At 65.9% G+C, this 57,018-nt stretch carries 54 protein-coding genes (2 of these 54 running past the window's edge); 35 read left to right on the top strand and 19 right to left on the bottom strand.

The window, feature by feature from the left end; all coding sequences use genetic code 11:
* A protein-coding gene (locus DFS13_RS09265; RefSeq protein ID WP_034201743.1) for a Spy/CpxP family protein refolding chaperone crosses the window boundary here: on the bottom strand, positions 1-504 show its 5' portion. It extends 60 nt beyond the left edge of the window; only the first 504 of its 564 coding nucleotides appear in the window; its start codon is at positions 502-504; its stop codon lies beyond the left edge, outside the window.
* Between the two features lie 250 nt (positions 505-754).
* On the opposite strand from DFS13_RS09265, the gene DFS13_RS09260 reads away from it, so the two are divergent.
* Positions 755-1,219, top strand: a complete 465-nt coding sequence (locus DFS13_RS09260; protein ID WP_006481526.1) for an Lrp/AsnC family transcriptional regulator — start codon at positions 755-757, stop codon at positions 1,217-1,219.
* 497 nt (positions 1,220-1,716) lie between these two features.
* Positions 1,717-2,817 (top strand): saccharopine dehydrogenase family protein, encoded by a 1,101-nt coding sequence (locus DFS13_RS09255; RefSeq protein WP_006481527.1) that lies wholly within the window; start codon positions 1,717-1,719, stop codon positions 2,815-2,817.
* Positions 2,818-2,934: 117 nt separating this feature from the next.
* On the opposite strand, the gene DFS13_RS09250 is transcribed toward DFS13_RS09255, so the two are convergent.
* Both DFS13_RS09250 and cydX read right to left on the bottom strand, forming a co-directional pair.
* Positions 2,935-3,552: an ATP-binding protein gene (locus DFS13_RS09250; protein ID WP_006497221.1), complete on the bottom strand. Its 618-nt coding sequence runs from the start codon at positions 3,550-3,552 to the stop codon at positions 2,935-2,937.
* Positions 3,549-3,695: a cytochrome bd-I oxidase subunit CydX gene (gene cydX / locus DFS13_RS09245; RefSeq protein ID WP_006481521.1), complete on the bottom strand. Its 147-nt coding sequence runs from the start codon at positions 3,693-3,695 to the stop codon at positions 3,549-3,551. Before cydX ends, DFS13_RS09250 begins: the two co-directional genes overlap by 4 nt.
* A 200-nt stretch (positions 3,696-3,895) precedes the next feature.
* Between cydX and corA the strand changes: the two genes are divergently transcribed.
* On the top strand, positions 3,896-4,873 hold the full coding sequence (gene corA / locus DFS13_RS09240; RefSeq protein WP_006475972.1) for a magnesium/cobalt transporter CorA: 978 nt from the start codon (positions 3,896-3,898) through the stop codon (positions 4,871-4,873).
* 7 nt (positions 4,874-4,880) lie between these two features.
* Here the strand turns inward: corA and DFS13_RS09235 are convergent, their stop codons facing one another.
* Positions 4,881-5,174, bottom strand: coding sequence for a YciI-like protein (locus DFS13_RS09235; RefSeq protein WP_006481522.1), 294 nt, complete (start codon positions 5,172-5,174; stop codon positions 4,881-4,883).
* 457 nt (positions 5,175-5,631) lie between these two features.
* Here DFS13_RS09235 and DFS13_RS09230 point away from each other — a divergent pair, with 457 nt between their 5' ends.
* The 22 genes from DFS13_RS09230 to DFS13_RS09115 all read left to right on the top strand — a co-directional run bounded on the left by DFS13_RS09230 (position 5,632) and on the right by DFS13_RS09115 (position 34,978).
* Entirely contained in the window at positions 5,632-6,120 is a 489-nt protein-coding gene (locus DFS13_RS09230; RefSeq protein WP_059723782.1) for an aminoacyl-tRNA deacylase, read from the top strand.
* Positions 6,121-6,971: 851 nt separating this feature from the next.
* Positions 6,972-7,673: an energy transducer TonB gene (locus tag DFS13_RS09225; RefSeq protein ID WP_006481523.1), complete on the top strand. Its 702-nt coding sequence runs from the start codon at positions 6,972-6,974 to the stop codon at positions 7,671-7,673.
* An 86-nt stretch (positions 7,674-7,759) separates the two neighbouring features.
* The gene (locus DFS13_RS09220) at positions 7,760-8,665 is read left to right on the top strand and encodes a MotA/TolQ/ExbB proton channel family protein (protein ID WP_006497223.1); all 906 of its coding nucleotides are present in this window, start codon (positions 7,760-7,762) and stop codon (positions 8,663-8,665) included.
* Positions 8,666-8,685: 20 nt separating this feature from the next.
* Complete coding sequence (locus tag DFS13_RS09215) at positions 8,686-9,108, top strand: biopolymer transporter ExbD (RefSeq protein WP_011549764.1); 423 nt, start codon at positions 8,686-8,688, stop codon at positions 9,106-9,108.
* Positions 9,109-9,206: 98 nt separating this feature from the next.
* A complete protein-coding gene (locus DFS13_RS09210; protein WP_034201745.1) occupies positions 9,207-9,638 on the top strand; it encodes a biopolymer transporter ExbD in 432 nt (143 codons plus the stop codon).
* A gap of 16 nt (positions 9,639-9,654) precedes the next feature.
* A complete protein-coding gene (locus DFS13_RS09205) occupies positions 9,655-10,845 on the top strand; it encodes a tetratricopeptide repeat protein (protein WP_034201746.1) in 1,191 nt (396 codons plus the stop codon).
* Positions 10,846-11,147: 302 nt separating this feature from the next.
* A complete protein-coding gene (locus DFS13_RS09200; protein WP_006491080.1) occupies positions 11,148-11,723 on the top strand; it encodes a helix-turn-helix domain-containing protein in 576 nt (191 codons plus the stop codon).
* A 351-nt stretch (positions 11,724-12,074) separates the two neighbouring features.
* Complete coding sequence (locus DFS13_RS09195; RefSeq protein WP_034178613.1) at positions 12,075-14,900, top strand: TonB-dependent receptor; 2,826 nt, start codon at positions 12,075-12,077, stop codon at positions 14,898-14,900.
* Between the two features lie 240 nt (positions 14,901-15,140).
* Positions 15,141-17,015, top strand: coding sequence for an extracellular solute-binding protein (locus tag DFS13_RS09190; protein ID WP_060264970.1), 1,875 nt, complete (start codon positions 15,141-15,143; stop codon positions 17,013-17,015).
* A 12-nt stretch (positions 17,016-17,027) separates the two neighbouring features.
* On the top strand, positions 17,028-18,080 hold the full coding sequence (locus tag DFS13_RS09185; protein WP_034201748.1) for a microcin C ABC transporter permease YejB: 1,053 nt from the start codon (positions 17,028-17,030) through the stop codon (positions 18,078-18,080).
* A complete protein-coding gene (locus tag DFS13_RS09180; protein WP_006491079.1) occupies positions 18,034-19,137 on the top strand; it encodes an ABC transporter permease in 1,104 nt (367 codons plus the stop codon). Before DFS13_RS09185 ends, DFS13_RS09180 begins: the two co-directional genes overlap by 47 nt.
* Positions 19,137-20,771 carry an ABC transporter ATP-binding protein gene (locus tag DFS13_RS09175; protein WP_111441664.1) on the top strand — a complete coding sequence of 545 codons (1,635 nt, stop codon included), beginning with the start codon at positions 19,137-19,139 and terminating at the stop codon, positions 20,769-20,771. Before DFS13_RS09180 ends, DFS13_RS09175 begins: the two co-directional genes overlap by 1 nt.
* Positions 20,772-20,883: 112 nt before the next feature.
* Positions 20,884-24,057: a multidrug efflux RND transporter permease subunit gene (locus DFS13_RS09170; RefSeq protein ID WP_034201939.1), complete on the top strand. Its 3,174-nt coding sequence runs from the start codon at positions 20,884-20,886 to the stop codon at positions 24,055-24,057.
* Positions 24,058-24,099: 42 nt separating this feature from the next.
* Complete coding sequence (locus DFS13_RS09165; protein ID WP_256870190.1) at positions 24,100-24,246, top strand: Tn3 family transposase; 147 nt, start codon at positions 24,100-24,102, stop codon at positions 24,244-24,246.
* Positions 24,247-24,884: 638 nt separating this feature from the next.
* The gene (locus DFS13_RS09160; protein WP_109341341.1) at positions 24,885-27,605 is read left to right on the top strand and encodes a TonB-dependent siderophore receptor; all 2,721 of its coding nucleotides are present in this window, start codon (positions 24,885-24,887) and stop codon (positions 27,603-27,605) included.
* Between the two features lie 674 nt (positions 27,606-28,279).
* Positions 28,280-29,263, top strand: coding sequence for an anthranilate 1,2-dioxygenase regulatory protein AndR (gene andR / locus DFS13_RS09145; protein WP_058901483.1), 984 nt, complete (start codon positions 28,280-28,282; stop codon positions 29,261-29,263).
* Between the two features lie 102 nt (positions 29,264-29,365).
* Positions 29,366-30,325 carry a PDR/VanB family oxidoreductase gene (locus DFS13_RS09140; protein WP_034201751.1) on the top strand — a complete coding sequence of 320 codons (960 nt, stop codon included), beginning with the start codon at positions 29,366-29,368 and terminating at the stop codon, positions 30,323-30,325.
* A 22-nt stretch (positions 30,326-30,347) separates the two neighbouring features.
* The gene (locus tag DFS13_RS09135; RefSeq protein WP_048986521.1) at positions 30,348-31,685 is read left to right on the top strand and encodes an aromatic ring-hydroxylating dioxygenase subunit alpha; all 1,338 of its coding nucleotides are present in this window, start codon (positions 30,348-30,350) and stop codon (positions 31,683-31,685) included.
* Positions 31,685-32,221, top strand: coding sequence for an aromatic-ring-hydroxylating dioxygenase subunit beta (locus tag DFS13_RS09130; protein WP_006497237.1), 537 nt, complete (start codon positions 31,685-31,687; stop codon positions 32,219-32,221). The genes DFS13_RS09135 and DFS13_RS09130 overlap by 1 nt, the downstream gene beginning before the upstream one ends.
* Positions 32,218-32,856, top strand: coding sequence for a cysteine hydrolase family protein (locus DFS13_RS09125; protein WP_111441661.1), 639 nt, complete (start codon positions 32,218-32,220; stop codon positions 32,854-32,856). Before DFS13_RS09130 ends, DFS13_RS09125 begins: the two co-directional genes overlap by 4 nt.
* Positions 32,853-33,701 (top strand): SDR family oxidoreductase, encoded by an 849-nt coding sequence (locus DFS13_RS09120; RefSeq protein WP_006497239.1) that lies wholly within the window; start codon positions 32,853-32,855, stop codon positions 33,699-33,701. Before DFS13_RS09125 ends, DFS13_RS09120 begins: the two co-directional genes overlap by 4 nt.
* Positions 33,702-33,751: 50 nt before the next feature.
* A complete protein-coding gene (locus tag DFS13_RS09115) occupies positions 33,752-34,978 on the top strand; it encodes a dienelactone hydrolase family protein (RefSeq protein WP_111441660.1) in 1,227 nt (408 codons plus the stop codon).
* A gap of 454 nt (positions 34,979-35,432) precedes the next feature.
* On the opposite strand, the gene DFS13_RS09110 is transcribed toward DFS13_RS09115, so the two are convergent.
* Positions 35,433-36,770 carry an alpha-hydroxy acid oxidase gene (locus DFS13_RS09110; protein WP_006497242.1) on the bottom strand — a complete coding sequence of 446 codons (1,338 nt, stop codon included), beginning with the start codon at positions 36,768-36,770 and terminating at the stop codon, positions 35,433-35,435.
* Here DFS13_RS09110 and DFS13_RS09105 point away from each other — a divergent pair.
* Complete coding sequence (locus DFS13_RS09105; RefSeq protein ID WP_006482261.1) at positions 36,769-37,656, top strand: LysR family transcriptional regulator; 888 nt, start codon at positions 36,769-36,771, stop codon at positions 37,654-37,656. The genes DFS13_RS09110 and DFS13_RS09105 overlap by 2 nt on opposite strands.
* Before the next feature lie 56 nt (positions 37,657-37,712).
* Here the strand turns inward: DFS13_RS09105 and DFS13_RS09100 are convergent, their stop codons facing one another.
* On the bottom strand, positions 37,713-39,032 hold the full coding sequence (locus DFS13_RS09100) for an MFS transporter (RefSeq protein ID WP_006482260.1): 1,320 nt from the start codon (positions 39,030-39,032) through the stop codon (positions 37,713-37,715).
* Positions 39,033-39,429: 397 nt separating this feature from the next.
* Here DFS13_RS09100 and DFS13_RS09090 point away from each other — a divergent pair, with 397 nt between their 5' ends.
* The 5 genes from DFS13_RS09090 to DFS13_RS09070 all read left to right on the top strand — a co-directional run bounded on the left by DFS13_RS09090 (position 39,430) and on the right by DFS13_RS09070 (position 41,922).
* Entirely contained in the window at positions 39,430-39,849 is a 420-nt protein-coding gene (locus tag DFS13_RS09090; RefSeq protein ID WP_034201940.1) for an organic hydroperoxide resistance protein, read from the top strand.
* A 68-nt stretch (positions 39,850-39,917) separates the two neighbouring features.
* On the top strand, positions 39,918-40,244 hold the full coding sequence (locus tag DFS13_RS09085; protein WP_034201757.1) for a DUF4148 domain-containing protein: 327 nt from the start codon (positions 39,918-39,920) through the stop codon (positions 40,242-40,244).
* A 63-nt stretch (positions 40,245-40,307) separates the two neighbouring features.
* Positions 40,308-40,634, top strand: a complete 327-nt coding sequence (locus tag DFS13_RS09080) for a DUF4148 domain-containing protein (RefSeq protein ID WP_034178614.1) — start codon at positions 40,308-40,310, stop codon at positions 40,632-40,634.
* A gap of 73 nt (positions 40,635-40,707) precedes the next feature.
* Entirely contained in the window at positions 40,708-41,037 is a 330-nt protein-coding gene (locus tag DFS13_RS09075) for a DUF4148 domain-containing protein (protein WP_006493913.1), read from the top strand.
* A gap of 168 nt (positions 41,038-41,205) precedes the next feature.
* Positions 41,206-41,922, top strand: a complete 717-nt coding sequence (locus DFS13_RS09070) for a GNAT family N-acetyltransferase (protein WP_111441658.1) — start codon at positions 41,206-41,208, stop codon at positions 41,920-41,922.
* A gap of 52 nt (positions 41,923-41,974) precedes the next feature.
* Here the strand turns inward: DFS13_RS09070 and DFS13_RS09065 are convergent, their stop codons facing one another.
* The 4 genes from DFS13_RS09065 to DFS13_RS09055 form a co-directional block, all read right to left on the bottom strand.
* Complete coding sequence (locus DFS13_RS09065; RefSeq protein ID WP_006482257.1) at positions 41,975-42,430, bottom strand: MarR family winged helix-turn-helix transcriptional regulator; 456 nt, start codon at positions 42,428-42,430, stop codon at positions 41,975-41,977.
* 111 nt (positions 42,431-42,541) lie between these two features.
* Complete coding sequence (locus DFS13_RS40795; RefSeq protein WP_006497248.1) at positions 42,542-42,670, bottom strand: hypothetical protein; 129 nt, start codon at positions 42,668-42,670, stop codon at positions 42,542-42,544.
* On the bottom strand, positions 42,667-43,038 hold the full coding sequence (locus DFS13_RS09060; protein ID WP_006482256.1) for a GFA family protein: 372 nt from the start codon (positions 43,036-43,038) through the stop codon (positions 42,667-42,669). Before DFS13_RS09060 ends, DFS13_RS40795 begins: the two co-directional genes overlap by 4 nt.
* A 115-nt stretch (positions 43,039-43,153) precedes the next feature.
* Entirely contained in the window at positions 43,154-44,257 is a 1,104-nt protein-coding gene (locus DFS13_RS09055; protein WP_111441657.1) for a nitronate monooxygenase family protein, read from the bottom strand.
* A 156-nt stretch (positions 44,258-44,413) separates the two neighbouring features.
* On the opposite strand from DFS13_RS09055, the gene DFS13_RS09050 reads away from it, so the two are divergent.
* Both DFS13_RS09050 and DFS13_RS09045 read left to right on the top strand, forming a co-directional pair.
* Entirely contained in the window at positions 44,414-45,076 is a 663-nt protein-coding gene (locus tag DFS13_RS09050) for a 5-formyltetrahydrofolate cyclo-ligase (RefSeq protein WP_230204645.1), read from the top strand.
* 12 nt (positions 45,077-45,088) lie between these two features.
* Positions 45,089-45,772 carry a hypothetical protein gene (locus DFS13_RS09045; protein ID WP_062910628.1) on the top strand — a complete coding sequence of 228 codons (684 nt, stop codon included), beginning with the start codon at positions 45,089-45,091 and terminating at the stop codon, positions 45,770-45,772.
* 62 nt (positions 45,773-45,834) lie between these two features.
* On the opposite strand, the gene DFS13_RS09040 is transcribed toward DFS13_RS09045, so the two are convergent.
* Both DFS13_RS09040 and DFS13_RS09035 read right to left on the bottom strand, forming a co-directional pair.
* The gene (locus DFS13_RS09040; RefSeq protein WP_111441656.1) at positions 45,835-46,968 is read right to left on the bottom strand and encodes an AAA family ATPase; all 1,134 of its coding nucleotides are present in this window, start codon (positions 46,966-46,968) and stop codon (positions 45,835-45,837) included.
* Between the two features lie 41 nt (positions 46,969-47,009).
* A complete protein-coding gene (locus DFS13_RS09035; protein ID WP_048986528.1) occupies positions 47,010-47,879 on the bottom strand; it encodes an RNA ligase family protein in 870 nt (289 codons plus the stop codon).
* A 780-nt stretch (positions 47,880-48,659) separates the two neighbouring features.
* Between DFS13_RS09035 and DFS13_RS09020 the strand changes: the two genes are divergently transcribed.
* Entirely contained in the window at positions 48,660-50,123 is a 1,464-nt protein-coding gene (locus DFS13_RS09020) for an MFS transporter (RefSeq protein WP_048986529.1), read from the top strand.
* 60 nt (positions 50,124-50,183) lie between these two features.
* Here the strand turns inward: DFS13_RS09020 and DFS13_RS09015 are convergent, their stop codons facing one another.
* The 5 genes from DFS13_RS09015 to DFS13_RS08995 form a co-directional block, all read right to left on the bottom strand.
* On the bottom strand, positions 50,184-51,077 hold the full coding sequence (locus DFS13_RS09015) for a LysR family transcriptional regulator (RefSeq protein WP_006483569.1): 894 nt from the start codon (positions 51,075-51,077) through the stop codon (positions 50,184-50,186).
* Between the two features lie 95 nt (positions 51,078-51,172).
* Positions 51,173-52,000, bottom strand: a complete 828-nt coding sequence (locus tag DFS13_RS09010; protein WP_069352072.1) for an alpha/beta hydrolase — start codon at positions 51,998-52,000, stop codon at positions 51,173-51,175.
* 203 nt (positions 52,001-52,203) lie between these two features.
* Positions 52,204-52,587, bottom strand: a complete 384-nt coding sequence (locus tag DFS13_RS09005; protein WP_006497257.1) for a VOC family protein — start codon at positions 52,585-52,587, stop codon at positions 52,204-52,206.
* 34 nt (positions 52,588-52,621) lie between these two features.
* Positions 52,622-53,590 (bottom strand): hydroxymethylglutaryl-CoA lyase, encoded by a 969-nt coding sequence (locus DFS13_RS09000; protein ID WP_111441655.1) that lies wholly within the window; start codon positions 53,588-53,590, stop codon positions 52,622-52,624.
* Positions 53,591-53,611: 21 nt separating this feature from the next.
* Positions 53,612-54,802 (bottom strand): CaiB/BaiF CoA-transferase family protein, encoded by a 1,191-nt coding sequence (locus tag DFS13_RS08995; protein ID WP_059723760.1) that lies wholly within the window; start codon positions 54,800-54,802, stop codon positions 53,612-53,614.
* Positions 54,803-55,060: 258 nt separating this feature from the next.
* Here DFS13_RS08995 and DFS13_RS08990 point away from each other — a divergent pair, with 258 nt between their 5' ends.
* The gene (locus DFS13_RS08990; protein WP_058901472.1) at positions 55,061-56,026 is read left to right on the top strand and encodes a D-2-hydroxyacid dehydrogenase; all 966 of its coding nucleotides are present in this window, start codon (positions 55,061-55,063) and stop codon (positions 56,024-56,026) included.
* 201 nt (positions 56,027-56,227) lie between these two features.
* Here the strand turns inward: DFS13_RS08990 and DFS13_RS08985 are convergent, their stop codons facing one another.
* A complete protein-coding gene (locus tag DFS13_RS08985) occupies positions 56,228-56,440 on the bottom strand; it encodes a hypothetical protein (RefSeq protein ID WP_006497261.1) in 213 nt (70 codons plus the stop codon).
* 217 nt (positions 56,441-56,657) lie between these two features.
* Positions 56,658-57,018 carry the 3' portion of a hypothetical protein gene (locus tag DFS13_RS08980; protein WP_006497262.1) on the bottom strand. 77 nt of this gene lie beyond the right edge of the window, so 361 of the gene's 438 nt are visible here — the last part of the coding sequence; the start codon falls outside the window, past its right edge; the stop codon is at positions 56,658-56,660.

Genomic DNA, 57,018 nt, shown 5'->3' with positions numbered 1-57,018 from the left:
CGTCTTGCCCTTGCCGCGGTGCTCGCCGCCGTGGTGCAGCCAGCTGCGGAACGTCGTGTCGGCCAGCGCCTTCTGCTCGGCAGGGAAGCTCTCGTAGAGCGGCGCGAACGCGTCGGCGAGCTTCTTCGCGCCGTCGGCGTTCGCCTGCGACAGTTCCGCGTACTGTTTCATGTCGTCGAGCGCGGACACGTCGTGCTTGGCCATCCGTTCGCTGTAGAGGCGGCCCATCGTTGCGCCGTTGTCGCGCATCGTGTCGGCGAACGTCTTCCATTGCGGCTCCTGCGCCGACGTGATCTTCAATTGATCGTGCAGGTACTTGATGCGCTGCTCGATGCGCGCTTCGTGGCGTGCCGCGCGCTGCTCGGCACTCGGGGCCGACGCCGCGGCGGGCGTGGCGGCCGTCGTGGCCGTCGTCTGGGCGCTCGCTTGCGGCTGCGCCGGGGTTTGCGCGAATGCGCTGGCTGCAACGACGAGCGTAGCGAGGGTGAGCGAGATTTTCTTCATGGTGGGCTCTCCGGGGTGGTGTCTGGCGAGCGGGCGCGGCGGCCATTGCCGCCAGCGCGCCGCTCGCGTCGCCCGCTATTAGTAGCACGTTGCATGCGGCGCGGCAGGGAATGCGACACTTGCTTACATCCGATACGAATCGAAATTGAAAGGTTCGCCGCCGGGCGATGCCGGTTGGGTGCGCCGGCGTTCGGCGCTATCATCGCGTCACTTTCCACTCCGCCGGCGCATCGCGTGCCGGCCCAGCGTCATGCGTCCACCCCGCCTCGACCAACTCGACGATCTCGACCGGCAACTCGTCGCGCTGCTGCAAGCCGATGCGCGCGCCAGCGTCGCCGATCTCGCACGCCAGCTCGACGTGGCGCGCACGACGGTCGTCGCACGCATCGCGCGGCTCGAACGCACCAACGTGATCGCCGGATACAGCGTGCGACTCGGGCAGGACGTGCTCGACGCGAGCATCTATGCGTACGTCGGCATCATCCTCACGCCGAAGTTCGGCAAGGACGTCTTGCGCAAGCTCGACCGGATGCCGGAAGTCCAGTTGCTGTGCGCGGTGAGCGGCGAGTACGACTACGTTGCGTGGCTGCGCGCCGACTCGCCGGAGCGGCTCAACGACCTGCTTGACCAGATCGGCACGCTCGAAGGCGTCGAGCGCACGACGACGTCGATCATCCTGTCGCGCAAGATCGATCGCGGGACGATCGGCGGCTGACCTGTTGCGCGCGTCGCCGCGCATGACGGTGCAAGTCCCTGCATCGCGCGGGGCGCGTTGCGTCACGGATGCGCGGCTTGACGTCGGGTACCTGTCCGCTCGCATGCGTATTGGCCTTTGCTGTACTTCATGATCGGCACGGGCGACCGTGGTCGACCCTTCGCGCATCGCGCGCGTCTCTCCCGAATCTCCGTTCGTATTCCGCTTCGACCGACGTGCCGCATCGGACGCACGGGCCGTTCGTGCGCCCGATGTCACGCGGTGTGTCCGCGTCTTCGTCCTTGCAATATGCAACCGCCAACGGCCGGTTTGCGATCGCGTCGCTACACGATTTTTAGATGATTTGGTCGTTTCGACCAGATATGTCGTCATAACGTCGAAACTATCGGTCGTTTCGCATCATTCTTCGTCTTGGAACTGATTTTGAGCGTCCCTAAACTGTGTTCATGGCTCGACGCCGTACACCAACATCAAACCCATCATCAGGAGATAAGCGCATGAAAATCGCCATCGTCGGCGCAGGTCTGATCGGCCACACCATTGCTCACATGCTGCGCGAAACGGGCGACTACGAAGTCGTCGCGTTCGACCGCGATGCGGATGCGCTCGCGAAGCTGTCGCGCGAAGGCATTGCGACGCAACGGGTCGATTCGGCCGACGCGAATGCGATTCGCGAAGCAGTGAAGGGCTTCGATGCGCTCGTCAACGCGCTGCCTTACTACCTCGCGGTCAACGTGGCCGCCGCCGCGAAGGCTGCCGGCGTTCACTACTTCGACCTGACCGAAGACGTGCGTGCGACCCACGCGATCCGCGAACTGGCCGACGGCTCCGACCGCGCGTTCATGCCGCAGTGCGGCCTCGCGCCGGGCTTCATCGGCATCGCCGCGCACGAGCTCGTGAACGGCTTCAGCGAAGTGCGCGACGTGAAGATGCGCGTCGGCGCGCTGCCCGAGTATCCGACCAATGCGCTCAAGTACAACCTGACGTGGAGCGTCGACGGCCTGATCAACGAGTACTGCCAGCCGTGCGAAGCGATCCGCGACGGCCGCAAGCAGTGGGTGCAGCCGCTCGAAGGCCTCGAGCACTTCTCGCTCGACGGCACCGAATACGAAGCGTTCAACACGTCGGGCGGCCTCGGCACGCTGTGCGAAACGCTGTCGGGCAAGGTCGAGACGCTCGACTACAAGTCGGTGCGCTACCCGGGTCACCGCGAGCTCGTTCAGTTCCTGCTGGAAGACCTGCGCCTGTCGACCGATCGCGACACGCTGAAGTCGATCATGCGCCGCGCGGTGCCGTCGACCAAGCAGGACGTCGTGCTCGTGTTCGTCACGGTGACGGGCGTGAAGGACGGCCAGCTGGTGCAGGACGTGTTCACCCGCAAGATCTTCGCGAAGGACGTGTGCGGGATGCACATGAGCGCGATCCAGATCACGACGGCCGGCGCGATGTGCGCGGTGCTGGATCTGTTCCGCGAAAAGAAGCTGCCGCAGAGCGGTTTCATCCCGCAAGAGAAGGTGTCGCTGAAGGCGTTCCTGTCGAACCGCTTCGGCAAGCTGTACGACGGCGGCACGATGGAGCGCGTGCACGCGGTTGCCTGACCGCGGTTGCCAGACCATTCCGCCAGCCTCTGGCACGAGGGCCGTACGACGCCGGGAGCGCAGCAGCGCTTCCGGCGTTGTTTTTTGCGGGAAGGGAAAGGGTGCCGGGCGGCGCGATCAGGCCGGCAGCGGCGGGACGATCGTCGCCGGTTGCGGCGGCGGCACGATGCGGTACAGCAGTGCGTCGACGTCCGCGTCCGACGGCGCGGTGTTGTCGAACATCACGATGCCGTCGCATTCGTGGCCGGTCGGCACGAAGCGGCGCTGCCGGTATTCGTCCCAGTGCGCGAGCTTGTACGCATCGTTCGGATTGGCGCGCGCGACGATCCGCTGGTGCGCGACGTCTTCCGACGTGTGGACCCACACGACCGTCAGCGTGACGTCCGGCGCGATGCCGAGCCACGCGCGATCGAGGATGCGCCGGTCGCGCACTTCACGCGACAGCGGGCCGACGACGAGCGCGCCGATGCCCAGCGAGAGATTTTCGCGCGCCGTGTCGAGCAGCCCCTGGTATTCGGGATCGCGAAGATGTTTCAGATAGAGCGGGCTGTCGCGATCGTTCGGATCGTCCGTGAGCGCGCCCATCGCGGCCGCGCTGTAGCGGCCGTACAGCGTGTCCTTGTCGAGCAGGCAGAACGCCTCGCCGGTCGCGCGCATCAGCGGCCCGATGAGCCGCTTCGCGAGCGTGGTCTTGCCGGTGCCGGCGTGACCGCAGAAGAACACCAGATGCGTCACGAATACCGGCTCCCCGACCGCTGGCCCGACGTATCGCTGCGCTTGTCGCCGCGCGAGAATACTTCCGCTTCCAGCCACATCGCGTTGATGATGCCGAAGCCGAGCGCCACGCCGATGCCGAGTATCCACGAGAAATACCACATAGGTCTGTCTCCTTGACGATTGGGCCGCACGGCCGTTGTGCATCGCGCAACGCAGGCCCGGCGGGCCTGTGGAAGCGCGTCGACGCGCATGCTGCGGCGCACGCAGCCCGATCATGACCAATATCGGCGTGCCGCGCAAGCCGGGCCGTTCGTGCAGCAAACCGGTAAACTGATGCGCAAACCGCAACGTCACGAATACCATGCTGATCAACTGTGCTGCTTACCAGGACGGCCGCAAGCTGGCCGATATCGACATCGACGCCATCAGCGATTACGTGTCGAAGCCCGAATGCTTCGTGTGGGTCGCGCTGAAGGACCCGACGCCCGAGGAAATCGACCTGATGGGCGAGGAGTTCGGCTTGCACGAGCTGGCGCTCGAGGATGCCCGCAAGGGCCATCAGCGGCCGAAGATCGAGGAATACGGCGATTCGCTGTTCGCGGTGCTTCACACGGTCGAACTCGACGAGGACGACGAATTCAAGGTCGGTGAATTGAATGTGTTCGTCGGCCCGAATTACGTGCTGTCGATCCGCAACCATACCGAGCACGATTTCCGCGACGTGCGCAAGCGTTGCGAGCGCGAGCCGCACTTGTTGCGGGAGGGTTCGGCGTTCGTGTTCTACGCGTTGATGGACCAGGTCGTCGACCGGTATTTCCCGATCCTCGAAACGCTCGGAGCGGAACTCGAGGAACTCGAGGACCGCATCTTCGCGAAGGCGACGCCGGCGTCGTCGCGCGCGATCATCGAGGATCTCTATTCGCTGAAGCGCCGGCTCGTGCTGCTGTACCAGCACACGGCGCCGCTGATGGAGCCGCTCGCGAAGCTCACCGGCGGGCGCGTGCCGCAGGTCTGCAGCGGGATGGCGGCTTACTTCCGCGACGTGTACGACCATCTGCAGCGGATCGTGAAGACGATCGAAGGGCGTCGCGAGATGGTCGTCACGGCGATCCAGGTCAACCTCGGGATGATTTCGCTCGCGGAGAACGAGGTGACCAAGCGGCTTGGCTCGTTCGCCGCGCTGTTCGCGATACCGACGATGATCGCCGGCATCTACGGGATGAACTTCGCGAACATGCCCGAGCTGCACCTGAAATACGGGTTCTACGGCTGCATCGCGGTGATGGCCATCGCCGACCTCGCGCTGTGGTGGCGTTTCAAGCGGGCGGGGTGGCTGTAGTCCGGCTTCAGGCCGGACGCGGCGCGTGCTTGCCGATCACGACGCGCCACGGCCGCACGCGCCACGATTTCACGAGGCCGTTCTGCACGTACGGATCGGCGCGCGCGAACGATTCGGCCGCTTCCGGCGAATCGCCTTCGAACACGAGCACGGCCTGGTCGGCCGGGTCCGCCAGCGCACCGGCGAGCACCAGTTCGCCGCGCTCGGTCGCCGCTTGCGCGAGCGCGAGATGCTGGGCGCGGAACGGTTCGCGCCGCGACAGGTAATCGTCGACGAGTTCGTAGATCAACTGGTAATGCATGATCGCTCCAGGAGTCGGTTTCTGCCGCGGGAGGGTGAGCGGCGGGATCAGTATAGGGCAGCGGGAAAGCCGTGGGCGGCGTGGGTTTGCCGGTTGTGACGACGGGCATTCGCGGGTTCGTTTTTTGAACGACGCATCCCGGGCGGTATCCCGATGTCCTTCTTAAAACGCAACTAACGGTCAAGTTTCTCAACCTGGGCAAATTGGCGGGCACGACCGCATTTTTCCTTCGCACTGCCTGAAATCTGCCTGCAGAAATGAGGGTCGGCCAAGCGTATTCCGGGGCCGGATTCCGCATGCCGGCGAGGGCGGACGAAGGCCTTGAAAGCGAGCCGGGCCATGTGGGCGGGCGCTGCACGAGGGCATTTCCATTGGCCCGGAATGCGACCTATGCTGAACGAACCGGGAGCGAACGCCGTTCGCCCTTTTCGTCCGATTCGCCCAGACGAGGTGCGCCATGCCGGTCTCAGCCACCCTGCAGGATTGCCTGCGCCAGAAGTCATCGCGGTACGAAGTCGTGTACCACCCCTATAGTCATACGAGCATGGAGACGGCCGCCGCCGCGCATATTCCCGGCGATCGCCTCGCGAAAACCGTGCTTCTCGAGGACGCCGAAGGCTACGTCGCGGCTGTATTGCCGACGACGCACGCCGTGCGCCTGTCGGATCTCTGGGTGAAGACGGGGCGCCATCTCGTGCTCGCCCGGGAGGTCGAGTTGCGCGAATTGTTCAAGGATTGCGACATGGGCGCGCTGCCGCCGGTCTGTATGGCGTACGGGATGAAGACGTTTCTCGAGGAGCGCCTCGCGCAGCAGCCGGAAGTCTATTTCGAGGCCGGCGATCATGAAGCGCTGATTCACATGATGCAGGACGAATTCCTGATGCTGATGGAGACGGCCGAGCGCGCGCATTTTTCGCACCGGATGCAGGGAATGATGTTGTCCTGAGCGATGCGGGTCGTGTGTCGATGAAGCATGCGCGGGCATTTTCCCACCGGGCTCGGTGAGGCGGCGATGCCCGTGCGTGAAGAGAGGCGGGCTCCCGTGCCCCCAGCTTTATCCGTCGCCGGAAGATACGTTCGTTATGCAGATCATCGTGAGGATTGAGTGGTTGGCGAATGTTTCCATATATTGATTTGCAATCCTATTAAAAGTAACGAAGATCGACCGTACGGATATCTCCTGAACAGGACCCGCCTGCATGAAAACGGTCAATCGGCTTCAATTCATGCATCGGACAATGAAGCGCATCCGGCGTTGCTCATTCCGGAGTGCACCGATTCGGTGTGCTGGCACTAAATTGGTGATTATTTTGGATAGGCACTGAATTAGTGCGATAACCATACAAAAAAATTACTAAATTAATGGGAAATGATTGGCGAAGTTTACTAACTCGTTATTCGAGTGAGGCCTCCAAACTTTGTATTCAAGTATCAAATAAAGTTTGACGCCCGGATTTTTTCCTTGCTATCTTCTGCACCCAAGACGAACGGCCTGGCTGACATCAGCGTGTAACGAAGATCCAATCGTCATACGAGAAATGTGCCTGTGTCGACGCGACTGGCAATTGCCTGACCACGCTGGTGCGGATGGACGCCGGATAGGGCGGCTATCCCGTTGCGGTTGAAACGATTCCTTGAAATTGAATAAATCGGTATCCGAAGTCGATGTTTTCAATTCGGATTGCCAATTGAATTAAAAATGAAATTTCGGGGTGAGACGGAGACGGAACCGACCCGGTTCCGGAGCCGGCCATCATCGCGAAACTGGGCGATTCGCTTGGGGGAAGGATAGTGGGCATGAAAGTCGAAGAGCATCTGGTTGCTTCGAACAGCGGACTGGCCACGCTGGGCCGTCCGCGGGAATTCGGCAAGAAGCAGCAGAATCCGGTGCGCCGTTTCGGCGGCATCGCAGTCGTCCTCCTGTTGCATGCAGTGCTGATCTACGCATTGCTCAATGGCCTCGCGACCAAAGTCGTGCAGGTGATCCAGCATCCGATCGAAACCCGCATCATCGAGCCGGTGAAGCCGCCGCCGCCCCCGCCGATGCCGGTCGTCAAGCTTCCGCCGCCGAAGTTCGCGCCGCCGCCGCCGCCGTTCGTGCCGCCGCCCGAAGTGCCGGTGCAGGCACCGCCGCAGCAGGCGACCATCACGCACCAGTCGGCACCGGTGCCGTCCGCGCCGGCCGTACAGGCGCCGGTCGTCGCCCCGCCCGCGCCGGCCAAGCCGGTCAGTCACGAAGTGGGTGTCGTCTGCCCGAATTCGGACTCGATGCGCGCGTCGATGCAGTACCCGAAGGAAGCGCAGGAAAACAACATCACGGGTGACGTGACGATCGAGTTCGTCGTGGATGCGGAAGGAAACATCACGAACGAACGCGTGGCCCAGTCGGCCGACCCCGTGCTCGATCGTGCGGCCTACAACACCGTGAAGCGGTTCAAATGCGTGGCGCAAGGCCAGGCGGTACGGGTGCAGGTGCCGTTCTCGTTCAACCTGAATTGATGCAGTGGGCGGTCCGGCGGGAGCCGGACCGGTGAAAACCGGCTTGAACCTAAATCGTAAGTTCAACGAAAGAATTGGAGTGGGGTATGACGAAGCGTTCTCTGGCCGCGCTGGCGGCAAGCCTGTTGATGTCCGTCGCCGCAATCGACGGGCTCGTTGCACCGCAACTCACTTACGCGCAAGCAAGCGGAACCGCGGCGACATCCGACGCGTCGACGCCGGCCGCGGCGCCGACGCAGGCGCCCGCTGCCGCCGAGCCGGCCCCACCGCCGGCGCCGGCCACGACCGAAGCGGTCGAGAATCCGTATGGGCTCGGCGCGCTCTGGAAGAACGGCGACTTCGTCGCGCGCTTCGTGCTGATCCTGCTCGTGATCATGTCGATGGGCAGCTGGTACATCATGATCACGAAGTTCGTCGAACAGTTGCGCGCGAACCGCCGTGCGAAACTCGCCGACGCGCAGCTCTGGAGCGCGCCGTCGCTGGCCGAGGGCGCGAAGCTGCTCGACGAGGCGTCGCCGTTCCGCTTCATCGCAGAAACGGCGATCGAGGCGGGCGAGCATCACGACGAGGCGCTGCTCGAAGCCGTGGACCGCAACACGTGGATCGACGTGTCCGTCGAGCGCTCGATCACGAACGTGTCGAACCGCATGCAGGACGGGCTCGCGTTCCTCGCGACGGTCGGCTCGACCGCGCCGTTCGTCGGGCTGTTCGGCACGGTCTGGGGGATCTATCACGCGCTGACGGCGATCGGGATCGCGGGCCAGGCGTCGATCGACAAGGTCGCGGGCCCGGTGGGCGAGGCGCTCATCATGACGGCGATCGGCCTGGCGGTCGCGGTGCCGGCCGTACTCGGCTACAACTTCCTGGTCCGGCGCAACAAGTCGGTGATGGAGCGGGTCCGCAACTTCGGCGCCCAGCTGCATACCGTGCTGCTGGCTGGCAGCAAGCGTCCCGCTCGCGTGCCGTCGCCCGCCGCGTCGCTCGTGAACTGACCGGCTGACGGAGGCGCGCGATGGGCATGAACGTCGGACAGGACGAAAGCGACGAGGTGATCGCGAACATCAACACGACGCCGCTCGTCGACGTGATGCTGGTGTTGCTGATCATCTTCCTGATCACGATTCCGGTCGTCACGCACACGATCCAGCTGCAGTTGCCGAAGGAGGTCGTGCAGCCGCTGCAGACCACGCCAAAGAGCGTCGAGATCGCGGTGAACCGCGACGGCGATTTCTTCTGGGGTGAGCAATTGGTGGACGCATCGACGTTGCTCGCGAAGCTGAAAGGTGTGTCGCAGCAGCAGCCACAGCCGAGCGTGCACGTGCGGGGCGACCAGAACACGCGCTACGAGTTCATCGGCCGGGTCATCACGATGTGCGAGCGGGCGGGTATCGCGAAGGTGTCGTTCATCACGGAACCGCCGGCGCGTGGTGGTTAGCGGCGCATGGGGGCGGCACACGCGCCGGTTCTGATTGATGGTGGAGCAGGGATCTGAGTAAGCGCTAAAGCGCTAACTCAGATCGACAGGAGCAGATGATGGGAATGAACGTGCCTTCGGGCGGGAGCAGCAGCGAGCCGGACGTGATGGTCGACATCAACACCACGCCGCTGATCGACGTGATGCTGGTGCTGCTGATCATGCTGATCATCACGATCCCGATCCAGATGCATTCGGTGAAGATGGACCTGCCGGTGGGGAACCCGCCGCCACCCGCCGCACCGCCGGAAGTCGTGCAGATCGACATCGACTTCGACGGCACGACGACGTGGGACGGCGCTCCGGTGCCGGATCGCGCGGCACTCGAGGCGAAGCTGACGGAAGTCGCGCACGAGCCCGTGCAGGCGGAGATCCATCTGCGGCCGAACAAGCTGGCGCCGTACAAGGACGTGGCCGCCGTCCTGGCGTCCGCGCAGCGCGTGGGCGCGACGAAGATCGGCCTGGTCGGCAACGAGCAGTTCATGCAATGACGAGGCAGGCCAACCGATGAACCAGCGACGATGGAAACGGATGGTGGCGCTGACGGCGCTCGGTGCGGCCTGCGCGCTCGGCCGACCGGCGTGGGCGGCCGACGCGTTGCGGCCCGATGTGGCGAAGCCGCTGGCGGCGGCGCAGGACCTGTATCGCGCCCACAAGTATCGCGACGCGCTCGGCAAGATCGCGCAGGCGGCCGCCGTGCCCAATCGCACGCCGTATGAAACCTACATGGTGGAGGCGACGCGCGGCGCGGCGGCGATGGCGGCCGGCGATACCGGCGTGGCCGCGCAGGCCTACGAAACCGTCCTGAACTCGGGGCGCCTGTCGGGCGAGGACGAGCAGCGGACGACGGCGGCGCTCGCGGGAATCTACTTCCAGCAGAAGAACTATCCGCAGGCGATCCGCATCGCGCAGCGCTACCTGAAGGCGGGCGGCACGGACCCGGAAATGCGCACGCTGCTTACGCAGTCGTATTACCTGTCGAACGATTGCGGCCAGGTCGTGAGCCAGTTGAAGGCAAGCGCGGACGCACAGGTGAAGGCCGGCCACGCACCGGACGAAGGGCAGTTGCAGATGCTGGCGACCTGCGCGCAAAAGAGCAAGGATGCCCGCGCCTATCGCAGCGCGCTCGCCATGCTGGTGGCTTATCACCCGAGCCCCGCGTACTGGGAGGAAATGGTCTCGGCGATTCGCGGCAGCCCCGGTTACCTGTCGTCGCTCGACCTCGACATCTACCGGTTGCGCAGGGCGACGGGCGCGCTGACGACGGCCGACGCCTTTATGGAGATGACGCAGCTCGCGCTGGTGGCGGGCACGCCGGCCGAAGGCAGGCAGGTAATCGACCAGGGGTTCGCGTCCGGCGTGCTGGGCAAGGATGCGCAGGCGGACCGAGAGAAACGACTGCGGGCGCTGGCCGACAAGCGCGCGCAGTCGGGCGCGGACGCTGCCGATCCGGTGGCGCCGATCGACGCCGGCATGAATCTGGTGTTCGCGGGCCACGCGGCGCAGGGACTGTCGATGATGGAGCAGGTGATCGCGAAGGGCGGGCTCGAGCATCCCGATGTGGCGCGGCTGCGGCTCGGCGAGGCGTACTACGTGGCGGGCCAGAAGGCGCATGCGGTCCAGGTGCTGCGGACGGTGAAAGGCGCCGACGGATCGGGGGATCTGGCGAAGCTCTGGATGGTCGTCGCGTCGCGGTAGCGCAACGCAAGAGCGCGACGGCGTGTGACGCGCACGCGATCGACAAGCAGCGTGACGCGGCGGAAATACAAGTGCTTGACGGTCAGGCATGAAGAGAAAGAGGGGCAATTTTGTTAATTAGTAAACCGAATGAAATATGCAAAGGTCGTCCGGCCATGGGGCGGCGGCACCGAGCCGCACCGCGCGCCGGCTGCACGCAGCGGCAGTGCGCGGCCGGGTATCACGTCGTGCCGGTCGCGTCATCGCATCGGCCAAGGATCGCCGACATCAAACCGGTTTCGACTGCGAGGCTCCGCACTTCCATGACTGTGCCCCCTGATGAGTCGGTTCTGGTCGCGGTATCGCTAGGCAACAAGATCCGGGCGCTGCGCCAGCGCCTGAAGCTCACGCTTGACGAGACGGCCGGGATCGCGGGCATTTCGAAGCCGTTCCTGTCTCAGGTAGAGCGTGGGCGCGCGACGCCGTCGATCACGTCACTGGTCCGGATCGCGCAAGCGCTGGGCGTGACGATGCAGTACTTCATCGACACGCCGACGGAAGCGCGTTCGGTGTGCCGCAGGAACGCGATGCAGTATTTCCAGTTCGCGAACTCGGCCAGCCTGTTCGCCAGGCTGACGAACCTGGTGGATGGTCGCAAGCTCGACGCGATTCTCGTCAGGATGCCGACGGGGCAGTCGCCGTCCGAGATAACGACACACGCGGGCGAGGAGTTCGTCTATGTGATGCGCGGGCAGGTCGCACTGACGCTCGAGGATTGCACGTTCACGCTGAACGAGGGCGATACCGCGCACTACGAATCGACGACGCCGCATGCATGGCACAACACGGCCGATGAAGAGGCGGTGATCGTCTGGGTCGGCACGCCGAGGCTGTTCTAGCGGAGGCGGCAGATGCCGCACGCCGCGATGCCAGAGAATTACCCGGCCGATGGACGGCAGCACGTAGTACGTCGCGCGAACAGTTTCGTTGCCGCAGGGCTGGACTCGTCATCCATCGAATCGGAAGCAGCAGAAAGTGCGTTCATTACATGTAGTAAGTATGACGAATTAAATATGGAAAGACGGTGATGCCGAGTGGCACGGGTGACCCGAGGCCGATCCGTTCGAGTCATGGCAGTCGGAAGAGTGGCTATCGCGGGTTCCGTTACACGGGAACCCAGGACACGCAAGGAATTCACAAGGTACCGGCGCGCAGCAGACGGGGTCTTACTACGAGCGAGAGGGAAGAAGATGAAGCAGAGAGTTTTGGCGTTGGCCATCAAGAGGATGGTCTGGGCGGAACTGGCGCTGACGGCCGCGCTGGTGCCGCCGGCGTTCGCCCAGAGCCAGCCGGCGCCGGGCGCCACATCGATTGCGGATGCGGTCGCGAACGGCGCCCCCATGACCGTTGCACAGGCGGACGGTGCGGCGCGCGCTGTCGCTGCCACGGGTGCCTCGGCATCCGGTGCGGCAGCCGAGGCGACGCCTGCCGCGCCCGGCGCCAACGGACAGGGCAAGGTCACGCAGATCAAGCGGTTCGAAGTGACGGGTTCGCTGATCCGGCAGGCCGACAAGGTGGGCTTCAACCAGGTTCAGACCGTCACGAGCAAGGACATCGAGAACAGCGGTCAGACCAGCGTCGCTGACTACCTGCGCAGCACCTCGGCGAACTCGGCAAGTAGCTGGAGCGAAGGTTCGACGAACAGCTTCGCACCGGGCGGCGCAGGTATCGCGCTGCGCGGTCTTAGCGAGAAATACACGCTGGTGCTGATCGACGGCATGCGGGTGTCGCCGTATGCGTTCGCAGTGAATGGCAGCGATCAGTTCTTCGACCTGAACACGCTGCCGCTCAACATCATCGACCGTATCGAAATTGTCAAGACAGGCGCGGTGTCTCAGTATGGTTCCGACGCAATCGCGGGCGTGGTGAACATCATCACGAAGAAAAATTTTCAGGGTCTCGAATTGGGGGGCAGCTACGGTGGTGCGACGAACGGCGAAGGCGGCCAGGGCACGACGAAGTTCAGCATCCTGGGCGGCTTCGGCGACCTGAACGCCGACCGTTTCAACGTGACCGCCGCGCTTAGCTACTACAAGTCGAACGGCATCTCGATCGCCGATCGCGACACGACGCAGAACCAGAACTTCTCCAATTTCCCGGGCGGCCTGTCGAACCAGAGCGTATCGTACTGGCGCAATCCGGCCACCGGCGCGAAGGTGCCGCTGAGCCCGTGTCCGAACGGAGGCCAGGCCGTGCCGGGCACCTCGGTTGCGCAGGTCAACGGTCCCGGCACGGTCTGCGCAAACAACACCGCGTACGCATCGTCGCTGTCGCCGTGGACTGAACGCCTGAGCGCGAAGGTGCATGCCGACTTCAAGATCACCGACGCGATGCAGGCGTTCGCCGATCTCTGGGAAAGCAACAATACGACGGTCACGAACAACTTCGTCGGCCGCCTCGGCAACAGCACGCAGACCTATGATCCGGCGACGGGCGGTCTCACCCCGATTTCGAACCTGGTGCCGGGCAGCAACCCGTATAACCCGTTTGGCGTGCCGGCCAAGCTGGTCTACGCATTCCCGGCCACGCAGGCCGTGCATACGAGCTCCAACTTCTGGCGTGCCGCGACGGGTGTGAAAGGCTCGTTCAGCACGCCACGCGTGGGTGATTGGGATTGGACAGCGTCCTACACGCATTCGCAGAACACGGTTTCGAACAACTATTCGAACCTGATCAACGCGGCCGCACTGGAAAATATTGTCCAGAACGGCGTGTTCAACTTCGCCGATCCATCGTCGACCCCGAACGGGTTGAACGGGTTGTACGGAAGCACGTCGACACAGGCCATCACGAAGCTCGACGCTGTCGACGCGACGCTGTCTACGCCGAACCTGTTTACGTTGCCCACGGGCAACGTCGGCCTGGGTCTCGGTACGCAATTCACGCACCAGAGCCAGTACATCGGTACGGGCGCGGACTACGCGAACGGCACGCTCATCCAGCCGTCGCTGCAATCGGTCAACGGCGAGCGCAACGTCGCGGCGGTCTACTACCAGATCGACATTCCTATCCTGAAGAACTTGACGTTCAGCCAGTCGGGGCGCTACGACCACTACAGTGACTTCGGCGGAGCGTTTTCGCCGCGCTTCGCGTTGCGCTTCCAGCCGATCCGCGAGCTGACGATGTACGGTTCGTACAACCGTGGCTTCCGCGCACCGACGCTGATCGAAAATACCTCGTCGAGGACCTACGGCGCGCAGGGCGCGGTCGATTCGAACGATCCTAACAACCCGAACGCATACAACCTCGTTGAGGAAGTGCAGACCGGTAACAGCAAGCTGCAGCCGGAGCGGACCAAGAACTACAACATCGGCTTCCAGCTGTCGCCCACCCGCAATACCGATTTCGGCTTCGACTGGTACAAGATCCACATCGACAACGTGATTGGCACGGAAGACATCCAGACGGTGATCGACCAGAATGATCCGTCGAAGGTGATCCGTAACCCGAACGGCACGATCGCATATGTGCTGCTGCCATATATGAACCTCTCGTCGCTCGATACGGATGGCTTCGAGACCACCTTCCGCCAATCGGTGTCGACCAAGATCGGCACTTTCACGCTGTCGGGTGACTGGGCCTACGTGTGGCACTTCAAGATGCCGGTGGGCGGAGAGTCGACCGACTTCGCGGGCAACAACGGGTCGCTGAACGAGCCGTTCGGCGGCAGTTTCCCGCGCTGGAAGGGCAACACGAGTCTGAACTGGAACTACCACAACCAATGGAACGCGACGTTGACGTGGATGTTCACGGGGCCGTACAGCCAGGCCATCCTGTCGCCGGGCCAATATCCGAACATGCAGGACAGCGTGGCTTCGTACAGTCAGTTCAACCTGATGGTCAGCTACACCGGCTTCAAGCACTGGACGATCTACGCGGGCATCGACAACATCTTCAATCGTGCGCCGCCGTTCGACCCGGTTTATATGAACGCGAGCTACCAAACGGGCTACGACACGTCGCTGTACACGTATGTCGGTCGATTCGCGCAGGTGGGCGCGACCTACAAGTTCTGATGGCGATTGCGATGCGCTGACAGGTTTTAGACCGGCCGCTCCACGTCCACCTCCCCATTTTTTGGAGCGGCCCTTTTTCGCCTGGCGCCACGGCGGCCCTCAACCGGGACATGCGGCGATGCAGTTTGCAGGATCGTTTCCAGCACGAACAACCAGTGGGATCCAGGTGGCACCCGGCATCCTGCACAGGAATCTACCGCGGGCAGGCATCGCGCCCGCACGCTTTCGGACAGACCGACCATGAAACTGTTGAAATGGCGATGGGCAGGCGTGCCGCGCGCGGCGCTGTTCGCGTGCGCCGTGCTGCTCGTGTCGGGTAGCGCCATGCCACGTGCGGCGCTCGCGGTGTCGGCGATCGCGCAATACGACCAGCCCAAGTACCTGGCCAATTTTACGCATTTCGATTATGCCGATCCCGACGCGCCGAATGACGGCACGCTCAACTTCGAAAACTACGACGAAGCACAGAGCTACGACTCGCTGAACCCGTTTCTGACCCGCGGCTCGCCCGCGCCGGACATCAAGAACCTGATGTTCGACACGCTGATGCAGCGCAGCTGGGATGAACTCGCGTCCGAATACGCGCTGATCGCCGACGACGTCGAGGTGGCGCCCGACGGGCTCTCGGCCACGTTCCACATCAATCCGGCCGCGCGCTTTTCGAACGGCGACGCAATCACCGCGGCTGACGTCAAGTATTCGTTCGATACGCTGACGAGCCCGCAGGTATCGCCGCTCTACAACGCGCAGTTCTCGATCATCAAGCGCGCAGTGGTCGTCGACAGCCACACGATCCGCTTCGAATTCAAGCACGCGGAGCGCGACGCCGCGCTGATCGCAGGCGACCTGCCGGTGTTCTCGCCGAAGTGGGGGCAGCGCGCGGACGGTACGCGGCCGGCGTTCGACCAGATCGCGAACGAGCCGCCGATCGCGAGCGGCGCGTACCTGATCGAGCAGCGCAGGAACGACAAGCAGATCGCGTACGTGCGCAACCCGCACTACTGGGCAGCGAATCTGCCGTCGCGGCGCGGGATGTTCCGTTTCACGCGCGTGTCGTTCAAGCTGTACCTCGACCAGTACACGGCGCTCGAGGCGTTCAAGGCCGGCGATGTCGACGCGCGGATGGAGTACAGCTCGACGCAGTGGGCGCGCAAGTACGTCGGCAAGAATTTCAGCAACGGCATGCTGAAGAAGGGGGAATTCCCGGACGGCCCCGCGCAGATGCAGGGCTTCCTGATGAACCTGCGCAAACCGATGTTCCAGGACGTGCGCGTGCGGCATGCGCTCGCGCTGGCGTTCGACTTCGACTGGATGAGCCGGATGATGTTCTACGGACAGTACCGCCGCACCAACAGCTTCTGGGACGCGAGCCCGTTCGCCGCGTCCGGCATGCCGAGCGCGAAAGAACTCGCGCTGCTCGAACCGTACCGCTCGACGCTGCCGCCGGAGGTGTTCGGGCCGATGGTCAAGCAGCCGTCGACGCTGCCGCCGGGCTCGCTGCGCGCGAACCTCAGGCAAGCGCGCGACTTGCTCGCGCAGGCCGGCTGGCACTATCGCGACGGCGCGCTGCGCGACGCGAACGGCACGCCGATGACGATCGAGATCATCGACGACCAGCCCGGCATGGATCGCCTGATCCTGCCGTACACGCAAGCGCTCGCGACGCTCGGCATCCATGCGTACCTGCACGAGATCGACAGTGCGCTCTACCAGAAGCGGCTCGACAATTTCGAGTACGACATGACGACGTATATCTACCCGCCGGTGACGATCCCCGGCGCGGAGCTGACACGCCGTTTCGGCAGCGAGGCCGCGTCGCAGCCCGGCTCGGAGAACTATCCGGGCGTGAAGTCGAAGGCCGTCGATGCGCTGATCCGCGCGGCGCTCGCGGCGAATACGCTCGACGATCTCGAGACGGCCACGCACGCCCTTGATCGCGTGCTGATCAACCTGTACGTACTGGTCCCGCAGTACTACATGCCGAACGCGCGGATCGCGTACAAGACGACGCTCGGCCATCCGGCGGTCGTGCCGGCTTCCTATCAGTACGAGGACTGGATCGTCGACTACTGGTACGGGAAGCGGCCGGCGGTCCAACCCGCTCCGGCGGCCTGACGGAGAACAACCATGCTGGCATACATACTCAGGCGCCTGCTGTTGATGGTCCCGACGCTGATCGGCGTCGTGACGATCACGTTCGCCGTCACGCAGTTCGTGCCGGGCGGCCCGGTCGAGCAGGTGCTCGCGCAATTGCGCCACGGCAGCACACGCGGCGGGGAGGCGAGCGGAGGCGGGGGCGGCTACCACGGCAGCCAGGGTGTCGACCCGCAGCAGATCGAGCAGATCCGCAAGCAGTTCGGCTTCGACAAGCCGCCGCTCGAACGCTACGTGCTGATGCTGAAAAGCTATGCGACGTTCGACCTCGGCCAGTCCTACTTCGCGCACCGCAGCGTGTGGGCGGTAATCCGCTCGAAGCTGCCGGTGTCGATCACGCTCGGGCTTTGGACGGTGATCCTCACGTATCTCGTGTCGGTGCCGCTCGGCATCGCGAAGGCGGTGCGCAACGGTTCGCGGTTCGACACCGTGACGAGCGTGCTGGTGCTGACCGGCTACGCCGTGCCGGGCTTCGTGCTCGGCGTGCTGCTGCTGATGCTGTTCGGCGGCGGCACGTTCTGGCAGGTATTCCCAATGCGCGGGCTCACGTCGGACAACTTCGACGACCTGACGCTGATCGGCCAGACGCTCGACTATCTGTGGCACATGGTGATGCCGGTCACCGCGTCGGTGATCGGCAATTTCGCGATCGTCACGATCCTGACGAAGAACACGTTCCTCGACGAAATCGGCCGGCAATACGTGCTGACCGCGCGCGCGAAAGGGGCGCCGGAGCGCGACGTGCTGTGGAAGCACGTGCTGCGCAATGCGGCGATCCCGCTGCTCACCGGGTTGCCGGCCGCGTTCGTCGGGGCATTCCTGAACGGCAACCTGCTGATCGAGACGCTGTTCTCGCTCGACGGGATGGGGCAACTGTCGTACGACTCGGTGATCCGCCGCGACTATCCGGTCGTGCTCGGCTCGCTGTTCCTGTTCACCCTGATCGGTCTGCTGACCAAGCTTATCGCGGATATCTGCTATGTCCTCGTCGACCCCCGTATCCAGTTCAGCCGCCTGGACCACTGATCCAGCGTGCGCGCCGTCGCCGTCGCCGTGGCGGCGCACGTGGCAGCGCTTTCGTGCGCAGCCGCTCGGCTATGCAAGCCTCGCGATCTTCGCGACGCTGTTCGTGCTCAGCCTGTGTGCCGACGGTCTGTCCAACGATCGGCCGCTGCTCGTGCGCTACGACGGGCACTATTACTTTCCGATTGTGAAGGACTATCCGGAGACCGAGTTCGGCGGCGACTTTCCGGCGAAGACCAACTATCTCGACCCGTACATTCGCGCGAAGATCGAGGCAAGCGGCAATTTCGCGATCTATCCGCCGAATCGCTACCGCTACGACACGATCGACTATTTCGCATCGCGGCCGTATCCCGCGCCGCCGTCGGCGAGCAACTGGCTCGGCACCGACCAGTTCGGGCGGGACGTGTTCGCGCGACTGCTGTACGGGTTCCGGCTGTCGGTGCTGATGGCGTTCGCGCTGACCGTGTCAGGGGTGCTGGTAGGCGTGCTGACCGGCGCGCTGCAGGGCTTCTACGGCGGCCGCACCGACCTGATCGGGCAGCGCCTGATCGAGATATGGAGTGCGTTGCCGGACCTGTACCTGTTGATCATCTTCGCATCGATCTTCACGCCTTCGCTGTGGTTGCTGTTCATCTTGCTGTCGATGTTCGGCTGGCTCGTGCTGTCTGATTACGTGCGCGCGGAGTTCCTGCGCAACCGCGCGCTCGACTACGTGAAGGCCGCACGCACGATGGGGCTGTCGAACTGGCAGATCATGTGGCGGCACGTGCTGCCGAACAGCCTGACGCCGGTGATCACGTTCCTGCCGTTCCGGATGAGCGCGGCGATCTTGTCGCTGACGAGCCTCGACTTCCTTGGCCTCGGCGTGCAGCCGCCGACGCCGAGCCTCGGCGAACTGCTGCAGGAAGGCAAGAACTACCTCGACGCGTGGTGGATCTCGATCTCCGCGTTCGCGGCGCTCGTCATCACGCTGCTGCTGCTGACCTTCATGGGCGACGCGCTGCGCAACGCACTCGACACGCGCTCGCGCGGCTCGGCATTCGGCGGGGAGCGATGATGGCGAATGCGTTGCTTCAGATCGACGGGTTTTCGGCGCGCTTCGGTACGAAGGCGGCCGTGCAGGACCTGAACCTGTCGGTCGGCCGCGGCGAGCGGGTGGCGCTCGTCGGCGAATCGGGGTCGGGCAAGAGCGTGACGGCGCTGTCGATCCTGCGCCTCGCGCAGCAGGCGACGCTGTCGGGACGGATGCTGTTCGACGGTAAGGACCTGCTCGCGAAGACCGAACGGCAGATGCGCGGGATTCGCGGCGCCGACATCGCGATGGTGTTCCAGGAACCGATGACGGCGCTGAATCCGCTGTATACGATCGGCAAGCAGATCGCCGAGAGCCTGCGGCTGCACGAGGGGCTGCGGCCGGGCGATGCGCGGGAGCGGGGGATCGCGTTGCTGCGGCGCACCGGGATTCCGGAGCCGGAACGGCGCATTGACAGCTTTCCGCATCAGTTGTCGGGTGGGCAGCGGCAGCGCGCGATGATCGCGATGGCGCTGGCATGCCGGCCGCGGCTATTGCTGGCCGACGAGCCGACGACGGCGCTCGACGTGACGGTGCGCCAGCAGATCGTCGATCTGCTGATCGATCTGCAGGAGCAGGAGGCCGCCGCGCGCGGGATGGCCGTGCTGCTGATCACGCACGACCTGAATCTCGTGCGGCGTTTTGCGCAGCGCGTGGCCGTGATGGAGCAGGGCGTGCTCGTGGAGACGAACACGACCGACGCGCTGTTCTCCGCGCCGCGGCACGCCTATACGCGCCGGCTGCTCGACAGCGCCCCGCAGCGGGACGTCGAGCCGGTCGCGGCCGGCGCGCAGACGATTCTCGACGTGCAGGACCTCGCCGTCGATTACCGCGTCGCGGCGAAGGGCTGGAGCGCGGTGCTCGGCAAGACGACGTTCCGCGCCGTGCACGATGTGAAGTTGAACCTGAGGCGCGGCGAAACGCTGGGAATCGTCGGCGAATCGGGCTCGGGGAAATCGACGCTCGCGGCGACGGTGCTCGGCCTGCAGCGGCCGGCCGCGGGCTCGATCGAAATCGACGGCATGCCGCTGGACGCGCTGCGGACGACGGGCGGCAGGCGCGCGCTGTACGGCAGGATGCAGGTCGTGTTCCAGGATCCGTTCGGCTCGCTGTCGCCGCGCATGACGGTCGAGCAGATCGTCGGCGAGGGGCTCGCCGTGCACCGGCCGCAGGTAGCCGGCGCCGCGCGGCGCGCGCGGGTCGCCGCGCTGCTGCAGGAGGTCGGCCTGCCGGCCGAAGCGATGCTTCGCTATCCGCACGAATTTTCCGGCGGCCAGCGCCAGCGCATCGCGATCGCGCGCGCGCTGGCGGTGGAGCCGGAGCTGCTGGTACTGGACGAGCCGACGAGCGCGCTCGACGTGTCGATCCAGAAGCAGGTGCTGAATCTGCTGACGAATCTGCAAAAGAAGTACAAGCTGAGCTACCTGTTCATCACGCACGATCTCGCGGTGATGCGTGCAATGGCCCACCGGGTCGTGGTGATGAAGGCGGGGCGGGTGGTCGAGGAGGGCGATACGCTCGACGTGCTGCATGCGCCGTCCCATCCGTATACACGCGCGCTGCTCGCGTCGTCGATGCTGGCTCCGGTGCGCGGCACACAAGAGAGAACCGATGATTGACGTGAACCGGGCGAAGTACGCCCAGGCCGCCCACACGCCGTGCGGCGGCGCCGACGGTGATGCCGTTTCGCGGTCCCGCGCCGAAACGCCGGCGGTTCGCTGACACATGCCGATGCCATCGTTCTTCATCGATCGTCCCGTCTTTGCGTGGATCGTTGCGCTCGCAATCGTCGTCGCAGGCATGCTCGCCATTCCGCAGCTTCCGATCGCGCAATATCCGCGGCTTGCGCCGCCGCGGGTCGTGATCACGGCCGCGTATCCGGGCGCGTCGACCGAGACGGTCGACGGCGACGTCGGCAGCATCATCGAGGAAAGCCTCGACGGCGCCGACGGGCTTCTGTATTACGCGACGAGCAGCGACGGTCACGGCAATCTCGAGATCGACGTCACGTTTTCGCCCGGCACCGATCCGGACATCGCGCTCGTCGACGTGAACAACCGGCTGAAGCAGGTCGAGCCGCGGTTGCCGCAGCAGGTCGTCCAGCAGGGGATCGGCGTATTCAAGGCAGCGAACACGTTCCTGATGCTCGTCACGCTGACGTCGACCGACGGCACGCGCGATTCCGCGCAACTCGGCGATTACCTGAACCGCTACGTGCTGCGCGAACTGAAGCGTGCGCCGGGCGTCGGCGCGGCCGAGCTGTGGGACGCCGGCGAGGCGCTGCGGGTCTGGCTCGATCCGAACAAATTGCGTGAATACGATCTCGGCGCCGATGACGTGATCGCGGCGATCGGCGTGCAGAACGCAACGGTGACGGCCGGTGCGATCGGCGATGCGCCGTTCGAGCGCGGCCAGCAGCTCACCGCGACGATCGTCGTCAAGGGACAGCTGACGTCGCCGGAGGAGTTCGGCCAGATCGTGCTGAAGTCGAAGCAGGACGGTTCGGTGGTGCGCGTCGCCGACGTCGCCCGTGTCGAAATCGGCCGCGACGACTACTCGTTCTATTCACGGCTGAACGGCCGGCCGGCGGCCACCGTCGGCATCCAGCTCGGCCCGCGCGGCAACGCGCTCGAAACCTCGAACGCGATCCGTGCGCGGCTTGCCGAACTGTCGAGGGTATTGCCGCCGGGCGTGGCGATGGAGATTCCGTTCGATGGCGCCCATTTCGTGACGATCGCGATCCGGGAGGTCGTGCTGACGCTCGTCGAGGCGGTCGTGCTGGTGTTTTGCGTGATGTGGCTGTTCCTGCGCGATCTGCGTTACACGCTGGTGCCGACCGTCGTGATTCCCGTCACGCTGATGGGTGCGTTCGTCGCGATGTGGGCGTTCGGACTGTCGATCAACGTGTTCACGATGTTCGGTCTCGTGCTGGCGATCGGCATCCTTGTCGACGATGCGATCGTCGTCGTCGAGAGCGTGCACCGGGTGATGGAGGAGGGCGTGTCGCCGCGCGACGCCACGCGCCGCGCAATGAAGCGGATCGGCGGTGCGATCGTCGGGGTGACCGCGGTGCTGACCGCCGTATTCGTGCCGATGGCGTTTTTTCCGGGCGCCGTCGGCGGCATCTACCGGCAGTTCGCGGTGGCGATGATCGCATCGATGCTGGTGTCGTCGTTCATGGCGCTGTCGCTCACGCCCGCGCTGTGCGCGAACCTGCTGAAGCCGGTCGCGCGACACGACGGCGGAATCGGCCACGCGCGGCGACGTGGCATCGGCACGCATCTGGCCGACTGCTTCGGTGCGTTCTTCGCGCGCGTCGAATCCGGTTATCGCCGTCTCGCCGTGTTCGCCGTGCGCCGCACCGGCATGATCGTGGCGGTCTACGCGGCGCTCGTGATCGCATGCGGGCTGCTGTACTGGATGATGCCGGGCGGCTTCCTGCCGACCGAGGACCAGGGGCAACTGCAGGTGATGATTCAGCTGCCGGCGGGCGCCACGCAGGCGCGCACGCTCGCGGTCGTCGAGCGTGTCGAGGCGATCCTGCGCGCGGAGCCGGCGATCGCGAACGTGACGAGCGTGATCGGCTGGAGTTTCGCGGGCAGCGGGCAGAACGTCGGGATGGCGTTCGTGGAGCTGAAGGACTGGGCGCGGCGCGACGTCGACGCGATGGCGTTGCGCGACCGGCTCAACGGGCGTTTCGGAACGATCCTCGACGGCGACGTCGAGGCGTCGCTGCCGCCGTCGGTGCGCGGCATCGGGCATTCCGACGGATTCACGTTCCGGCTCGAGGATCGCGGCGGCGTCGGGCTCGATGCGTTGAAGGCGGCTCGCGAGCAGTTGTCCGGACGAGCGAAAGCGGATCCCTTGCTCGCCGCCGTGCATTTCGAAGACCTGCCGGACGCGCCGCGGATCGAACTCGATGTCGATCGTGCGAAGGCGTATGCGCTCGGCGTGCCGTTCGAGCGAATCGCGGGCCTTCTGGGCGGCACGTTCGGCTCGAACTACATCAACGATTTTCCTGCATCGGGCCGGATGCGGCGGGTGGTCATCGAGGCCGACCCGGTCGCGCGCGCGACCGATGCGCAACTGATGGCGCTGACGGTGCCGAACCGCACCGGCGACATGGTTCCGTTGTCGGCCATCGCCGCGCCGCACTGGACGGTCGGCCCGGTGATGCTGAATCGCTACAACGGCTATCCGTCGCTCGACATCAGCGGCCGCGCGGCGACCGGCACGAGTTCGGGCGCGGCGATGGCGGAGATGGAGCGGCTCGCCGGCGCACTGCCAGTCGGGATCGGCTTCGACTGGGTCGATGCGGCGCGCGAGGAGCAGGTTGCCGCGCGGCAAACACCGCTGCTCGTCGGGCTGTCCGTGCTCGCGGTTTTCATGGCGCTTGCCGCGCTGTACGAAAGCTGGAGGGTCCCGCTGTCCGTGCTGACGATCGTGCCGCTCGGCATGATCGGCGCGATCGCGGCGGCGCTCGCGCGCGGGATGCCGAACGACGTGTATTTCAAGGTCGGGATGATCACGGTGGTCGGGCTGGCTGCGAAGAATGCGATCCTGATCGTGCAGTACGCGCGCGATCTGGCCGGGAGCGGCGTGCCGTTGCGGCAGGCGGTGGTCGACGCGGCCGCCGCGCGATTCCGGCCGATCATGATGACGTCGATGGCGTTCCTGCTGGGCGTCGTGCCGCTCGTGCTGGCGACCGGCGCGGGTGCGGAAAGCCGGCGGTCGATCGGCACGGGTGCGTTCGGGGGCGTGCTCGCCGCGACGATGTTCGGGCTCGTGTTCGCGCCGGTGGCGTTTCGGGTGGTGGTATCCGTAGGCCGGCGCGGGCGGCATGCGGCGGTGACGAAGCGCGACGTGCAGCGCGTGGAAACGGCTGAAAATCTGGAGATCGATTGATGGTCGCGACGGGGCGTTGGCAGTGCGATCACGGGATGACGGCTGCGCGACGCCAAGTACGTGCTCGAAGGGATGAGCTATCAGGAGTCCGATCTGTTGATCGCGGAACACTATGCCGACACGACGGGATTCATCGATCACGTGTTCGGACTGTTTCTATGCCAAGGATTCGTGTCTCCTCTCTGGTAAACAAAAAAATTCGGGCTGGCGAGTACCGGCCGCGTGCTCCATTGCGGCGCATGCGCGAGCGGATGAAAAAGGCAGCCGCACAAGGAAGACAGAACAACGGTAGCGGCGTATGAACCATATCGATTTTTATTCGGCACCAACCGGGTGCGTCCATTGCACCTAAACAAAGTTATGCTGCATCAAATATTTTTTGACGCATCGATTCTGTCCTGCTATGTTCGCGTCCAACGTAAAACTTTGGTAGTGAACGGTAATGAAGATTCCGTGCATTAAGACCTTCAAAGTGAAGACGTAAAGCAGCCCTTCAACGAGCGACTGCCTTTCCTGGCAACGCGTACGCGCTAATTGACAAAGCGCCATGATGCGAATGTTCCAGGGACATCTTGTATGAGGCCGTTCGATGCACGAAAAGATCGATTCATGTAATTAGGCATCCTAATTCCATAGGAACGCCGTTTATTTATTTCAAATTCATTTCACTCAGAAGTTGAATAAATAAATTTGAAATAAATAAACGGGCGGACGGAATGGTTGTGATCGCCAGATGACGAATCAGGAACGCGGGGCAACGCTATTTAAAGGCCGGCGAATCTCCGCGCATACAAAAAGGTGAGGCCTTGCGACGACAGAGGGGTGTTATGAAACCAACGGCTTTGGGATCGGCAATACGCAGCATCGTATGGGCTGAAGTCGCGTTGACGGCGGCTTTGGGTACCTCCGCTTACGCGCAGACAACGCCTGTCGACGGGAACGTCGCCGCCGAGCAAGCCGGCAGCACGACCGCCGCCGCACCCGCTCCGGCGTCGGGCACCGCCGCGGGCGGGCAGGCCGTGAAAAAGCTCGACAAGTTCGAAGTGACGGGCTCGCTGATCCGTACATCCGACAAGGTCGGTCACACCGAAGTGCAGGTCATCACCGCGAAGGAAATCCAGCAAAGCGGATACACGACGGTTGCCGATTTCCTGCGTTCGACCTCTGCCAATTCCGCAAGCAGCTGGGGCCAGACGACGATGAACAGTTCGGCCCCCGGCGGCGCCGGTATGGCGTTGCGCGGGCTCAGCGAGAAATACACGCTCGTGCTCGTCGATGGCCAGCGCGTCGCGAACTATGCGCAGTCGGTGAACTTCACCGACACGTTCTTCGATGTCAACGCGATCCCGTTGAACATGGTGGAGCGCGTCGAGATCGTCAAGACCGGCGCGGTGTCCGTCTACGGCTCGGACGCGATCGCGGGCGTCGTCAACATCATTACGAAGAAGAACTTTCAGGGCCTGCAGATCGACGGCCAACTCGGCAAGGCGCAGCATCCGGGCGACGGGCAGGGCAACTTCAGTGTACTGGCCGGCTTCGGCGACCTGAATTCGGATCGCTTCAACGTCACCGCGGCCGCCAGCTATTACCGCGATTCGGGCTCGACGCTCGGCGATCGCGACATGACGTCGGCGCAAGACTTCACGCAATATCCCGGCGGGCTGGCAGCGCCGCTCGGGCCGAACCAGCAATCGTACTGGTCGTTGGCGGACGGCTCCAGGGTGCCGCTTTCGCCGTGCCCGCCGGGCAGCAAGACGAGCGCGACCAATTGCACGTACAACCCGGCCGCGTCGACATCGCTCGTTCCATCCACGACGCGCCTGAACGCGAAGGTGCGCGCCACCTTCAAGATCGACGACAACACGCAGGCCTATGCGGGCTTCTGGGTGAGCCGCGATGAAACCGTCCAGTTGCAGGGACCGGCCTCGATCTCGAGCACGACGAACGTCTACAACCCTTCGACCGGGTCCGTTTCGCCGCTGCCGCGCACCGTACCGGTGAGCAACCCCTATAACCCGTTCGGCGTGCCGACGGCGATCAACCTGACCTTCCCGGGCAACGTCGTGGGGGCGGACACGGTATCGACGTTCTGGATGGCGAACACGGGCGTCAAAGGTTCGTTCGACACGGGCAGATTCGGCGCGTGGGACTGGTCGGCCGATTACGGCCACTCGCAGAGCACCGTCGATACGACGTATCGCAACCGGATCAACGTCGCGGGCCTCGAGAACATGCTCGCGAACGGCACCTACAACTTCTCGAACCCGGCCGCCACGCCAAACGGCCTGAACGGCGTTTTCACGGACGACGATCAGCAGGCCATCTCGAAGGTCGACAGCGTGACAGCGAAGGCCTCGACGTCGAATCTCTTCACGCTGCCCGGGGGCCCGGTCGGTCTGGGCCTGGGCACCGAGTTCCGTCACGAATCGTCGACGATCAACCCGCAGACGCTCGCGTCGCAGGGCGTATCCGCACCCGCGAACGTGCAGACGGTGGAGGGTTCGCGCAACGTCGCCGCCGCGTTCTACCAGGTCGACATTCCGATCCTGCGCAACCTGACGTTCACGCAGGCGGGCCGCTACGATCACTACAGCGACTTCGGTGGGGCGTTTTCGCCGAGTTTTGCGCTGCGTTTCCAGCCGGTGCAAATGCTGACGACGTATGCATCGTACAGTCGCGGCTTCCGCGCGCCGACCCTCGTCGAAAACTCGCAGGCCGTCTATCTCTCTCACCAGAACCTCGTCGATCCGAATGATCCGAGCGGTGTGCCGACGAAGCACTTCACGACGGAGCAAGTCGCGGGTAATCCGAATCTTCAGCCCGAGCACACGAAGAACTACAATATCGGCTTCCAGCTTTCGCCCGATGCGATGACCGATATCGGCGCGGCGTTCTACAAGGTCCGCATCGACGGCGTCATCGGCACCGACGATCCGAACGCGGTGCTCGTCGCCAACGATCCCTCCCGCGTCGTGCGCAACGCCGACGGGTCGGTGCGTTACCTCGTTCAGCATTTCGTGAACCTCGGTGCGCTCGACACTGATGGCTTCGATCTCAATTTCCGCAAAGCGCTGCGCACCAAGTACGGCACGTTCACGCTCGCAGGCGACTGGACTTATGTGTGGCACTTCAAGCTACACAGCCCCGGAACCGCACCGCAGGACTTCGCCGGCAACAACCTTGCGCTGCTGCAGCCGTTCGGCGCGAGCAACCCGCGCTGGAAGGGCAATACGAGCGTGAGCTGGGACTACCGGCAACTGACCACCACGCTGACCTGGCAATACACGGGGCCGTATACGAACGCCGTGGCCGCGGAATTCGGCGACGGCGGTACGGGATCGGTGGCGTCGTACAGCCAGTTCAACCTCATGTTCAACTATCGCGGCTTCAAGCATTGGACGATTTACGGCGGCATCACGAACCTCTTCGACAAGAAGCCGCCGTTCGACGTCGAGTGGCAAGCCGTGCCCGACATCACTGGCTATGACCAGTCGCTCTACACGAACCTTGGTCGTTTCTTCCAGGTCGGGGCGACGTACCGGTTCTGACAGGGAGGAAGCCGCCAGGCGGCAACCGGTCCCGGTGCGCGGCCCGCGCCGGGACGACGAAGCATGAGCTGGACCGGCAGCCGGCCTCAGTCAAGGTCAAGTGCAGAGGTGCAAGGTTTGAACGCGAGGACGCTTGGCCAGCAGCCCCTCGTGCCGTCGATTTTTTGTATTTGACATAATCATAATTATCGACAGTTTATGTTGTAGTAGCTAGATTGAAATGTCCGCTTTTCGACCCGTCGCAAGCTATCCAGCGTCGCTACTCGTCGCATCCAATCACGCGACCGACCTCGGGCCGATCCCAACTCGCGACCAAGCGCCCGGCATCGTCTTCATGCGCTCGGTTTCGTCGTGATCAGGCGACGCCACACGGACGCAGGATGAAGTCGCCATCCATTCCCACGCGAACGTGAGGATTTCCGCCGGCATCGTCCGGCGCGTGTGGCGACCCGAGCGAATATGACGTCCGCCGACGCTCACCATCCGGCCGATATCCAGCCAATAAACGCAACCTCACACGACTGCCTGTCCGATTCCCGCAAGTATCCGGAGGCCGATATTGGCCGTTTTATTGACCTTGTCGCAAACGTGTACAGTGAACGTGCCCCGGAAAACAACGGCGATCGTTCGATGTCGCGCCCCGGGTTTCCCCGCATACGCAAAGAAGATTCGCCATGCCCAATGCTTCCTTGCCGATTGAGCCGACCCTGCTCCGTCGATACCGCTATTTCGAATCGGTCGATATCGACGACACGCGTGAACGGATCGCCGCGGTGCTGCAGCCGCATCGACTCATCCCTGGCAGCTCGCGTGGCGGCTATTCCGCGTACATGGACTACGTGCGGATCGACAGCGTCGGGTTCGGCACGATCGGTTACGACGTCGCGATGGGCGTCGATGCCGGGGAAATCGAGGATTACTATCTCGCGATCCTCAGCCTCGGCGGCTATGCGGACGTGAGCGTCGGCGGCCGGCGCGTGATCATCGGGCCGGCGCAGGGCGTCATCGTCAGCCCGGCCAGCCATTTCGGCGGCACGTTCTCCCGCGACTGCGAGCAGTTCTTCGTGCGCGTCGACAAGCGCGCGATCCTGGCTCACACCGGCTACGACCATCTGCAGATCGAGCCGGTGCTCGATCTCTCCCGCTCCGAACTCTTGCCGTGGCTGATGCAGTTGCGCGTCATGGCGTCGTCGCCGGAGACGGTCGCGCTCGCGCAGCGCGACCGCCGTATCGCACTCGAATTCGAGCGGCTCGTGATCTCGCTCCTGCTCGCCGGGCAGCCGCATCACTGCCAGACGCGGCCCGGCGGAACGGCGCTCGTGCCGCGCACGGTCAAGCGCGCGGAAGCCTATATCGACGAGCACGCGTGCGAGCCGATCACGCTGGCCGATATCGCGCTGGCGGCCGACGTGCCGGTGCGTACGCTGCTCGACGGGTTCCAGCGTTTCTCGCGCGGCAGCCCGATGCAGCTGGTCCGCGAACGGCGTCTCGAACGCGCACGCGACCGATTGCTGCAAGGCCGCGAAAGTGACCGCGTGGCCGACGTGGCGCTCCGTTGCGGCTTCGCGAATCTGGGCCGCTTCGCCGCCCTGTACCGCGAAACGTTTCGGGAATCGCCGTCGGATACGTTGCGGCGCGCGCGCCAGTCCGCTGGCTGAGCGGAAATTCTGCGCGCGCCGGACAGGCGCTGCGCTCGCCGGATATTCGCGGCACATTCGCCCGCATACAGTGGCCTCCTCTGAATTCAACGGAGCCGCTGGATGTCCCCGCTCAGAATTCGCGTCGAGCGCATCGATGCGCTGACGCCCGCAATCCGCCGATTGCATCTCGTCGCCGCCGACGGCGGCCCGCTGCCCGGGTTCACGGCCGGCGCGCATATCGGCGTGCACGTGCCCCTCTCCCCTCGTTCGCAACGGCGTGCATATTCGCTCGTGAACGCCGGCGGGCGCGCCGATTCGATCGACCGTTACGAAATCGCGGTGCTGCACGCAGCGGCCGGCAGCGGCGGTTCGCAGTGGATGCACGCCTGTGCGCCCGGCGACGAATTCGACATCGATCCGCCCCGGAACGATTTTCCGCTCGTCGCGCACGCACGCCGGCACTTGCTCGTGGCCGGCGGCATCGGCATCACGCCGATTCTCGCGATGGCGCGCGAACTGGCGAGCAGCGGGCGGCCGTTCACGCTGCACTACGCCGCGCGCGATGCCGTGTCGATGGCCTATCGCGACGAGGTTGCCGCGCTACCGGGTGCGACATGCTGGTTCGACGACGGCGAACCGTCGCGCGGCCTGCCGCTGGCCGACGCGATCGGCGCGCCCGAGCGCGGCACGCATCTGTACGTGTGCGGGCCCGCCGGGCTCATCGAGGCGACGCTCGCGGCCGCGCGGCATCTTGGCTGGCGCGACGACGCGCTGCACTGCGAACGCTTTGCCGCGCCGGTCGCGACGGCGGAAAACGCCACGGTCGAAGTGCGTCTCGCCGGCTCGGGGCACGTGCTGAACGTGCCGCCCGGCACGTCGATTCTCGACGCGATGATCGAAGCCGGCCTCGATCCGCTCTACGACTGCCGGCGCGGCGATTGCGGCGTGTGCGCGGTGCGCTTGCTCGACGGCGATCCCGATCACCGCGACATCTGCCTGAGCGACGACGACCACGCGAGCGGCGCGTTCTGTCCATGCGTGTCGCGCGCGCACGGCGCGCATCTCGTGCTGGATCTTTGACCCTTCCCATCGAGGAAACCCCATGAGCGTTACCAACGAGACGCTGGCCGGGCTGGTGCGCCCCGACAGCGTGCACAAGCGCCTCTATACCGATCCCGCGATCTTCGCGCTGGAAATGGAACGGATCTACGGTCGTGCGTGGATCTACGTCGGCCACGAGAGCCAGGTCAAGACGGCCGGCGACTATCACACGACGCGTATCGGCGACCAGGACGTGGTGATGGTGCGTGCATCCGACGGCACGATCCACGTGATCTACAACCGGTGTCCGCACAAGGGCGCGAAAGTCGTACCCGACGGCGACGGCTCGGTCGGGAAATTCTTCCGGTGTCCGTATCATGCCTGGACCTTCAGGCACGACGGCACGCACCTGTCGGCGCCGCTGCGCAACGGCCTGCAGAACACCTGCTTCGACCCGAAGCATCCGGATTTCTCGATGCGCCGCGTCGCGCGCGTGGACAGCTATCGCGGCTTCGTGTTCGCGAGCCAGAGCGACGACGGCCCGGATCTGCGGACCTTCCTGAATGGCGTCGTGTCGTCGATCGACAATCTGTGCGACCGTTCCCCGGTCGGCGAGGTCGAGGTCACGGGGGGCGTGTTCCGCGTCCTGCAGCGCTCGAACTGGAAAGTGTTCTACGAGAACCTGCACGACACGATGCATGCGCCGGTCACGCATGAATCGTCGGTGATGTCGGCCCGCGCGCAGGCCGAGGAAATGGGCGCGATGCCGTTCGAGCTGCTCATCATGGACGGCAACGGCGAGCCGTACGAATTCTGGGAAAAACTGGAACTGCGCGCCTACGCATACGGCCACGGCTACATGGAAGGGATTTTCGATCCGGCGGCGGCCGAACGCGATTCGGTGTCGAACGCGCATTTCGCGGTGCTCGCGCAGGCTTATGGCGACGAACGCGCACGCCGGATTCTCGGGATGAATCGCCACAACACCGTGATCTACGGCAGCGGTTCCCCGCATACGGTGTTTCAGCAGTTCCGCGTGATTCGTCCGATCGCGGTGGACCGGACACTGGTTGAAATCCAGCTGTTTCGCCTGAAAGGTGCACCCGACGCGGTGTTCGATCGCGCATTGACCTACGCGAACGTGATCAATTCGCCGTCGTCGAACGTGATGCCGGACGACGTCGAAGTCTACGCACGCTGCCAGGAAGGCAATCAGACCCGCGGCGGCGAGTGGGTGAGCATGCATCGCTACGCGGGCACGGATCGCGCGACGGACGACGGCTTCGTGTCGATCAACGGCACCAGCGAATTGCCGATGCGCAACCAGTTCGCCGCGTGGAAACGCTTCATGGTCGACGAGGCCGCCCCACCCGCGCGCACGCGCGCAGGAGACGCCTGATGCTGCACGATCCGGCTTTCGACCTGTCGACCGTCGCGGTCGACGCCCCTGCCCTCGCCGCCGACGCGGCGCTGCACGCGCAGGCGGCACAGTTTCTGTTTCGCGAGGCGCGGCTGCTCGATACGCGCGCATTCGACGCATGGCTCGACCTGTGGACACCCGACGGCATGTACTGGCTGCCGCACGAGCCGGGCCAGACCAGCCCGCGCGACCATATCTCGCTCTTCTGGGAGGATGCGACGCTGCGCGAAGTGCGCGCGGCCCGCGTGACGAACCGGCGCAACTGGTCGCAGCAGCCGTCGACGCGCACCGCGCGCATCGTCGGCAACGTGATCGTCGACGGCCGCGATGCGGCCGGCCGGCTGGTGGTCCACTCGACGCTGATCGTCAACGAATGGCGCATCGGGCAGCGCACGCTCGCCGGGCTCGTCACGCACAAGCTCGATACGCGCGGCCCGGACTGGAAGATCTATCTGAAGCGCGTCGATCTCATCAACTCGACCGATGCGCTCGCGAACCTGGAGGTATTCGTGTGAACGCCGCATCGCCGCCGATACCGCTTGCGCGCACCGCCGTGATCGCGCTGCATTACCAGAACGACGTGCTCGATCCGCGCGGCAAGATTCGCGTCGGCTTCGACGCGGACCGGCCCGACCGCGCGGCGGTGCTCGACGCGGCCCGCGCGCTGCTGGCCGGCGCGCGCGGGCTCGGCTTGCCGATCGCGCATGTCCGCATCGCCTTCCGCGAGGATTACGCGGACTTGCCGCGCAATGCACCGATTTTCGTGCGCACGGCCGAGCTCGGCGCGCTACGCGACGGCAGCTGGGGCGCGCAGTTTTACCCGACGCTCGAACCCGATCCGGCGCGCGCGCTCGACCATGTCATCCATCACCAGTGCACGAGCGGCTTCATCGGTACGCCGCTGGAACGGATCCTCGCGGCGCACGACGTGCGTCACCTGATCGTTGCCGGCGTCGCCACGCACTCGACCGTAGAAATGACCGTGCGCCATGCCGCCGATCTCGGCTATCGCGTGACCGTCGCGGCCGACGCCTGCGCGTGCGCGGATCGTCGGCAGCACGATGCATCGCTCGAGTCGATGCGCTTGATCGCGGGTATTTCCAGCGTGGCGGAGCTGTTCGGCCACGCGTCGCACACGGAGGGCACATGAACGTCTCGCACGCTTCCGAAGCGTCCTCGCAGACGAGCCCGGCTGGCACGCGCGCACGCCTCGCGGGCAAGGTCGCGATCGTCACCGGCGCGACGCAGGGGCTCGGCGCCGACATCGCGCGCGCCCTCGCGAACGAAGGCGCCGGCGTGCTGATCGCGGGGCTCGATGACGCGGCCGGCCACGCGCTGGCCGCCTCGATCGGCACATCGGCGCGCTTCGCACACACCGACGTCACCGACGACGCGCGACTCGACAGCACGATCGCGACTGCCCTCGCCGCGTTCGGCGGTCTCGACATCGTCGTGAACAATGCGTGCAGCTACGACGATGCAGGCCTCGCGTCGACGCGCGAACAATGGTCGCGCCTGCTCGACGTCAATCTCGTGTCGGCGGCGATCCTCGCGCAGAAGGCCGCGCCGCATCTGCGGCGCGGTGGCGTGATCGTCAACCTCGGCAGCGTCGGCGGCAAGTTCGGCGCGGCCGGCCGCGCGCTGTATCCGGCGTCGAAGGCCGCGCTGCTGCAACTGACACGCAATCTCGCCGTGGAGCTGGCGCCGCATGGCCTGCGGGCGGTCAGCGTGTCGCCCGCCTGGACGTGGTCGCCGTCGCTGGAGCGGCTCGCGGGTGGGTCGGTCGACGTCGCGGACCGCGTCGGCCGGCCGCTGCATGCGCTCGGCCGCGTCGGTCGCGGCGACGAGATCGGGCGAGTCGTCGCGTTTCTCTGTTCGGACGATGCCGCGTGGATCACCGGGATCGACGTACCGGTCGACGGCGGTTTTTCGATCCTCGGGCCGGATCAGGGCCGCTCGCCGCGCGAATGGTTCGAACGGCGCGCAGCGCAGTAGCGAACCGTTCGGCTCGCATTCCTTCCCCCTCTTCCATCGGGACTTCAACCATGAAGAAGCACATCAGAATCGAACGGGGCGACACGGCGTTCGACGCCTATCTCGCGCTGCCGGAAGCGGGCCACGGCCCGGTCATCGTCTTGCTGCAGGAAATCTTCGGCGTGAACGCCGAGATGCGCAAAGTGGCGGATCTCTATGCGGCCGAGGGCTACGTCGTCATCGCGCCGGACCTGTTCCACCCGTTCGGTCCGAACATCGAACTTGGTTACGGGGACGCCGACCATGCCAAGGCTTTCGACTATTACACGCGCCTCGACGTGGCCCGCGCCGTCGACGATATCCGTGCGACCATCGCCCATGCGCGCACGCTGCCCGAATCGACCGGCAAGGTCGGCGTGCTCGGCTTCTGTCTCGGCGGCAAGCTCGCGTGGCTCGCCGCGGCGCAGGGCGACGTCGATTGCGCGGTCGGCTATTACGGTGTCGGCATCGAGCAGTCGCTCGAACTGGCCGAGCGCATCACGTGCCCGCTCGCACTGCATTTCGGCGCCGACGATCCGCTCAATCCGCCCGCGACCGTGACGGCGATCCGCGCGGCGCTGGACGGCAAGCCGAACCTGAAGCTTTACGCGTACGACGGTGCCGGCCATGCCTTCAGCCGTAGCGGGCCGACCTTCGTCAAGGCGGCCGCGATGTCCGCGCACACACGCAGTCTTGCGGTGTTTCGCAAGGTGCTCGGCCCCGACTACGATCTGGGCGCGCTCGCCGATCATCACTTCCATCTGGAATTCGCCGCGCGCGATCCCGAGGAGACGATGCGGACCATGGTGCCCGAACCGTACGTGAATCACGTGCCGACCATGACGGGCGGCACCGGGTACACGGAACTGAAGCGCTTCTACACGCATCACTTCATCCACGGCAACCCGGCCGACATGGCGATGGCGCCGATCTCGCGCGTGGTCGGCGTCGATCGCATGGTGGACGAGTTCATCCTGACGTTTACGCACGACCGGGAGATCGACTGGCTGCTGCCCGGCGTCGCGCCGACCGGCAAGCGCGTGGAGATTCCGATGGTCGTCGTCGTCGAATTCCGCGGGCCGAAGCTCTACAACGAGCACATCTACTGGGACCAGGCGAGCGTGCTCGTGCAGCTCGGGCTGCTCGATCCGCACGGGTTGCCGGTCGGGGGCGTCGACGTCGCGCGCAAGCTGCGCGACGAAACGTTGCTGTCGAATACGCTGATGGTGCGCTGGCGCGAGAGCGAACCGGCGCGATAGCGGCGCCTGTCGGCCACGACGCGGCCTCCTTCGCCGGTGGTGACGCTGCCATCGGCGGTTTTCGTGACCGGCAGCGGCGCGTTTTCGAATCGGCCAGTTTGGAAACTGAATCGAGCTATTGTGATAAGAAAAGTTATCCTGATAGCACCATCATATGCTCCAACTACGTGTTCCTCGATAAAAGGATCGGCGCGTTAAACCACCGGAAAACCGGTTCCGTCGATGCGTTCCCACCACGCGTCGATATTCGCGCGTAGCGCGTCGACGCGCTCGCGCGAACACAACGTCGAGCGCCGCTTTGCCGGGCAGCAGACGCAACAGGCAGCCGTCCGCTGACGGGTACCGGCCATCCGCCATCGGCTTACGCGGCAACAGCCGCAGACCTTCGATTCACCTGCCCTGCCGCGAACCGGTCGAAGCGTCCGCCGAACCCGTCCGGCTGCGACCTGGCCACCTACGCCGCCGACGATCCACTTTTCCGAATCAGCACGTCGGGCGTCAACGCGCTGCATTGCCCGACGCCCAGCATCGCCATGTTCCGGTCCACTTCGTCGCGCAGCAGACCGATCGCATGCAGCACACCGGCTTCCCCGGCCACGGCCGCCGCGTAATTGAACGGCCGCCCGACGAACACCATGCGCGCGCCCATCGCAACCGCTTTCAGCACATCCGACCCGCGACGAAACCCGCTGTCGATCATCACCGGATAATCCGCTCCGAGCGCCCGCACCACGTCGGGCAGGATCCGCATCGGCGACACCGCGCCGTCCAGCTGGCGGCCGCCGTGGTTCGACAGGATGATGCCGTCGGCGCCGATGTCGCGCGCGATCACGGCATCGTCCACGCTGAGAATGCCCTTGATCACCAGTTCGCCCTTCCATTCCTGCCGGATCCGTTTCAGGTGGCCCCAGTCGAGATGGTCGCGCGCGGAGAAATCCCGCAGCACGGTCGACGACAGGATCGGCGCGCCGCGTGTCGCAAACGAGTTTTCGAAATGCGGCATGCCGTGCGCGAGCAGCGTCCGGGCGAAGGTGCCCGCGAGCCAGCGCGGCCGCGTGATGCCGTCCCAGAACAGGCGCGGCCCGGGGCGCAGCGGCGTGGTGAAGCCGGTCCGCACGTTGTTCTCGCGATTGGCGGACACGGGAATGTCGACCGTGATCACCAGCGTCCGGTAGCCGGCGCGCGCGACGCGTTCGAGCAACGCGGCAATACGATCGGGATCGCCGGGCAGGTACGCCTGGAACCAGGTACCCGGCGCGGCGGCCGCCACCTCTTCCAGCGGGATCAGCGACGAGCCGCTCATGATCGACGCGATGCCCGCGCGCTGCGCGGCCCGCGCCAAGACGACGTCGCCGCGATAGGTCGACAGCGCATGGATACCCATCGGCGCGATGCCGAACGGCGACGCATAGCGCCGTCCGAACAGCTCGACCGTCTGTTGCCGTTGCGAAACGTTGCGCAGCACACGCGTCGCGAATCCGTACTCGTCGAACACGGCGCGGTTGTCGTCGCGCGTGCGGTTGTCCTCCGCCGCGCCGCTGACATAGCCGAAGATCGGGCGCGGCAGCACGCGCCGCGCCGCCGCCTCGAAATCGTGGAGGCTCAGCATGTTGCGCAGCACGCGCGGCGGTCGCGTATCTGCCAGCGGACGGCTGGCTGCGGGACGGGATGAGGCGGACGGGGTCATTTCTGCGGCCTGTTGTCGAATCGATGCGGGAATTTTAGGGTCGCGCGAGGCGCTTAAAAAGCGATAATCTTCCAAGGAATTTGTTCGATAAAAGCGAAAGACCATGGCGACTCCGACTCTCAAGCAACTCGACGCGTTTTACTGGGCGGCGACCTGCGCCAACTTCTCGACCGCCGCGCAACGGCTCCATCTGTCGGTGTCGTCGTTGTCCAAGCGCATCAACGAACTCGAACAGGTGGTCGAGCGCACGCTGTTCGACCGCAGCGGCCATCGCGCCGTGCTGACCGACGACGGCGAGGCGTTGCTGCCCGCCGTGGTGCGGGTGCTCGAGTCCGTCGCCGCGTTGCAGGAATCCGTCGCGCGGGACGAAGGGTTGAGCGGCCGGCTGCGCTTCGGCGTCGGCGAGTTGTCGGCGCTCACGTGGCTGCCGCGCTTCGTCGCGGCGGTCCAGAAGCTGCATCCGAAGCTGGCGCTCGAGCCGTATGTCGACGTGGGCGCGGCGCTGGAGGAGAAAGTCGACGCCGGCGAGCTGGATTTCGCGGTGATCGCCGGCCGTTCGTCGCGCGGCAGCGTGATGTCGCAGCCGGTGGCGGAAGCGCGGTTCGCGTGGATGGCGGCCGAGACGCTGGTCGGCAGCGAACGCGATCTGACGCCGGCGCTGATCGCCCGTCATGCGCTGGTACTGCTGCCGTCCGGTTCGGGCGTGACGCGCATTCTCGACGACTGGCTGCTGGCATGCGGGATCAATCATGCGCGCCGGATCGCGTGCAACAACTGGAGCGCGGTGGCCGGGATGTTGAGTGAAGGCGTCGGCATCGGCTTCCTGCCGGTCGACTGGGCGCGTGCGCGCCTGGGCGGCGATCTCGTCGAACTGACGAGCGAGCCGCCGCTGACGCCGCTTCAGTATGCGTTCCAGTGGCGTCGCGGCGACGTGCGCGGGTTGATACCGTCGATGCTGTCGCTGGTGCGGCAGTATGCGGATTTCCGCTGATGCGCGATTGGCCGCCGCGCGTCACGCGCGGGCGGCCGGGAACGGGCGCGTGGCCGTCAGGCTTCGTCGATGCGCGAGACGCGCTTCGGGTCGGGCATCCACAGGTAGCAGAGCAACGACACGAGCACGCATCCCGACACGTAGTAGAAGAACCACGCTTCGTGTCCGATGCTCTTCATCCATAGCGCGACATACTCGGCCGTGCCGCCGAACAGCGAGACGGTGATCGCGTAAGGCAGCCCCACGCCCAGCGCACGCACGCCGACCGGGAACAGCTCGGCCTTGGCCACCGCGCTGACCGACGAATACAGGCTGACGATCAGCAGCGCGCCGATGATCAGCGCCAGCGCGCTGCCGGTCGTCTGGACCCCGCGCAGCGCCTGGAAAATCGGCACCGTGCACAGCGTGCCGAGGATGCCGAACGCGATCAGCAGCGGACGACGGCCGATGCGATCGGACAGGCTGCCGAAGATCGGCTGCATCGCGACGAACGCAAGCAGGCTGAGCACGGAGACCATCGACGCGTCGGCCTTGCTCATCCCCGCGCTGTTGACGAGGAACTTCTGCATGTACGTCGTGTACGCATAGAAGGCCACCGTGCCGCCGAGCGTCAGGCCGGCGACGATCAGGCATTCGCGCTTGTGGCGAAACAGGTCGGCGAGCGACGCGTGGCGACGCTTGCTCTGGCGATGCTGCTCGAACGAGGCCGTTTCCTTCATGTTGCTGCGCAGGAAGATCGCGCTGCAGGCGAGCAGCGATCCGAGCAGGAACGGGATGCGCCATCCCCAGCTTTCGAGCTGCGCGGTGGTCAGGAAAAACTGCTGCAGCACCACGAGGACGCCCATCGCGAGCAACTGGCCGAGCGACAGCGTCGCGAACAGGAAGCTCGAATAGAAACCGCGGCTGGATGGGGCGGCCATCTCGCTCAGATAGGTCGCCGAACTGGCGTACTCGCCGCCGAGGCTCAGCCCTTGCAGCAGCCGCGCCATGACCAGCAGCACGGGCGCGGCGATGCCGATGGTGTCGTAGCCGGGTGTCAGCCCGATGATCAGCGAGCCGATACACATGGCCAGCACCGACACGAGCAGCGCGGCCTTGCGCCCCTTGCGATCCGCGTACATGCCGACGAGCCACCCGCCGATCGGACGCATGATGAAACCGACGGCAAAGATGGCCGCCGTGTTCAGCAATTGCACGGTCAGGTTGCCGTTCGGAAAGAACGCCTTCGCGAAGTACAGCGAAAACGCCGAATAGACGTACCAGTCGTAATACTCGATGAGGTTGCCTACCGATCCGCTGAAGATGGACCGCAGGTTCGCGAGGGTTCCGGTCGGCCGGGAATCCGTGGCCGTTGCAAGAGGGCTGGCGCGCGACACGTAATGTCTCCGTTTCGAATGTGCTCGTTGTCCGTGCGAGCGCTGGCCGTGGGTGGGCCGCTCGCGATCGGGTCCGGCAAGGTTAGAAGAGACGGTGCGTTGTAGAAAGCGAAATAATGACAAGGAGCCTGTTCGCTTTCTGGAAACGTCGATCGGCGGGCTACCCTGCTCTCCCGCTGCCTTTCCGGAATCGGGCGCCGTTCGTCGATGCCCGGCCATCGATGCCGAATCGCCGGAAAGCCTTGTCCCGCAAGGCACTACACGATCCGGATACATTGAAATACAAAATATCGCATGCGATTTAATCGAATACGCTTGACGTGGGTGGCCGTCACGCGGAAACTGCGTCGCATGCGATCGAATCGCATCTGAGACAAACCAACCGACGGAGCAAATGATGAGCAAGATCGACAAAGTGCTGTACACGGGCAAGACGCATACGACTTCCGGGGGCCGCGACGGCGCCGCGCGCAGTTCCGACGGCCGCCTCGACATCCAGTTGTCGTCGCCGGGCAGCGCCGGCACCGGCACCAACCCGGAGCAACTGTTCGCGGCCGGCTGGTCGGCCTGCTTCATCGGCGCGATGCAGCTTGCGGCGCGCGCCGCGAAGGTGACGCTGCCGGCCGATCTCGCGGTCGACGCCGAAGTGGATCTCGGCACGGCGGGTAACGCGTACTTCCTGCAGGCCCGGCTGAACGTCAGCGTGCCGGGGCTCGAGCGCGACGTCGCGCAACGCATCGTCGACGCTGCGCATCAGACCTGCCCGTATTCGAAGGCGACGCGCGGCAACATCGACGTCGACATCCGGATCGCCTGAGCGTTGCACCGGGCGGCCGAGCGCCGCCCTCCCGAATTCCCGATTCCTTCTCCATCGAGGTGAAAAAAATGAAAGTCCAACTGATCGCTGCCCTTCTCGTTGCTGTTTCGTCTGCCGTTGCCGCTCCGGCGTTTGCCAATGAAGCCACCGTGACGCGTGCGCAGGTACGCGCCGAACTCGCGCAGCTTCAACACGTCGGCTATCCGCTGAACCGCGCGACCGACGCGACTTACCCGAACGATCTGCAAGCCGCGCTGACGCAGATCCGCGCCGACGATGCCGTCGCGGCCAACGCACCGGCGGCCGGCTACGGCGGCAACGGCGACACCGCGACGCAATCCGGCCGCCGGCACGTCGCCAGCGTGGCCGAGCGCTCGGTGTACTTCGGTCACTGAGCGCCCGCACGGTACGTGAACCTGATTCCCTTTATCGCTGATTCCATTTTGTCGAGGTGCATGATGAAAACCCGCCTGATCGCTGCCCTTCTCGTTGCCGTTTCCGCTTCCGCCGCCGCACCGGCGTTCGCCGACGAAGCCGTCGTGTCCCGCGCCCAGGTACGCGCCGAGCTCGTCCAGTTGGCACAAGCCGGTTATCGGCCGGGCCGCGCGAACGATCCGCACTACCCGGACGATCTGCAGGCCGCATTGACGCGCATTCACGCGAGTCCCGCGGTGGCGGCCGATACGTCGGCATCCGGCTACGGCAGCGATGCCGCCGCTGTTACGCAGTCGGGCAGCCGGCCGGCGACGCGAATCGCCGAACGCTCGATCTACTTCGGTCATTGAACGAACGCGCGAACGACGCCGATAGTCGGCGTGTGGTGCACAACTCCCGAATTCCCGAATCCTGTCGAGGTAAATGATGAAGACCCAACTGATTGCCACCGTTCTCGTTGCCGTGTCGGCCGCCGTCGCCGCGCCGGCTTTTGCAAGTGAAAGCACCGTCACGCGTGCGCAGGTGCGTGCGGAACTGGCCGCGCTGCAGCAAGCCGGCTACCAGCCGAATCGTCCCAACGATCCGAACTATCCGGACAATATCCAGGCGGCGCTGAACCGGATTCGCGACCACGGTGCCGTCGCGGCCGACACGCAGGCAGCCGGTTACGGCAGCGATGCCGGCGGCGCCACGCAGTCCGGCAGCCGCAACACGGTGCGCACCGCCGAGCGCTCGATCTATTTCGGCCATTGAGCGCGGTACGGCGAATTCGCTCGCCGACTTCCGCCATATAAAGCGCATGCGATGTAATCGCGTGCGCTTTTTTATTGGTATTGTCCCGGACCGTATCGCCAGCGCTACCCGTTCGCCCTGTCCGGGATTATTCTGTGCGGCTCCCCATCTTCCACCAAGGAGCCGCCGATGCCGGACGCCATGACCGGAAACGCGACAGCCGATGCGCACGTGCTCGACCGGGTCGTCTGGCATGCGCTCACGGGCAGGCAGCGCCGCTTTGCGCTTGGCGAGGGTCGCGCGCGGCGGTTCCCGACGGCCATCGCGCCGTTTGCCGCGATCGACGACACGAGCCCGGCGTCGTTCGACGCGCTGTGCGAGCTGATCGCCACACACGGGCCGGCGGCGCTCGTCACGCCGGACGAGATCGAGGCGCCGGCGAGCCTGTCGGCGATCCGGCGCGCGACGTTGCTTCAAATGACCTGGCAAGGAACCTTGGACGCGGCGCACGAAGCGGAACCCGTTCCGCTCGGCGCAGCCGACGTGCCGGACATGCTCGCGCTGACCGCCGCCGCGCAGCCGGGCCCGTTCGGCCCGCGCACGTTCGAGCTTGGCCACTACATCGGCGTGCGCAGCGAAGGCCGGCTGGCCGCGATGGCCGGCCAGCGGATGCAGGTCGATGGGTATACCGAGATCAGCGCCGTCTGCGTGGACGCCGCGTTTCGGCGGCAAGGGCTGGCCGCGCGGTTGGTCCGGTCATTGATCGCGACGATCGGCGCGCGTGCGGAGACGCCGTTCCTGCACGTCCTCACGACGAACCAGGTGGCGATCGAGCGCTATCTCGCGCTCGGTTTCGTCGTCCGTCGCGAGATGCACCTGCTGGTGCTGGGCGACGCGCACACGTGACAACGCAGCCGGCGCGATTCCCGCGCCGGCCGTTGGCCAGGCCTGAGCGTTCTTATGCTTCGGTCGACCGGATCAGGTTGCCGCGCAACGTGACGATCGCCTTCTGCACCTTCGCGAATTCGTCCGGCTTCAGCCCGGTGGCTTCGACGAGGTTCATGTCGAGCCCCTTCTCGCGCACGCGGCGGCCGCTTTTCGTCAGGCTGACGAGCACCTGGCGTTCGTCGGACGGATCACGGTGCCGCTCCAGGTAGCCCATTGCCTCGAGCTTTTTCAGGATCGGCGTCAGCGTGTTGGATTCGAGGAACAGCTTCTCGCCGAGCTGGCCGACGGTCTGGTTGTCCTGCTCCCACAGCGCAATGATCGTGATGTACTGCGTATACGTGAGGCCGAGCTCGTCGAGGATCGGCTTGTACGCCTTGCCGAACGCAAGGTTCGCCGAGTAGATCGCAAAGCACAGGAACTCGGACAGCTTCGGCGCGGCGGGCGACGGGGTTTCGGTCGGTTTCATGGACTTCCTCCAGCGACGCGAACGGTCGCAGACAACCGCATTATATATCGCATGCGATCTTATCGGAAGCATGATAATCGGTCTCGATCGGCTGACGCGCGCCGCGCTCGATCAGCCCGGCTCGCGGCGCTTGCGGGTTGGCTGACGGCTGACCGACAGCAACGTGCACTGCACCGGATGCGCGATTTCGGTCGCGAGCCCGCCTGCGGCAAACAGCAGGATCATCAGCCAGCGTTTCATGCGTCCTCCACGACCGAGAGGCTCGCCCCATCGGCGATCGTCGCGTCGAGCGCATAGGGATCGACGCCGTCGAGGCAGCCGAGATTGACGCGCCAGCATGCCGGGTCCTTGCGGGTCTGGTGGAACGGATAGACGCCGCACCGGCTGCAGAAATAGTGACGGGCCGTGTGCGTGTTGAACTGATAGCAGGTCAGCGCGCCCTCGCCTTCGACGATCGTCAGGTTGGCGGCGGCGAACATCGGGCTCATCAGCGCGCCGCGCCGGCGGCACAGGCTGCAGTTGCAGCGGACGGCCGGCGCAATGGCCGCCGTGACTTCGAACTTGACGGCCCCGCAATGGCAGGACCCTTTGAACCAGGTGGCAGACATAACGGGCTCCGAAAGAGGTCATGCCTGCTTTATAGCGAAGCCGCGCGCGGGCGTTGTATCGCACTGTATCCGCGCGCGGCGCGGATACAGAACATTGCACATCCGCGGCAGGCGGTCAGTCCAGCACGTGCTGCATCCGCTCGATTGCCGCCCGCGTTTCGCGTTCGAGCGCCGCGAACAGCTCGGCCGCCGGCAGCGCGCGGACCAGCGGCGCCGCCTGCCCCGCCCATTGCGCGCCGTAACCGAATTCGCCCTGCGCTTTCGCGGCCGCATGCAGCGCCTTGCCCGCATCGTAGGCGATCGGATACGCGGGCGTGGCCGGCGCGCGCGGGTCGTCGCCGAGCGCGGTCAGCCGGTTCGCGATGCCGCGCGCGACGCGGCCCGAGATCGCGCGCGTGAACGTGGTGCGGTGCGCCGCCTCGCCGAGGATCGCGCGGCGGTAGCCGTCGTCGATCGACGTCTCCGGGCACGCGACGAACGCGGTGCCGAGCTGCGCGGCCTGCGCGCCGAGCGCGAGCGCGGCGGCAATGCCCGCGCCGTCCATGATGCCGCCGGCGGCGATCACCGGCAGCGCGCATTCGCGCACGATCAGGCGCGTCAGCGCGAACGTGCCGAGGCGATCGTCGTGCGCGGTCGAATCGAACACGCCGCGATGCCCGCCGGCTTCGATGCCCTGCGCGACGATCGCGTCGATGCCGGCGGCGGCAACTTGGCGGGCTTCGTCGAGATTCGTCGCCGTGGCGAACAGCGTGATGCCCGCGCGCTTGAGCGCGGCGATCACGTCAGCGGACGGCAACCCGAAATGGAAGCTGACGACCGCCGGCTTTTCCTCGACGAGCATCGCCTGCATCGCGTGGTCCGCGACGAAGCTCGTGTAGATCTCCGACAGCGATGCAGGCGGCGTCGCGCCATACGCGCGGAACGCGGGGGCGAGCCAGTCGAGCCACGCGCGCTCGACGGCCGCGTCGGCTTGCGCCGGACGGTGGCAGAACACGTTGATGTTGAACGGCCGGCCGGTGAGCGCGCGCGTGTCGCGGATCATCTTGCGTGCGCCGTCGGAATCGGTTGCGCCGACGCCGAGCGAGCCGAGCCCGCCCGCGTTCGAGACGGCGGCGGCCAGCGCCGGCGTGCTGACGCCGGCCATCGGCGCCTGCACGATCGGCGCGCGGATGCCGAGCGTGCGCAACAGGGTTGCCCGGCGGTCGGTCGGTTGATGCATGGTGCTGGTCTCCTGGTGGCAGCCGAAATGCCGGCCGCACGTATCGCATTGCCGGTTTCATCCCTAGAATAGCGGACGGCGAAACCGCGTCCAAGGCCGTCACCGTGCAGCGTTCGTCGAACGCTTCACCCGACATTCATGCGGTTTGGCCGAATAATGAACAACACCATTACACCATCCATGAAAAGAAGAACATTTCTCGCGCTGCCCGCCGTGGCGGCGTCCGGCATGCTGGCCGGCTGTTCCAGCGCCGACCTGGGGCCCGTCACCCATCGCCTGATGAAGGACCCTGAATACCGGGAAACGCTCTCGGCGTTCCTGATCAGCGCGGACGGGAAAAAGCTCGTCGTGATCGGCAAGCAGTATCACTACATTTTCGATGTGCCGCCGGCCCTCGCCGTCAACCTCACGGCACCCTACCGTCCCAAGTTGTATACCGACTTCGACGATTTCGAGACGCACGGCGATACGATCTCCGGGCGTTACGTGCTGCGGCTTGCGCGCGAGGATGCGCCTCCCGGCTCCGAGCTTCGCGAGCGTGCGCTCGCGGACGGTTTCAAGGACCAGCGCCACCAGTTGACGGAGAGCGGTACGATCAGCGGCAAGCGCTACCAGCCGAACGACGTCACGCCGTCGTCACTCCCGCAGGCGTTCAATCACGAGTATGACGTCAAGGTCATCGAGCGGCCATCGGTACTCGGCAAGGGCGCCAAGCTCGCCCTGTCGCCGATCACGATGGCGGCGGACGGCGCGCTGGGCCTGCTTGGCCTCGCACTGTTCCCGATTGCGTTGACGGCCTTCATCGTCATCGCGAGCTGAGGGGAATCCACGATGACATCCCCTGCACGACAACTGCTCCGGATCGGCTGCGCGGCCGCTTGCCTGGCATTCGCGCAACACGCCGTGGCCGACGACGACTGGGACGCCGCCCGCCAGGTGCGCACTTCCTGGGTATTCGCGTCGATGAAGGAAAGCGACGTGCGGCCGACGCTCGATCGCGCGCTGAAGGACCAACTGCGCTGGGCCCGTCTGCCCGGCAACGCGCCCGATGACGGCGCGTTCCGCTGCACGAAGCTCGCGGTGCCGCCGCCGTCGGCCGCTGCGCAGGCGGCGTTCGACGCGGCGCCGTCGTCGCGCGGTCGCGATGCCGACAAAGCGTACGCGAAAGCCGCGTCGCTCGGCGCGTGGCGCGCGGCGGCGCGACTCGTCAACAGTTCGCTAGAGGACGAGGATTGGGAAGGCGCGCAGCCGGCGGTCGCGTGGCTGCTCGCGCATCATGTACCGGCCGGATACAACAAGCTCGCGGACGTGATGCAGGCGATGTCGGGCTACGACGGCGAAACGCCCGGCGAACGCGTGAGGGGGATGATCGCGTCGTTGCGCTGGCGCGCGGCGCGTGAAGGCGATCCGGTCGCGCAGATGGAGATGGCCGATCTGTTCGAGAAGCTCGGCGACAGCGAGCGCGTGGCCGCGCTGCGCGCGTGCGCGACGCAGCAGAATCCGGAACTGAAATGAGGTGCGCCGCCGGTACGCCGCGATGACAGGCGGCGTACCGGCGTGCACGACGACATCGCCCGTCAGACTTCGTAGCGTACCGCATGCGCTTCGGTCGGCAGCGGCAGATCCCAGCGCAGCAGCATCGCCTCGAGCGCCCGGTTCGTCAGCGACGTGTCGCGCCGCGCATTGCGGCGCAACAGTTCGGCGCGCGGCCGTTCGAGGTACACGAGCGTCACGTCGGCGCCGTATGCATACAGCAGGTCGAGCGTCTTCTTGCGCATCAGCGGCGACAGGTTCGTCGCATTCCACACGAACGGCCGCCGGTCGCGCAACAACGCCTTCGCTGCATCGACCGCATGGTGCGCGACCGCGCCCTCGTTGCGACCGTGACGCAGTCCCAACGCATCGCGCGCATCGTCGAACGACACGACCGGCAGATCCGGATGATGCCGCGCGACCCACGTGTTCTTGCCCGATGCCGGCAGGCCCGCCATCACGACGACCGGCGAGCCCGGCGTGCGAAACAGCGGATAGTCGGGATGCACGTCCGCGCCGCGGAAGTAGCTGAGTGCGGTATGCGCGTCGGCGAATGCACGCGGCTGGCCGTAACAGCCGTCCTCCCGCGCCAGTTCGCGCCACAGCTCGATATTGTCGAGCACACGCTGCGTGTCGTTGCAGATGCGCCCGCGAATGTCGGCTTCGGCGAGCAGGCACAACAGCGGCAGGCTGACCTGCCACGACAGCTCGCGCGCGATGAACTCGGGCGTGCCGCGGCGCGAGCCGCTCATCGCGAAGAACGGCACCTGGTGCACGGCGATCATCCGGCAGATGGCCTCGCGCACCGCGAACGGCACGCCGGCATCCCACAGCGCGATACGCGCGTCGATCGCCCCTTTGCGCGAGTGGCCGGGATGACCGATCGCACCGGTGACGGGATCGACGGCCGTCGTGCTCGACTTGGCGATGTCGTGCAGCAGCGCGGCCAGGAACACGATTTCCTGATCGGCGCGCGACGCCGTCCGATAACCGGGCAGCGCGAGCAATGTATCGATCACCATCATCGTATGCGTCCACACGTCGCCTTCGCCGTGATGCGCGGGCTCCTGCGGGGTGGTTTTCGCGTGTTCCAGCGCGGGGAACGCCGCGAGGCATGCGCGATAGTCCGGCTGCCGGCCGGGCGCAGGCACGAGCGCCTGCAGATGTTCGTACTTCATGATCGAGACTCCTGTCGAAGCGGCAGGCGGCCGCTTCGCATTCATTGGTTCGGATGCGCAGCCGGGCTCGGCCCCCACGTCACCGTCGGACGCGGTGCATACAGGTCGACACCCGGCGCGAGCAGGTTCGGGATGAACGGCTGCTCCGAGTGATGGCGCGCGGAATCGAGAATCGCCTGCACGAAATCGTGGCGCACCCACTTCAGGCGCGCGGTCGTCGTGTCGTCGGTCTCGATCTTCACGTAGAGCCCTTCGGACTGCTCCGACTTGTCGCACTGCTGCCACGCGCGCGCGAGGTCGAGCCCCTGCCGTCGCACGGTGTGCTCGAACGCGCGACGCCAGTCCGGCGTTTTTGCGAGCGACGGGCCGAGCAGCGCCTTGAGGTCCGCGAGCCGCGCCGGCGCCACGCCCTCGTACAGCACGGGCACCGACAGTACGGGGCCGTCGGCGAGCAGCGCGCGCCGCGCAGGCGTCGACAGGAAGCGGCCGGTCGCGCGGTCGAACACGTCGAATTCGAAAAAATGATGCGGCAACGCGTCGTAGAACACCGCGTGCTTCTTGCTCATCGTCTCGCCGTACATCACGTAGCGATCGCCGAGGCGCTCGAGCAGCCAGCCGGCATGGGCCGCCGCCCACGTCTTCACGAAGCCGAACTGCCGCTCGCGGCCGCCGCCGGCCAGATAGTGGCCGCGCGACTGCAACAGCAGTTCGCCTGCCGGGCTGAAGCTGATGCCCGTGTTCGCACCGTCGAGCTTTTCCTCGACGACGAGGTGCGCGCCCGCGAGGGCGCGATAGGGAACGTGGTCGTGACCTTCGTCGCCATCCTGCAGGCGCGAACCTTCAAGGTGCGGCGTGCGCGGGTAGCGTGCAAGGTCGAGCGATTGCGCGTAGGCGCGAAAATCCAGCGTCATGGTCTTTCTCCGGAAACAGGGAAAAAGCCGACGACGTGAACGAACGGACAGGAGTGCGTTGCGGTGTCAGTGCGAGTCCGGCCGCGGCCCTGCGATCACCGTTCCGGCGCGATGGCGCGAGCGGAACCGGGCAGGACGACGCGGCCGGGATGGCAGTCGTCGGCGTATCAGGCGAAGGGACGAATGATTGCGGGCACTTGGATCACCGATTCGATGAGGGTTCAGGGATAAAGCAGGCGGATGCTACGAAACGGTTCCGGCGGTGTCAAGCACGACCGGACGAGTCGGTTACGGCCTTTCGAACGCGTTGAGCGCCTGCTGCGACGCGCCGCACGCGTGATCGATGCATGAATGATCCGGAATCCTATGTGTATGTTTTTCGCCACATCGGGTGCCGAAGCGATCGCCGGCATCGTGCCGTTCGCTTGCTGCGGCGGCCACGCAACCGACGTCATGGTTTTCCCGGCCCGCAGGATGGCCCGGGGGGCCCATCGTTTTCGATACGCCCCCGCCCGCCACGCAGGCTGCAACGGCCTGCCGGGCGAACACGGTCTGCCGCGGCCGCCCGACCCTTTCTGCTCAGGAAAGGACGCTTGAAACATCCGCAATTATCACGTGCCGCCGATTTGCCCACCATGTGTCGGACGATCGGCGCAGCCGGCATGACCGGCGCTTGCACGAGTCCGGCGATGCGTGCCGTCGCGTCGCGCGGCCGGCGCGTGACGCCGGTCGCGAACGGCCGGGCCCCGCGCCCCGGCATATCGATAATCAGGAGACACGATGAACAGCCAATCCCTCGACCTCGACGGCCATGCCGGCGGACCTGAATCCGCGCGGCCGCCGGCCGCTTCAGCAGGCGCCGGCGCCGATGCAGCGGCCCTTCCCGGCCGCCGCGTCACGCTCGGCGATTTCATGGACGATCTGCCGGTCGGTGCGCTGCACCGGTTCGTCGTCTGGGTGATCGGCATCGGGCTGTTCTTCGACATGTACGAGATCTTTCTCGTCAGTACGATCGGCTCCGCGTTGCAGCACGAATACGGGCTGAGCCGGCAAAGCGCCGATTTCAAGCTATTGCTGGCGTCCGCGTTCATCGGCATGTTCGTCGGCGCGATGTGCCTCGGCAGCCTGGCCGACCGTATCGGCCGGCGCAAGGCGTTCCTGCTCACGCTCGGGTGGTACAGCGCGTTCTCGCTGGTCGGTGCGTTTTCGGTGAACGCCGACATGCTCGTCGCGTGCCGGTTCCTGACGGGCATCGGCGTCGGCGCGATCTATCCGGTCGCCGACAGCTTCCTGTCCGAAATCCTGCCGAAGGACAAGCGCGGGCGGCTCGCGGCGTGGGCCTACACGACTTCGTATGTCGCGGTGCCGCTCGTCGGCTTTCTCGCGCTGTGGCTGAACCCGCTGCAGGTGGCGGGCGTCGCCGGGTGGCGCATCATCCTCGCGATCGGCAGCCTCGGCGCCGTGTACGTGCTGTTCGTTCAGCACCGGCTGCCGGAAAGCCCGCGCTGGCTGCTCGCGCAAGGCCGCACGGCCGACGCGCACGCGGCGCTGCGGCGTTTCGCGGATAGCGCCGGCGTGCGCGTGCCCGAACACTTCGCGGCACCGGTCGAGCCGCAGCGGCCGCTCGGGCTCGGCGAGCGCATCGCGCTGCTGCGCCGCCAACCGTACGGCGCGCGCTACGTGATGCTGGCGATCTTTCACCTGCTCCAGGGCTTCGGCTATTACGGATTCGGTACGCTGGCCGGCACGGTCGTGAAAAGCCGCGGTTTCGACGTGACGGACAGCACGCTGTTCATCGCGCTGTCGTTCATCGGTTACCCGATCGGTTCGCTGCTGTCGATTCCGCTGCTCAACTGGATCGAGCGCCGCACGCTCGTGATCGTGTCGATCCTGTCGATCGCGGTGTTCGGGCTGTGCTTCGCGTATTCGGGCAATACCGTGCTGATCGTTGGCTTCGGATTCCTGACGACGTGCGCGTCGAACGTGTTCAGCAACGCGTATCACGTGTACCAGGCCGAGATCTTCCCGGCGCGCGTGCGCTCGACGGCGATCGGCAGTACCTATGCGCTGTCGCGCATCGTCAGCGGCGCGCTGCCGTTCGTGCTGCTGCCGGTGCTCGGCCACTACGGCGCGGGCGCGATGTTCGGCGTGATCTCGGTCGCGCTTGGCATCGTCGCCGTCACGCTGCGCGTGCTCGGACCGCTGACCACGCGGCGCAGCCAGGACGACATCAATCCGGTTTGACGCGGCGACCGGCACGGGGGCGCTCGAAGGCGTGCCCCCGTGCGTCGCCGTTTCATGCATTCACCGCGCCGACATGAAATCGAACAGCTTCGCGACGTCGGTCGTCAGCACGGTGCCGGCTTTCACGCCGACCCACAGCGTGCGCGTCGCCCACGCGTCGTCGAGCTTCACGACACCGAGCCGCGCCGCGCGTTCGCCGGTCACCGCATCGCGCGGCAACACGCCGATGCCGAGCCCCGCCTCGATCATCCGGCTCACACCGTCGAAATTCGATACCTGGATCCGCAGCTTCAGCGAGCGCTCGGCCGCGAACGCGGCGTCGGTCATGCGCGCGAGCAGCGAGCTGCCGTCGCTCAAGCCCACGTAGTCCTCGTCGAGCGTATCCGCGAAGCGGATGCCGTCGCGCGCGGCGAACCGGTGCGTGCGCGGCACGAGCAGCACGAGCTCGTCGCGCCGGTAGAGCCGCCGTTCGATGCCGGGCGCCGGCACGTTGTCCGCGAATACGCCGAGATCGGCCTTGCCCGACGCGAGCGCGTCGACGATCTCGTGGCTCAGCCGCTCCTCGAGGCTGACCTTGATGCCGGGGTTGTCGGTGAGGAACGCGGCGAGATCGGCGGGCAGGAACTGGACGATCGCGGACGTGTTGGTCCAGACGTGGATATGGCCGCGCACGCCGGCGACGTAGTCGCTCATCTCGTGCGCCATCCGGTTGACCTGCTCGATCACCTTCGCCGCATGATCGAGCAGTGCCCGGCCCGCGGGCGTCAGCTCGACGCCGCGCGCATGCCGGACGAACAGCGCGCTGCCGGTCACGCTTTCGAGTTCGGCGATGCGCTTGCTGACCGCGGACAGCGTGAGCTGGCCGTGTTCGGCCGCCTTCGTCAGGCTGCCGTGCTCGGCGACGAGCGCGAACACGCGCAGCGACTGCAGATCGAAATGAAGCGGGTTCACCATGTCGTGGAATCCTGGAAGGCCGTGCGGGGGACGCCGTCATCGCGCCGGCCTGACGCCGATCATACGCCCGGCCGTGCGCATGCGATACGGCGCGGCTAACGCGGCGCGATGGCGTGCAATGCGGCGAGCATCGCGCCGTCGGGTGTCGCGAGATCGTCGAGCACCGCGAAGTGCTGCATGCCGGGCAGCCACGTGCGGGCGATCCGCTCGCCGGCGGCTTCGCACGCCGTCGCGTATTCGTCTGCCTGCCGGACGAGTTCGGGCAGTTCGGCCTCGCCGACCGCCACGACGGTCGGGGCGCCGGGCCCGATGTGATGCAGCGGACTGTATGCGTCGACTTCGTGCGCGGTGAGTTGCAGCTTGTCGTTCAGGCAGCACAGTGCGATCGGTTCGAGATCGACGAGCGGGCTGATCGCAAGCGCCGACGCCACGGCCGGGTGCGCGCGATGCATCGCCGTCAGATGGCCGCCCGCCGAATGGCCGCTCAGATGGATCGGCCGCCCCGCGATGGCGAGGCCGTCGCGGTCGGCCGCGAGATGGTCGAGCAGCGCGCCGATCTCGCCGACGATATCGGTCATCGTCGCGACCGGCGCGAGCGTGTATTCGGCGAGCACGACGTCGTAGCCGCGCGCGAGCGGCCCGCTCGCCGCATACGCGAAATCCTCTTTCGTGCAGTGCTGCCAGTAGCCGCCGTGGATGAACACGAACAGCGGCGCGTCGGGCTGCCCGCACGGCAGCCAGTCGAAACGCTGCGTGGGTTGCGCGCCGTAACGCAGGTCGCGGCGGCCGGGCGTCGCTGCGTACAGCGCCGCACTGCGCGCCTGGCATGACGCGAGCAATGCGGGGAAATCGGGAACGGCCTTCGTGTTCAGGTACGCGGCGTCGAGCGCCGCGCGGTCCATGCCGCGATAGAGGATCGTCATTCGGGAAGTGCCTGGATCGGGTTGCGGATGCGCGCGGCACGGTCGTCCCGAGCGCGCGGCGAAGGCGGCGGCCAGGCCGACGCCGTTGCGCCATTATCCGCAGCGCGGCCGCGCGCGGCTATCCGGAATCGGCGGGCGCGGCGCGTGCCTGTCCGCTTTCGGCGAACGAATATGGCGGCATGCGCGCAACCGCATCCGGCAGGTCAGATCGGCTCGGAGATTTCGATCAGGTTCAGGTCGGGATCGCGCACGTAGATCGAACGGATCTTCTGCGTCGCGCCCGTGCGTTCGACGGGCCCTTCGACGATCGGCCAGTCGACGCGCCGCAGGTGCGCGATCACGTCGTCGAGCGGCACCGACGCGATGAAGCACAGATCGAGCGCGCCGGGCACCGGCACATGCGCTTTCGGCTCGAACTCCGCGCCGCGCACGTGCAGGTTGATCTTCTGGTTGCCGAACCGGAACGCGAGCCGGCCCGCGCCGAAGGTTTCGAGCTGCATCTGCAGCACCTCGGTGTAGAAATGCCGGGTCCGTTCCGGATCGACGCAGGTCAGCACGAGATGATCGAGGTGGTCAATCAGCGCCATGGAATTCGCTCCTGTTCCTGTGGTGGTTCACGATTCACGAGAAAGCGCGTTGCGCGGGCATGTCGCCGGCGCCGGCGCCGGCGCACGGCGGCGGATGAAGGTCCGAGCGGCGGCCGGCCTTCAGGATCTGGCTCGGCACGTCGTGCCCGATCAGCGCGGGCAGCCGTGCCGACGCGGCGAGCACAGCCGCGAGGTCGATGCCCGTATCGTAGCCGTCGAGCTCGAGCATGTGCACCAGTTCCTCGGTGCACGCGTTGCCGGTCGCACCCGGCGCGTACGGGCAGCCGCCGAGCCCGCCGAGCGACGCGTCGAAGCGGTCGATGCCGGCGTCGAGCGCCGCCAGCGTGTTCGCGAGCGCCATCCCGCGCGTGTTGTGGAAGTGCAGCGTGAGCTGCAGCGCGCCGAAGCGCTCGCGTGCGCGGCGGGACAAATCGCGCACCTGCGACGGGAACGCCATGCCGGTCGTGTCGCACAGCGTGAAGCCGTGCACGCCGAGCTCCGCGAAGCGCTGCATCCACGCGAGCACCGTTTCGGCCGGCACGTCGCCTTCCATCGGGCAGCCCATCGCGGTCGACAGCGACACGTTGATCGCGACACCCGTGCCGCGCACGGCGTCGATCACGTCGCGCAATTGCGCGAACGACTGCTCGCGCGTCATCCGCAGGTTCGCGCGGTTGTGGCTCTCGCTCATCGACATCACGAGGTTCACCTCGTCGACACCGCACGACAGCGCGCGCTCGGCGCCGCGCACGTTCGGCACGAGCACCGTATAGACGACGCCCGGTGCGCGCGCGATGCCATGCATCACGGCTTCCGCGTCGCGCAGCGCGGGAATCGCCTTCGGCGACGTGAACGACGTGACCTCGATCTTCGCGTAGCCGCATGCGCTCAGCGCGTCGACGAGCGCGATCTTGTCGTCGGTGTCGACGAATGCCGCTTCGTTCTGGAAACCGTCGCGGGTCGCGACTTCGTGGAGATGGAGTCGGTGCGGATGCAGGTTCATGTCTTCGTTCCGGTGGCCGTTTCAGATCACGCCGCGCGTGCGCCAGTCGTCGCGCGTCGCCGCGTCGATGCCGAGCGATTCGAGTACCGCGTCGGTATCCGCGCCGAGCGCGGGCGCCGGCCGCTCGATGCGTCCGGGCGTCGCGTCGAGTTTCGGCACGATGCCCGGCACCAGCACCGGCGTGCCGTCGGGCAGCGCGGCGTCGACGATCATGTCGCGCGCGCGGTAGTGCGGATCGGCCGCGATGTCGGCCACGTCGTAGATGCGTCCGGACGGAATGCGCGCGTCGTTCAGCGCGGCGAGCACGTCGTCGAGGTCGTGGCGGGCGCTCCACTCGCCGATCGCCGCATCGATGCGCGCCACCTGCGCGACGCGTCCGTCGTTGTGCGCGAGCGCCGGATCGTGGCCGAGATCGGGGCGGCCGATCAGTTCCATCAGGCGCCGGAAGATGCTGTCGCCGTTGCCGGCGATCAGCGCGTACTTGCCATCGCGGCAACGGTACGCGTTGGTCGGCGCGATGCCCGGCAGGCTGCTGCCGGCCGGCTCGCGCACCGCGCCGAACGCCGCATATTCGGGCAGCAGGCTTTCCATCAGGTTGAACACCGATTCGTACAGCGCGACGTCGACGACCTGCCCCTTGCCGCCCTGCTGCTCGCGATGGCGCAACGCGAGCAGCACGCCGATCACGCCGTGCAGTGCCGACAGCGAATCGCCGAGCGAGATGCCGACGCGCACCGGCGTGCGGCCCGGCTCGCCGGTCAGGTGGCGCAGCCCGCCCATCGCCTCGGCGATCACGCCGAAGCCGGGGCGGTCGCGATACGGGCCCGTCTGCCCGAAGCCCGACACGCGCAGCATCACGAGCCCCGGGTTGATCGCGGACAGCGCGTCCCAGCCGAGCCCCCAGCCTTCGAGCGTGCCGGGCCGGAAGTTTTCGATCAGCACGTCGGTGTCGGCGACGAGGCGGCGCACGACGTCCTGCCCTTCGGGCGTGCGCAGGTCGAGCGTGAGCGAGGTTTTGTTGCGCGACTGCGCGGCCCACCAGACCGACGTGCCGTCGTGCAGCAGCCGCCATTTGCGCAGCGGATCGCCGACGCCGGGCGGCTCGACCTTGATGACGTCCGCGCCGAATTCGGCGAGCATCCGGCCCGCGAACGGCCCGGCGATCAGTTGGCCAAGCTCCAGCACGCGGATGCCGTCCAGGGGGCGTGTCATGACTGTCTCCGATGAAATCGTGTTGTCGATGACGGCGATCATGACCGCGTTCGCGCCCGGCGAAAATCGATCGATGGTCAACCCGCCTTTCCGAAACGGAAAGGTGCGCGTTGGCGCGAGCACGGCGGCGGCCATGTGCGAGGCGTCCGCCTTTCCTGGCGGGAAAGCGCGCTCGCGCAACGGTCAAACGACGGCGCGCGCGCCGCCGGCACAATCGATGCCGTTCCGCGCCACCGGCGCCTGCCAGCGAGACCCGCCATGTTTTCCGTTTCCTTTCCCGCGAAGATCGTGTTCCTCGACCGCGCGACGCTGTCGCCGCAGACGGTGCTGAAGCCGTTTCCGTTTCCGCACGCATGGCAGACGTTCGACCGGACGGCCGCGCACGAAGTCGCGGCGCGCATCCGCGACGCGGACATCGTCGTGACCAACAAGGTACGGCTCGACGCGGCGGCCCTCGCCGGCGCGCGGCAGTTGCGGATGATCGCGATCGCGGCGACCGGCACCGACATCGTCGATCTCGATACGTGTGCGTCGCGCGGGATCGTCGTGAGCCATATTCGCGGCTATGCGGTGCGCACGGTGCCCGAGCACACGTTCGCGCTGATCTTCGCGCTGCGCCGCAGCCTCGTCGCTTACCGCGACGCGGTGCGCGCCGGGCGCTGGCTCGACAGCGGACAGTTCTGCTTCTTCGATCATCCGATTCGCGACCTGGCCGGGTCGACGCTCGGGATCGTCGGCGACGGCGTACTCGGGCGCGCGGTGGCCGCCATCGCGCGTGCGCTCGACATGCGGGTGCTGTTCGCGGCGCACGGCGACGCAGCGGGTGACGGTCATGTACCGCTCGACACGCTGCTGCGCGACAGCGACGTGATCACGCTACACTGCCCGCTCACGCCCGCGACACGGCACCTGATCGACGCGCACGCATTCGCGCGGATGGCGCGCCGGCCGCTGCTGATCAATACCGCGCGCGGCGGGCTCGTGGACGAAAGCGCGCTCGTCGACGCATTGCAGTCGGGGCAGATCGCGGGCGCGGGGTTCGACGTGGTCACGCAGGAGCCGCTGCCGGCCGCGCATCCGTTTCACGCGATCCTGTCGCATCCGGCGTTCATCCTGACGCCGCACGTCGCGTGGGCGAGCGACGAGGCGATGCAGGCGCTGGCCGATCAGCTGGTCGACAACGTCGCCGCGTTCGTCGACGGCGAGCCGCGGCACGTCGTGTGACACGTACGAACGGAACGGCCCCGCTCGATTGCTCGAAGCGGGGCCGACAGGATGCGGGGCTGCTCACGCCAGCGACTCGGCACGTAACGGGTTCGTGCATTCGCGCTGTCTTGCTGCGGGTTTCCGAATACGTGACGAGACGACTTCAGGGTATTCAGACCGGCAGTGATGTCGCGCAGGTCCGAAAAGCGGAAAGCACGCTCAGTAAGCGGACATCTCGACGCAAGGATCGACCTTGGACGGCGAGCAGATGACCGAGTACTTCGCGCTCTCGCGCATCAGCGCTTCGCCTTCGTGCAGCGCGATCTTGATCTCGGGGTGACGCTCGTACGCAAGGAAGGCCGAGCACACGACGGCGGACATCACGACGAGGGAAAACACAAATTTTTCAAGGGTTTGGAAACGTTCAGGCATGATGTGGACCTTTCTCTCAGCCCGTAATTATACCTTGAGATAAGGGTTTTCCCTATAACCCTGCCCGCATACCGAGGATGCGTTCAAACGAGATGGAACCGAAGATTGCGCCCTTTTTTCAGGACATGCGGCCGGGGCGGCCGGCAAGGCCGAGGCGGGCTGCTCGAGGACGAGAAAGCGGCTTGCCGCCGGCGCGTTACCGGCCCGCTGCGTCACGTCACTCCGACGCCGACGCACCGCTCGCCGCGTTGCCGGGCCACGCCTTGCCGATATGGTCGATCAGCGACTTCGCGGTACCCGTCACGAGCGCCGCGTCGACGCCCGACGTCTGCCACGAACCGTCGGCCGCCTTCACGAAGGTCAGGTTCGCGCGCGACGGCGAGTAATCGGCGTTGCGCCACGTGACCACGACGTCGCACGAATACGTGCGATCGCCGAGCTTCTTGCAGTCGCCGTCGGGTTTCGCCGACACGACGTCGGCCGATACGGGCAGCGGCTGGCCGAACAGCGCGTTCAGGCCGCCGTGGTTTTCCGCTTCGAGCGCGCGGCGCACGGCGGCGTCGACGTCGCTCGATCCG

Source organism: Burkholderia sp. 28_3 (genome assembly GCF_003253915.1).
In the GTDB taxonomy this organism is placed as follows: domain Bacteria; phylum Pseudomonadota; class Gammaproteobacteria; order Burkholderiales; family Burkholderiaceae; genus Burkholderia; species Burkholderia cenocepacia.
Note: the sequence above shows the minus strand (reverse complement) of the source record. Positions and strands in the feature narration are given on the sequence as shown.

Excerpts from the sequence above, each read along its gene's own strand:
- DFS13_RS09110 (WP_006497242.1), bottom strand. The coding sequence starts at position 36,770 with ATGGTCTTTCGCTTTTATCGAACAAATTCCTTGGAAGATTATCGCTTT.
- DFS13_RS09035 (WP_048986528.1), bottom strand. The coding sequence starts at position 47,879 with ATGACGCTGGATTTTCGCGCCTACGCGCAATCGCTCGACCTTGCACGC.
- DFS13_RS09175 (WP_111441664.1), top strand. The coding sequence starts at position 19,137 with ATGGCGAATGCGTTGCTTCAGATCGACGGGTTTTCGGCGCGCTTCGGT.
- DFS13_RS09050 (WP_230204645.1), top strand. The coding sequence starts at position 44,414 with ATGAACAACACCATTACACCATCCATGAAAAGAAGAACATTTCTCGCG.
- DFS13_RS09180 (WP_006491079.1), top strand. The coding sequence starts at position 18,034 with ATGTCCTCGTCGACCCCCGTATCCAGTTCAGCCGCCTGGACCACTGAT.
- DFS13_RS09060 (WP_006482256.1), bottom strand. The coding sequence starts at position 43,038 with ATGTCTGCCACCTGGTTCAAAGGGTCCTGCCATTGCGGGGCCGTCAAG.
- cydX (WP_006481521.1), bottom strand. The coding sequence starts at position 3,695 with ATGTGGTATTTCTCGTGGATACTCGGCATCGGCGTGGCGCTCGGCTTC.
- DFS13_RS08995 (WP_059723760.1), bottom strand. The coding sequence starts at position 54,802 with ATGACACGCCCCCTGGACGGCATCCGCGTGCTGGAGCTTGGCCAACTG.
- DFS13_RS09140 (WP_034201751.1), top strand. The coding sequence starts at position 29,366 with ATGTCCCCGCTCAGAATTCGCGTCGAGCGCATCGATGCGCTGACGCCC.
- DFS13_RS09220 (WP_006497223.1), top strand. The coding sequence starts at position 7,760 with ATGACGAAGCGTTCTCTGGCCGCGCTGGCGGCAAGCCTGTTGATGTCC.
- DFS13_RS09065 (WP_006482257.1), bottom strand. The coding sequence starts at position 42,430 with ATGAAACCGACCGAAACCCCGTCGCCCGCCGCGCCGAAGCTGTCCGAG.
- DFS13_RS09015 (WP_006483569.1), bottom strand. The coding sequence starts at position 51,077 with ATGGTGAACCCGCTTCATTTCGATCTGCAGTCGCTGCGCGTGTTCGCG.
- DFS13_RS09055 (WP_111441657.1), bottom strand. The coding sequence starts at position 44,257 with ATGCATCAACCGACCGACCGCCGGGCAACCCTGTTGCGCACGCTCGGC.
- DFS13_RS09005 (WP_006497257.1), bottom strand. The coding sequence starts at position 52,587 with ATGGCGCTGATTGACCACCTCGATCATCTCGTGCTGACCTGCGTCGAT.
- DFS13_RS09040 (WP_111441656.1), bottom strand. The coding sequence starts at position 46,968 with ATGAAGTACGAACATCTGCAGGCGCTCGTGCCTGCGCCCGGCCGGCAG.
- DFS13_RS09085 (WP_034201757.1), top strand. The coding sequence starts at position 39,918 with ATGAAAGTCCAACTGATCGCTGCCCTTCTCGTTGCTGTTTCGTCTGCC.
- DFS13_RS09210 (WP_034201745.1), top strand. The coding sequence starts at position 9,207 with ATGGGAATGAACGTGCCTTCGGGCGGGAGCAGCAGCGAGCCGGACGTG.
- DFS13_RS09185 (WP_034201748.1), top strand. The coding sequence starts at position 17,028 with ATGCTGGCATACATACTCAGGCGCCTGCTGTTGATGGTCCCGACGCTG.
- DFS13_RS09130 (WP_006497237.1), top strand. The coding sequence starts at position 31,685 with ATGCTGCACGATCCGGCTTTCGACCTGTCGACCGTCGCGGTCGACGCC.
- DFS13_RS09225 (WP_006481523.1), top strand. The coding sequence starts at position 6,972 with ATGAAAGTCGAAGAGCATCTGGTTGCTTCGAACAGCGGACTGGCCACG.
- DFS13_RS09260 (WP_006481526.1), top strand. The coding sequence starts at position 755 with ATGCGTCCACCCCGCCTCGACCAACTCGACGATCTCGACCGGCAACTC.
- DFS13_RS09255 (WP_006481527.1), top strand. The coding sequence starts at position 1,717 with ATGAAAATCGCCATCGTCGGCGCAGGTCTGATCGGCCACACCATTGCT.
- DFS13_RS09090 (WP_034201940.1), top strand. The coding sequence starts at position 39,430 with ATGAGCAAGATCGACAAAGTGCTGTACACGGGCAAGACGCATACGACT.
- DFS13_RS09190 (WP_060264970.1), top strand. The coding sequence starts at position 15,141 with ATGAAACTGTTGAAATGGCGATGGGCAGGCGTGCCGCGCGCGGCGCTG.
- DFS13_RS09105 (WP_006482261.1), top strand. The coding sequence starts at position 36,769 with ATGGCGACTCCGACTCTCAAGCAACTCGACGCGTTTTACTGGGCGGCG.
- DFS13_RS09000 (WP_111441655.1), bottom strand. The coding sequence starts at position 53,590 with ATGAACCTGCATCCGCACCGACTCCATCTCCACGAAGTCGCGACCCGC.
- DFS13_RS09205 (WP_034201746.1), top strand. The coding sequence starts at position 9,655 with ATGAACCAGCGACGATGGAAACGGATGGTGGCGCTGACGGCGCTCGGT.
- DFS13_RS09020 (WP_048986529.1), top strand. The coding sequence starts at position 48,660 with ATGAACAGCCAATCCCTCGACCTCGACGGCCATGCCGGCGGACCTGAA.
- DFS13_RS09135 (WP_048986521.1), top strand. The coding sequence starts at position 30,348 with ATGAGCGTTACCAACGAGACGCTGGCCGGGCTGGTGCGCCCCGACAGC.
- DFS13_RS40795 (WP_006497248.1), bottom strand. The coding sequence starts at position 42,670 with ATGAAACGCTGGCTGATGATCCTGCTGTTTGCCGCAGGCGGGCTCGCG.
- DFS13_RS09115 (WP_111441660.1), top strand. The coding sequence starts at position 33,752 with ATGAAGAAGCACATCAGAATCGAACGGGGCGACACGGCGTTCGACGCC.
- DFS13_RS09215 (WP_011549764.1), top strand. The coding sequence starts at position 8,686 with ATGGGCATGAACGTCGGACAGGACGAAAGCGACGAGGTGATCGCGAAC.
- DFS13_RS09120 (WP_006497239.1), top strand. The coding sequence starts at position 32,853 with ATGAACGTCTCGCACGCTTCCGAAGCGTCCTCGCAGACGAGCCCGGCT.
- DFS13_RS09075 (WP_006493913.1), top strand. The coding sequence starts at position 40,708 with ATGATGAAGACCCAACTGATTGCCACCGTTCTCGTTGCCGTGTCGGCC.
- DFS13_RS08985 (WP_006497261.1), bottom strand. The coding sequence starts at position 56,440 with ATGCCTGAACGTTTCCAAACCCTTGAAAAATTTGTGTTTTCCCTCGTC.
- andR (WP_058901483.1), top strand. The coding sequence starts at position 28,280 with ATGCCCAATGCTTCCTTGCCGATTGAGCCGACCCTGCTCCGTCGATAC.
- DFS13_RS09160 (WP_109341341.1), top strand. The coding sequence starts at position 24,885 with ATGAAACCAACGGCTTTGGGATCGGCAATACGCAGCATCGTATGGGCT.
- DFS13_RS09235 (WP_006481522.1), bottom strand. The coding sequence starts at position 5,174 with ATGCATTACCAGTTGATCTACGAACTCGTCGACGATTACCTGTCGCGG.
- DFS13_RS09195 (WP_034178613.1), top strand. The coding sequence starts at position 12,075 with ATGAAGCAGAGAGTTTTGGCGTTGGCCATCAAGAGGATGGTCTGGGCG.
- DFS13_RS09010 (WP_069352072.1), bottom strand. The coding sequence starts at position 52,000 with ATGACGATCCTCTATCGCGGCATGGACCGCGCGGCGCTCGACGCCGCG.
- corA (WP_006475972.1), top strand. The coding sequence starts at position 3,896 with ATGCTGATCAACTGTGCTGCTTACCAGGACGGCCGCAAGCTGGCCGAT.
- DFS13_RS09230 (WP_059723782.1), top strand. The coding sequence starts at position 5,632 with ATGCCGGTCTCAGCCACCCTGCAGGATTGCCTGCGCCAGAAGTCATCG.
- DFS13_RS09070 (WP_111441658.1), top strand. The coding sequence starts at position 41,206 with ATGCCGGACGCCATGACCGGAAACGCGACAGCCGATGCGCACGTGCTC.
- DFS13_RS09045 (WP_062910628.1), top strand. The coding sequence starts at position 45,089 with ATGACATCCCCTGCACGACAACTGCTCCGGATCGGCTGCGCGGCCGCT.
- DFS13_RS09200 (WP_006491080.1), top strand. The coding sequence starts at position 11,148 with ATGACTGTGCCCCCTGATGAGTCGGTTCTGGTCGCGGTATCGCTAGGC.
- DFS13_RS08990 (WP_058901472.1), top strand. The coding sequence starts at position 55,061 with ATGTTTTCCGTTTCCTTTCCCGCGAAGATCGTGTTCCTCGACCGCGCG.
- DFS13_RS09080 (WP_034178614.1), top strand. The coding sequence starts at position 40,308 with ATGAAAACCCGCCTGATCGCTGCCCTTCTCGTTGCCGTTTCCGCTTCC.
- DFS13_RS09170 (WP_034201939.1), top strand. The coding sequence starts at position 20,884 with ATGCCATCGTTCTTCATCGATCGTCCCGTCTTTGCGTGGATCGTTGCG.